Source organism: Ectothiorhodospira shaposhnikovii (assembly GCF_047222355.1).
Lineage (GTDB): Bacteria > Pseudomonadota > Gammaproteobacteria > Ectothiorhodospirales > Ectothiorhodospiraceae > Ectothiorhodospira.
On record NZ_CP178333.1, the window covers coordinates 1,609,484 to 1,667,154 of the forward strand.

50 protein-coding genes (2 of these 50 running past the window's edge) are annotated in these 57,671 nt (G+C 62.0%); 28 read left to right on the forward strand and 22 right to left on the reverse strand.

The window, feature by feature from the left end:
• A protein-coding gene (gene purB, locus ACLF6L_RS07380; RefSeq protein ID WP_412852695.1) for an adenylosuccinate lyase crosses the window boundary here: on the reverse strand, positions 1-267 show its 5' portion. 1,101 nt of this gene lie to the left of the window's left edge; only the first 267 of its 1,368 coding nucleotides appear in the window; it begins with the start codon at positions 265-267; its stop codon lies off the left edge, out of view.
• 106 nt (positions 268-373) lie between these two features.
• Between purB and ACLF6L_RS07385 the strand changes: the two genes are divergently transcribed.
• Entirely contained in the window at positions 374-1,783 is a 1,410-nt protein-coding gene (locus ACLF6L_RS07385; protein WP_412852696.1) for a class II fumarate hydratase, read from the forward strand.
• Between the two features lies 1 nt (position 1,784).
• Here the strand turns inward: ACLF6L_RS07385 and ACLF6L_RS07390 are convergent, their stop codons facing one another.
• The 4 genes from ACLF6L_RS07390 to acnA form a co-directional block, all read right to left on the reverse strand.
• Positions 1,785-3,737 (reverse strand): putative bifunctional diguanylate cyclase/phosphodiesterase, encoded by a 1,953-nt coding sequence (locus ACLF6L_RS07390; RefSeq protein ID WP_412852697.1) that lies wholly within the window; start codon positions 3,735-3,737, stop codon positions 1,785-1,787.
• A 2-nt stretch (positions 3,738-3,739) separates the two neighbouring features.
• A complete protein-coding gene (locus ACLF6L_RS07395; RefSeq protein WP_008931228.1) occupies positions 3,740-4,588 on the reverse strand; it encodes an HDOD domain-containing protein in 849 nt (282 codons plus the stop codon).
• Positions 4,585-4,971 (reverse strand): hypothetical protein, encoded by a 387-nt coding sequence (locus ACLF6L_RS07400; protein ID WP_238617013.1) that lies wholly within the window; start codon positions 4,969-4,971, stop codon positions 4,585-4,587. The genes ACLF6L_RS07395 and ACLF6L_RS07400 overlap by 4 nt, the downstream gene beginning before the upstream one ends.
• A 238-nt stretch (positions 4,972-5,209) precedes the next feature.
• Positions 5,210-7,948, reverse strand: a complete 2,739-nt coding sequence (gene acnA / locus ACLF6L_RS07405) for an aconitate hydratase AcnA (RefSeq protein ID WP_412852698.1) — start codon at positions 7,946-7,948, stop codon at positions 5,210-5,212.
• 364 nt (positions 7,949-8,312) lie between these two features.
• Between acnA and acnB the strand changes: the two genes are divergently transcribed.
• Positions 8,313-10,889: a bifunctional aconitate hydratase 2/2-methylisocitrate dehydratase gene (acnB, locus tag ACLF6L_RS07410; RefSeq protein WP_412852699.1), complete on the forward strand. Its 2,577-nt coding sequence runs from the start codon at positions 8,313-8,315 to the stop codon at positions 10,887-10,889.
• 65 nt (positions 10,890-10,954) lie between these two features.
• Here acnB and hflD read toward each other — a convergent pair whose 3' ends face one another.
• The 3 genes from hflD to ACLF6L_RS07425 are packed head-to-tail and all read right to left on the reverse strand — an operon-like array spanning position 10,955 to position 13,214.
• A complete protein-coding gene (hflD, locus tag ACLF6L_RS07415; protein ID WP_238617010.1) occupies positions 10,955-11,590 on the reverse strand; it encodes a high frequency lysogenization protein HflD in 636 nt (211 codons plus the stop codon).
• Between the two features lie 47 nt (positions 11,591-11,637).
• Complete coding sequence (gene mnmA, locus ACLF6L_RS07420) at positions 11,638-12,768, reverse strand: tRNA 2-thiouridine(34) synthase MnmA (RefSeq protein WP_238617009.1); 1,131 nt, start codon at positions 12,766-12,768, stop codon at positions 11,638-11,640.
• Positions 12,765-13,214 (reverse strand): NUDIX hydrolase, encoded by a 450-nt coding sequence (locus ACLF6L_RS07425; protein WP_008931234.1) that lies wholly within the window; start codon positions 13,212-13,214, stop codon positions 12,765-12,767. Before ACLF6L_RS07425 ends, mnmA begins: the two co-directional genes overlap by 4 nt.
• Before the next feature lie 220 nt (positions 13,215-13,434).
• Here ACLF6L_RS07425 and icd point away from each other — a divergent pair, with 220 nt between their 5' ends.
• Genes icd through clpA form a run of 3 tightly spaced genes read left to right on the forward strand, consistent with a single transcriptional unit; the run spans position 13,435 to position 17,330 of the window.
• Positions 13,435-14,691, forward strand: coding sequence for an NADP-dependent isocitrate dehydrogenase (gene icd, locus ACLF6L_RS07430; RefSeq protein ID WP_008931235.1), 1,257 nt, complete (start codon positions 13,435-13,437; stop codon positions 14,689-14,691).
• A gap of 40 nt (positions 14,692-14,731) precedes the next feature.
• Positions 14,732-15,052, forward strand: coding sequence for an ATP-dependent Clp protease adapter ClpS (clpS, locus tag ACLF6L_RS07435; RefSeq protein WP_008931236.1), 321 nt, complete (start codon positions 14,732-14,734; stop codon positions 15,050-15,052).
• A 13-nt stretch (positions 15,053-15,065) separates the two neighbouring features.
• Positions 15,066-17,330 carry an ATP-dependent Clp protease ATP-binding subunit ClpA gene (gene clpA / locus ACLF6L_RS07440; protein ID WP_238617008.1) on the forward strand — a complete coding sequence of 755 codons (2,265 nt, stop codon included), beginning with the start codon at positions 15,066-15,068 and terminating at the stop codon, positions 17,328-17,330.
• Positions 17,331-17,442: 112 nt separating this feature from the next.
• On the opposite strand, the gene infA is transcribed toward clpA, so the two are convergent.
• Positions 17,443-17,661: a translation initiation factor IF-1 gene (gene infA / locus ACLF6L_RS07445; protein WP_008931238.1), complete on the reverse strand. Its 219-nt coding sequence runs from the start codon at positions 17,659-17,661 to the stop codon at positions 17,443-17,445.
• Positions 17,662-17,831: 170 nt separating this feature from the next.
• Here infA and fabD point away from each other — a divergent pair, with 170 nt between their 5' ends.
• The 10 genes from fabD to ACLF6L_RS07495 all read left to right on the forward strand — a co-directional run bounded on the left by fabD (position 17,832) and on the right by ACLF6L_RS07495 (position 26,233).
• Positions 17,832-18,767: an ACP S-malonyltransferase gene (fabD, locus tag ACLF6L_RS07450; protein ID WP_238617007.1), complete on the forward strand. Its 936-nt coding sequence runs from the start codon at positions 17,832-17,834 to the stop codon at positions 18,765-18,767.
• A gap of 37 nt (positions 18,768-18,804) precedes the next feature.
• Entirely contained in the window at positions 18,805-19,548 is a 744-nt protein-coding gene (fabG, locus tag ACLF6L_RS07455; RefSeq protein ID WP_008931240.1) for a 3-oxoacyl-ACP reductase FabG, read from the forward strand.
• Between the two features lie 189 nt (positions 19,549-19,737).
• Positions 19,738-19,980, forward strand: coding sequence for an acyl carrier protein (gene acpP / locus ACLF6L_RS07460; RefSeq protein WP_008931241.1), 243 nt, complete (start codon positions 19,738-19,740; stop codon positions 19,978-19,980).
• Between the two features lie 133 nt (positions 19,981-20,113).
• On the forward strand, positions 20,114-21,352 hold the full coding sequence (gene fabF, locus ACLF6L_RS07465) for a beta-ketoacyl-ACP synthase II (protein WP_238617006.1): 1,239 nt from the start codon (positions 20,114-20,116) through the stop codon (positions 21,350-21,352).
• 103 nt (positions 21,353-21,455) lie between these two features.
• Positions 21,456-22,265 (forward strand): aminodeoxychorismate lyase, encoded by an 810-nt coding sequence (pabC, locus tag ACLF6L_RS07470; RefSeq protein WP_412852700.1) that lies wholly within the window; start codon positions 21,456-21,458, stop codon positions 22,263-22,265.
• A gap of 95 nt (positions 22,266-22,360) precedes the next feature.
• Positions 22,361-23,371, forward strand: coding sequence for an endolytic transglycosylase MltG (mltG, locus tag ACLF6L_RS07475; protein ID WP_412852701.1), 1,011 nt, complete (start codon positions 22,361-22,363; stop codon positions 23,369-23,371).
• A gap of 20 nt (positions 23,372-23,391) precedes the next feature.
• Positions 23,392-24,060 (forward strand): dTMP kinase, encoded by a 669-nt coding sequence (gene tmk, locus ACLF6L_RS07480; RefSeq protein WP_238617004.1) that lies wholly within the window; start codon positions 23,392-23,394, stop codon positions 24,058-24,060.
• Positions 24,057-25,052: a DNA polymerase III subunit delta' gene (gene holB, locus ACLF6L_RS07485; RefSeq protein ID WP_238617003.1), complete on the forward strand. Its 996-nt coding sequence runs from the start codon at positions 24,057-24,059 to the stop codon at positions 25,050-25,052. Before tmk ends, holB begins: the two co-directional genes overlap by 4 nt.
• Before the next feature lie 11 nt (positions 25,053-25,063).
• Positions 25,064-25,405, forward strand: a complete 342-nt coding sequence (locus ACLF6L_RS07490; RefSeq protein ID WP_008931247.1) for a PilZ domain-containing protein — start codon at positions 25,064-25,066, stop codon at positions 25,403-25,405.
• A 51-nt stretch (positions 25,406-25,456) separates the two neighbouring features.
• On the forward strand, positions 25,457-26,233 hold the full coding sequence (locus tag ACLF6L_RS07495) for a TatD family hydrolase (RefSeq protein WP_412852702.1): 777 nt from the start codon (positions 25,457-25,459) through the stop codon (positions 26,231-26,233).
• 16 nt (positions 26,234-26,249) lie between these two features.
• On the opposite strand, the gene ACLF6L_RS07500 is transcribed toward ACLF6L_RS07495, so the two are convergent.
• A complete protein-coding gene (locus tag ACLF6L_RS07500) occupies positions 26,250-27,377 on the reverse strand; it encodes an aminotransferase class V-fold PLP-dependent enzyme (RefSeq protein ID WP_238617001.1) in 1,128 nt (375 codons plus the stop codon).
• 227 nt (positions 27,378-27,604) lie between these two features.
• On the opposite strand from ACLF6L_RS07500, the gene ACLF6L_RS07505 reads away from it, so the two are divergent.
• The 3 genes from ACLF6L_RS07505 (at position 27,605) to ACLF6L_RS07515 (ending at position 32,973) form a co-directional block, all read left to right on the forward strand.
• Entirely contained in the window at positions 27,605-28,975 is a 1,371-nt protein-coding gene (locus tag ACLF6L_RS07505) for a KamA family radical SAM protein (protein WP_412852703.1), read from the forward strand.
• Positions 28,976-29,106: 131 nt separating this feature from the next.
• Positions 29,107-30,456, forward strand: coding sequence for an adenosylmethionine--8-amino-7-oxononanoate transaminase (locus ACLF6L_RS07510; protein WP_238617036.1), 1,350 nt, complete (start codon positions 29,107-29,109; stop codon positions 30,454-30,456).
• Positions 30,457-30,660: 204 nt separating this feature from the next.
• A complete protein-coding gene (locus ACLF6L_RS07515) occupies positions 30,661-32,973 on the forward strand; it encodes an NADP-dependent malic enzyme (RefSeq protein WP_238616999.1) in 2,313 nt (770 codons plus the stop codon).
• A gap of 80 nt (positions 32,974-33,053) precedes the next feature.
• Here the strand turns inward: ACLF6L_RS07515 and ACLF6L_RS07520 are convergent, their stop codons facing one another.
• Positions 33,054-33,749, reverse strand: a complete 696-nt coding sequence (locus ACLF6L_RS07520) for a DJ-1/PfpI family protein (protein ID WP_412852704.1) — start codon at positions 33,747-33,749, stop codon at positions 33,054-33,056.
• Positions 33,750-33,994: 245 nt separating this feature from the next.
• On the opposite strand from ACLF6L_RS07520, the gene ACLF6L_RS07525 reads away from it, so the two are divergent.
• Positions 33,995-34,369: a phasin family protein gene (locus tag ACLF6L_RS07525; protein ID WP_008931254.1), complete on the forward strand. Its 375-nt coding sequence runs from the start codon at positions 33,995-33,997 to the stop codon at positions 34,367-34,369.
• A gap of 130 nt (positions 34,370-34,499) precedes the next feature.
• On the opposite strand, the gene ACLF6L_RS07530 is transcribed toward ACLF6L_RS07525, so the two are convergent.
• Positions 34,500-34,991, reverse strand: coding sequence for a hypothetical protein (locus tag ACLF6L_RS07530; protein ID WP_141565249.1), 492 nt, complete (start codon positions 34,989-34,991; stop codon positions 34,500-34,502).
• A gap of 219 nt (positions 34,992-35,210) precedes the next feature.
• Positions 35,211-35,792 (reverse strand): YceI family protein, encoded by a 582-nt coding sequence (locus tag ACLF6L_RS07535; protein ID WP_412852705.1) that lies wholly within the window; start codon positions 35,790-35,792, stop codon positions 35,211-35,213.
• 182 nt (positions 35,793-35,974) lie between these two features.
• On the opposite strand from ACLF6L_RS07535, the gene ACLF6L_RS07540 reads away from it, so the two are divergent.
• A complete protein-coding gene (locus tag ACLF6L_RS07540; protein ID WP_412852706.1) occupies positions 35,975-37,135 on the forward strand; it encodes a transposase in 1,161 nt (386 codons plus the stop codon).
• 142 nt (positions 37,136-37,277) lie between these two features.
• On the opposite strand, the gene ACLF6L_RS07545 is transcribed toward ACLF6L_RS07540, so the two are convergent.
• The 4 genes from ACLF6L_RS07545 to fabI all read right to left on the reverse strand — a co-directional run bounded on the left by ACLF6L_RS07545 (position 37,278) and on the right by fabI (position 41,012).
• On the reverse strand, positions 37,278-37,484 hold the full coding sequence (locus tag ACLF6L_RS07545; RefSeq protein WP_008931258.1) for a dodecin family protein: 207 nt from the start codon (positions 37,482-37,484) through the stop codon (positions 37,278-37,280).
• Between the two features lie 141 nt (positions 37,485-37,625).
• Positions 37,626-38,819 (reverse strand): acetate/propionate family kinase, encoded by a 1,194-nt coding sequence (locus ACLF6L_RS07550; RefSeq protein WP_238616995.1) that lies wholly within the window; start codon positions 38,817-38,819, stop codon positions 37,626-37,628.
• 3 nt (positions 38,820-38,822) lie between these two features.
• Complete coding sequence (locus ACLF6L_RS07555; protein ID WP_238616994.1) at positions 38,823-40,232, reverse strand: bifunctional enoyl-CoA hydratase/phosphate acetyltransferase; 1,410 nt, start codon at positions 40,230-40,232, stop codon at positions 38,823-38,825.
• A gap of 3 nt (positions 40,233-40,235) precedes the next feature.
• Positions 40,236-41,012 (reverse strand): enoyl-ACP reductase FabI, encoded by a 777-nt coding sequence (fabI, locus tag ACLF6L_RS07560; RefSeq protein WP_412852707.1) that lies wholly within the window; start codon positions 41,010-41,012, stop codon positions 40,236-40,238.
• Between the two features lie 263 nt (positions 41,013-41,275).
• Here fabI and ACLF6L_RS07565 point away from each other — a divergent pair, with 263 nt between their 5' ends.
• Positions 41,276-42,019, forward strand: a complete 744-nt coding sequence (locus tag ACLF6L_RS07565; RefSeq protein WP_238616992.1) for a hypothetical protein — start codon at positions 41,276-41,278, stop codon at positions 42,017-42,019.
• 3 nt (positions 42,020-42,022) lie between these two features.
• Here ACLF6L_RS07565 and ACLF6L_RS07570 read toward each other — a convergent pair whose 3' ends face one another.
• Positions 42,023-43,000 carry a quinone oxidoreductase family protein gene (locus ACLF6L_RS07570; protein ID WP_412852708.1) on the reverse strand — a complete coding sequence of 326 codons (978 nt, stop codon included), beginning with the start codon at positions 42,998-43,000 and terminating at the stop codon, positions 42,023-42,025.
• A 126-nt stretch (positions 43,001-43,126) separates the two neighbouring features.
• Between ACLF6L_RS07570 and ACLF6L_RS07575 the strand changes: the two genes are divergently transcribed.
• The 5 genes from ACLF6L_RS07575 to ACLF6L_RS07595 all read left to right on the forward strand — a co-directional run bounded on the left by ACLF6L_RS07575 (position 43,127) and on the right by ACLF6L_RS07595 (position 49,918).
• Complete coding sequence (locus ACLF6L_RS07575) at positions 43,127-45,016, forward strand: putative bifunctional diguanylate cyclase/phosphodiesterase (RefSeq protein ID WP_412852710.1); 1,890 nt, start codon at positions 43,127-43,129, stop codon at positions 45,014-45,016.
• Positions 45,017-45,162: 146 nt separating this feature from the next.
• Positions 45,163-46,392 carry an IS4 family transposase gene (locus ACLF6L_RS07580; RefSeq protein ID WP_412852712.1) on the forward strand — a complete coding sequence of 410 codons (1,230 nt, stop codon included), beginning with the start codon at positions 45,163-45,165 and terminating at the stop codon, positions 46,390-46,392.
• Position 46,393: 1 nt separating this feature from the next.
• On the forward strand, positions 46,394-46,591 hold the full coding sequence (locus ACLF6L_RS07585) for an EAL domain-containing protein (RefSeq protein ID WP_412852713.1): 198 nt from the start codon (positions 46,394-46,396) through the stop codon (positions 46,589-46,591).
• 25 nt (positions 46,592-46,616) lie between these two features.
• On the forward strand, positions 46,617-47,774 hold the full coding sequence (locus ACLF6L_RS07590; RefSeq protein WP_238629771.1) for an FIST signal transduction protein: 1,158 nt from the start codon (positions 46,617-46,619) through the stop codon (positions 47,772-47,774).
• A gap of 278 nt (positions 47,775-48,052) precedes the next feature.
• A complete protein-coding gene (locus ACLF6L_RS07595) occupies positions 48,053-49,918 on the forward strand; it encodes an ATP-binding protein (RefSeq protein ID WP_238629770.1) in 1,866 nt (621 codons plus the stop codon).
• Here the strand turns inward: ACLF6L_RS07595 and ACLF6L_RS07600 are convergent.
• From ACLF6L_RS07600 to ACLF6L_RS07615, 4 genes are all read right to left on the reverse strand, one after another.
• Positions 49,902-52,961 (reverse strand): efflux RND transporter permease subunit, encoded by a 3,060-nt coding sequence (locus ACLF6L_RS07600; RefSeq protein ID WP_412852714.1) that lies wholly within the window; start codon positions 52,959-52,961, stop codon positions 49,902-49,904. The two genes, ACLF6L_RS07595 and ACLF6L_RS07600, sit on opposite strands and share 17 nt — an antisense overlap.
• An 18-nt stretch (positions 52,962-52,979) precedes the next feature.
• Entirely contained in the window at positions 52,980-54,116 is a 1,137-nt protein-coding gene (locus tag ACLF6L_RS07605) for an efflux RND transporter periplasmic adaptor subunit (protein WP_412852715.1), read from the reverse strand.
• A 127-nt stretch (positions 54,117-54,243) separates the two neighbouring features.
• Complete coding sequence (locus ACLF6L_RS07610; RefSeq protein WP_238616985.1) at positions 54,244-54,588, reverse strand: DMT family transporter; 345 nt, start codon at positions 54,586-54,588, stop codon at positions 54,244-54,246.
• Between the two features lie 3 nt (positions 54,589-54,591).
• On the reverse strand, positions 54,592-55,161 hold the full coding sequence (locus tag ACLF6L_RS07615) for a TetR/AcrR family transcriptional regulator (RefSeq protein ID WP_238616984.1): 570 nt from the start codon (positions 55,159-55,161) through the stop codon (positions 54,592-54,594).
• A 147-nt stretch (positions 55,162-55,308) separates the two neighbouring features.
• Here ACLF6L_RS07615 and ACLF6L_RS07620 point away from each other — a divergent pair, with 147 nt between their 5' ends.
• The gene (locus tag ACLF6L_RS07620; protein ID WP_238617035.1) at positions 55,309-56,697 is read left to right on the forward strand and encodes a cytochrome ubiquinol oxidase subunit I; all 1,389 of its coding nucleotides are present in this window, start codon (positions 55,309-55,311) and stop codon (positions 56,695-56,697) included.
• 19 nt (positions 56,698-56,716) lie between these two features.
• A protein-coding gene (cydB, locus tag ACLF6L_RS07625) for a cytochrome d ubiquinol oxidase subunit II (RefSeq protein WP_238616983.1) crosses the window boundary here: on the forward strand, positions 56,717-57,671 show its 5' portion. Its footprint extends 50 nt past the window's final position; only the first 955 of its 1,005 coding nucleotides appear in the window; it begins with the start codon at positions 56,717-56,719; the stop codon falls past the right edge of the window.

Here is a 57,671-nt window from a genome sequence, read left to right on the forward strand (position 1 = left end):
GGTGGTCCGTTCGATGTTCTTGACCCGGCGGGCGTCTTCCTCGGAGAAGTTTTCCACGATGCCGTCCAGGATGTGACGGGCGTGCTCACCCAGGGGCGGCACTTCCGGGATGCCCGGATGGGCGGCCAGCGCCTTGAGCCATTCCACTTCGACCTGTACCCGGTGACGAATCAGGCCGAATTCGCTGAAGATCGGGCGCAGCATCTCGGTCTTGCTGCCGTAGCGGCCGTCCACGGGGGAGATGGCGGTGAGGGAGGATAGCTCCATGGGGCGGGGTCTCCGGGCTGACTGAAAAAAGCGGGATTATACTACAGGATAGAGGATTCGCCCCGTTGGGGCGCCGTCGCGCCGCTCACGCAGAGGAGACAGAGACATGGACCCTGCCAGGACACGCATCGAGCATGACAGCATGGGCCCGGTGGAGGTCCCTGACACCGCTTTGTACGGTGCCCAGACCCAGCGTGCCGTGAATCATTTCCGGATCAGCGGCAAGCCCATGCCGGTGGCCTTCATCCGCGCCCTGGGCCATGTGAAGGCGGCCTGTGCCCAGGCCAACCGGGATCTGGGCCTGCTGCCCGAAAAAATGGCCGAGGCCATCATCGCGGCGGCGGATGCCGTCTCACGGGGAGAGCACGTGGAGCACTTTCCGGTGGATGTGTTCCAGACCGGCAGCGGCACCAGCTCGAACATGAATGCCAACGAGGTGATCGCCACGCTGGCATCTCGGCACCTGGGGGCGCCGGTGCATCCCAATGATCACGTCAATCTCGGGCAGAGTTCCAACGATGTGATTCCGACCACGTTGCATGTGGCTGCCGCCGTGGCGTTGCGCCGGCAGCTGATCCCGGCGGTGCTGGAGCTGGCGGACTGCATCGACGAGCGCGCCCTGTCCCTTGCCGGTCTGGTGAAGACCGGGCGTACCCATCTGATGGACGCCATGCCCGTGCGGCTGGACCAGGAACTGGGGGCCTGGGCCCAGCAGCTGCGTTACGGGGCGGAGCGCCTGGAAGACGGATTTCCCCGTCTGGTGGAGCTGGCCGTCGGCGGAACCGCCGTGGGGACGGGGGTGAACGCCCATCCCGAGCTGGGAGATCGCGTCGCCCGGATACTCTCCCGTCGCACCGGGGTGATGTTCGTCATCAAGCCGAGTCGGTTCGAAGGGATGGCGGCTCAGGATGCGGCGGTGGAGATGAGCGGGCAGCTCAAGACCCTGGCCGTGAGCCTGATGAAGATCTGCAACGATCTGCGCTGGATGAACTCGGGTCCGCTGGCCGGGCTGGGCGAGATCCGGCTGCCGGCCCTGCAGCCCGGAAGCAGCATCATGCCCGGCAAGGTGAATCCGGTGGTTCCGGAGGCGGTGGCGATGATCTGTGCCCGGGTGATGGGAAACGATGTCACGATCGGCATCGCCGGTCAGTCCGGAAACTTTCAGCTTAACGTAATGTTACCGCTGATGGCTCATGATCTGCTTGAAAGTATCGAACTGTTGGCCCGAGGTATTGTGCTGCTGCGGGAAAAGGCCGTGGCAGGCCTGACGGTGGATGAGTCACGGCTCAAGGCCACGCTGGAACGCAATCCCATCCTGGTGACGGCGCTCAATCCGGTAATCGGGTATGAGCAAGGGGCGGCAATTGCCAAGCGGGCCTATGCGGAGGGCAGGCCCGTGCTGGAGGTGGCGCTGGAGATGACGGACCTGGATGAGGCCGAGCTGCGTCGCTTGCTGGATCCGATGGCACTGACCGGGCCTTCAGCCGGCAGTGGGGGGCGCGAGGGTGAGGCATGAATCAGGAATAGGAAAAAGCTTTAAGATATTCGCATAACTCACTGAATGGAAGCGGTTTGCTGAAGTAATAACCCTGAATGAACTCACAATCGAGCTGTTTGAGGAAGGCCAGTTGTTCCTCGTTTTCCACGCCTTCCGCCACCACTTCCAGGCCCAGCCCCTTGGCCATGGCGACGATGGCCGTGACGATGGCCGTATCGTCGCGGTCATGGGGGGTGTCACTCACAAAGGAGCGATCGATCTTGAGAGTATGGATGGGAAAATGCTTCAAGTTGTTGAGGGACGAGTAACCGGTGCCGAAATCATCCACTGCCAGCCGGAAACCCAGCTGATGCAATTGCCGGAACATGTCCACGGCCACGTGGATGTCCTGCATGATGGTGCTTTCCGTCAGCTCCAGTTCGATACGGTGGGGCGAGATATCGTGCTCCTTGAGGATGGCGGCATATCTTTCCACCAGCTTGGCCTGCCGGAACTGGCGTGCCGACAGGTTGATGGCCATGCGGGGAGGCTCGATGTCCGCTTCCCGCAGCCGGTGCATGTCCTCGCATACCCGCTTGAGCACCCATAGCCCCAGGCCTTCGATGATGCCGGTGTCTTCGGCAATGGGAATGAAATGGGCCGGGCTCAGTAGCCCCTTCTCCGGGTGATGCCAGCGCACCAGCGCCTCCAGGGCTTCCACCTTGCCGGTTCGCAGGGAGACCTGGGGCTGGTAGTGGATGTCGAACTCGTCCCGGGCCAGGGCCTTGACCAGCTGGTTTTCCAGCACCAGGTGGCGGTAGGTCTGGGAATTGAGGTCTTTGGTATAGAACTGGTAGAGGTTGCGGCCGCGCTGCTTGGCTTCGTACATGGCCGCGTCGGCGTTCTTGATCAGGGTGTCCGCGTCATTGCCGTCGAAGGGGTGGATGCTGATGCCGGCACTGCAGGTGATGAACACCTGATGATCCATGACCTCATGTTCACGGCTGATGCTTTCGATCAGTTGCTGGACGAAACGAGCCACCAGATCCAGCGAGGCCACGTTGTCCAGGATGATGCCGAATTCATCGCCGCCCAGTCGGGAGAGGGTCACGTTGGCGACGTCCAGATGGTAGCGTCGGGTCACCTCGGCCGAGAGAAAGGTGTTGCGCATTTCGCCGGCGAGACGGCGGATCAGGATATCTCCCGCGCGATGCCCCAGGGAATCATTCACTCGCTTGAAGTGGTCCAGATCCATCAGGATCACGGCGATATGCCCGTCGGGTACGCCCCGGCGCTGCATCAGCTGGCTGAGGCGATCACTGAACAGAACCCGGTTGGGCAGGCCGGTGAGGGTGTCGTGACTGTGCTGGTGAAGCAGCTCCTTCGACTGGCGCTGGGTGATCTTGCGCAGGGTCTGATGCTGTTGCTCCCTGAGGGCGTAGAGGGCGGCACTCTCGAGTGCATAGGCCGTATTGAAAAGGATGATGGACAGCACCTTGAGGCCTGACTCGGCGGCGCGCAGGGCGGTGCCGCGGATACGGCCGACGAACATACCGCGGATGCGTGTACGGGTGGAGACGACGTGCATCACCAGATGGGTGTCGGCCGGATACCGGCCTCCCGCGTGGATGCATACCGGGTGATTCTGGTTGATGGCCCAGGCGAACTTGCCTTCGTCGATCAGGCATTCGACGGCGGCCTCCAGCTCCTCATCCGTGCAGCCGGGCTGACGGTATGCGAGATTGAAGTTGGAGTCGTCATCAACAATGTAATAACCCGCATCCTCAAGGGTCAGAACGCGGATCACGCAGTCGTGCGCGCATTTGAGGATGGTTTGGGTATCTCGGTTGTGACGGTGGTCACCGAAGATCGAGGTCATGGAAGCCAGTACATCCATGGCATAGTGATGCCAGTGATTGGCTGCCTCGAGATAAGCCACACGCTCACGCAGATAGTCGATTTCTGCCCGGTGAGGTGAGTCTTTTTTAGTCATTTTCATGCCGTGAATACATCGACGACCTGCTGGTAGTGCATGTCGGTATGGGTGATCACCTGTTCCAGCATGGTTTCGGACAGGGCAATGCGAATCCAGGCCTCATCATCAATCGGGGGGACATAGCGCTCTCCGCTGGTACCCAGTCTCAGGGCATTGGCAATGCTGTCCGCCACATGGACGACGGCCGTTTCGATGGGGTACTGGGCGGCCAGGCCCGGCGTGTGATGATAACGGACCGGCTCCTCGAAGGCTTGTGGCAGGTTCCAGGCCTGCAGCAGATCCCCGCCCAACTCGGCATGGTCCATTCCCAGAATCGCCTGTTCCGCCTGGAACAACAGGCATTGGTGTGCATCCCGGTGCGCCAGGACCCGGGCCGATGTCTCGGTCATGTGCATGAACATGAGCAGGCGGCCGATATCGTGAAGCAGGCCGGCCACATAGAAGCGTTCCACGTTGGCTTCGCGCCGGGCACCGGCCAGACTGCGGGCCAGGAGCGCGGTGACGATGCTGTGTCGCCAGAAGCTTTCCATGTCGACCCCCGCCACGGGAAGCCGGTTGAAATAGCGGATGATGGTGGCGGCAAGAACCAGGTCGCGCAGTTGCTGGGTGCCGATGATGCTGATGGCGCGGTCGATACTGCTGATCTGGCCGGGAAAGTTGTAGAGGCTGCTGTTGGCGATGCGGAGCAATTTGGCTGTCAGGGCGCTGTCGGTCTCGATGGCCCGGCTCATGGCCTCGAAGGAGCTGGTGGGGTCGTTGACCGCGGCCTCGACGCGATGAAAGACGCTCGGCAGGGTGCCCAGTTCCGGGTTGTCGGCGAGGATGTCCTGAATGATCGATGTCGTCATGGATTGCCTTTGGCGTCAAGTTTCCTTGCAAGGCGCGCCGTCGATACCTTGAACAAGACATCCATGACGGGATTGGCAAGATCCACGTGCATGAAGGCTGTGGCCATGATGCTTCTGGCCTGGGTCAGTGATGCTTCGCTGACTTCGCGGGGGGCTCCCTGGGCGTCGCCGTTGGCCGATGAATCCGGGTGCATGACCGGAACCTCCTTGTCTGTCCAGACGGTAATCTCATTGACACCCCAGGTCTTGAGGACGCGAATATGCTTGTCTCTCAGGGGCAGACCGGCGGACAGCAGGAGCCTACCGCTGCGATCCCGCACATCTTCCGCCAGTACCGCGCCTGGCGTGGCCCTGTCCGCCGGGATGTTGATCTTGCCGTCCATCCGTCAGCCCCCTGGTTTTTCCAGCGTCTTGCCGTCACTCCCGCACAGGCGGGAGTCCGTTATTGTCAGCATGCTACTGGATTCCCGCGTTCGCGGGAATGACGGAATGGCGAGCTCATCAACGCATGTGATATAGCCGATTGGATTCCCGCTTGCGCGGGAATGGCATTGATGGATGATCGGCGGATCACTTGCCGCAACGGGATTTCCGCTTTGGAATCTTCGTCGGACGTTTCCCTCAGGATGCCAGTTGCCGGATGACGTAATGCAGGATCCCACCATGTCGATAGTACTCCCATTCCTTCGGGGTATCGATGCGTACCCGAGCCTTGAACTCTCTCCGGACACCGTCATCCGCCTCTACGGTCACGGTGACCTCGTTCGGGTCGTCGTCCAGCGAGCCGATGCTGTAGCGCTCATGCCCCGACAGCGACAGGGTCTCGGCGTTCTCGCTGGGCAGGAACTGCAGGGGCAGCACCCCGAATCCGACCAGGTTGGAACGGTGGATGCGCTCGAAACTTTCGGCGATCACCGCGCGAATGCCCAGTAGCCGTGTCCCCTTGGCCGCCCAGTCCCGGGAGGAGCCGGTACCATATTCCTTGCCGGCCAGGACCACCAGCGGTGTGCCTTTCTCACGGTAGGCCATGGCGGCGTCGTAGATGCTGATTGACTCGCCATCGGGCAGGTGACGGGTCCAGCCCCCCTCGGTGCCCGGGGCCAGACGGTTGCGCAGGCGCACGTTGGCGAAGGTGCCTCGCATCATCACTTCATGATTGCCGCGCCGGGAGCCATAGGAGTTGAATTCCCTGGGTTCGATACCCAGGGCCTGCAGGTATTGCCCAGCCGGGCTCTCCGGGTGAATGCCGCCGGCGGGAGAGATGTGATCGGTGGTGATGGAATCGCCCACCATGACCAGGCAGCGGGCATCCCGGATGGCTTCGGGCGGCTCGGGGTCCAGTGTCATGCCCTCGAAGTAGGGCGGGTTCTTTACGTAGGTGGACTCGGCCCAGTCGTAGCGTTCCGACTCGGTGACAAGGATCTGCCGCCAGTTGGCATCGCCTTCGAAGACGTCGGCGTACTTCTCCCGGAACATGGTCGAGTGGATGCTGGTCCCCATGAGTCGGTGGATCTCGGCCTGACTGGGCCAGATGTCCTTGAGATGGATCGGTCGGCCCTGGTTGTCCGTCCCCAGCGGGTCCTGGTACAGATCCACGGCCATGGTCCCCGCCAGGGCGTAGGCCACCACCAGGGGCGGAGAGGCCAGGTAGTTGGTGCGCACATCGGCATGGATGCGGCCTTCAAAGTTGCGGTTGCCTGAGAGCACCGCCGCCACCATCAGGTCACCCTCGCGGATGGCATTGCCGATGGGTTCGGGCAGCGGGCCGGCGTTGCCGATACAGGTGGTGCAGCCAAAGCCCACCACCGAGAAGCCCAGGGCTTCCAGAGGTTGCAGGAGTCCGGCCTGTTGCAGATAGGCCGGAACCACCTGGGAACCGGGTGCCAGGGAGGTCTTGACCCAGGGTTTGGGCTTGAGGCCCTTTTCCAGGGCCTTCTTCGCCAGCAGGCCGGCGGCCAGCAGCACTGCCGGGTTGGAGGTGTTGGTACAGGAGGTGATGGCGGCGATCACCACGGCGCCGTGCTTGAGCAGGTGTCGCTCGCCGTCCATCTCGTATTCCACCGCGCCCTTTTCATGGCTGTCGTCCACCCCGGGGGCGGCATGGCCGCCTTCATCGGCAAAGCGGGCCTCTTCCCGGTCCGTCGGGGTGGCGTGATGTTCCTTGAGGAATCGGTCGAGGGTGTCGCTGAAGTTGCGGCGGGCCTGATCCAGGGGAATCCGGTCCTGGGGCCGACGCGGTCCCGCCAGGCTGGGCACCACACCGGCCAGATCCAGTGTCAGGATGTCGGAATAGTCGGCCTGCCGGGCGCCGGTGTCGCGCCACAGACCCTGATGACGGGCATAGGCCTCCACCAGGGCGATGCGGGATTCATCCCGGCCCGAGAGGCGCAGGTATTCCAGGGTTTCCCGGTCGATGGGGAAGATGCCGCAGGTGGCGCCGTATTCCGGGGCCATGTTGGCGATGGTGGCCCGATCCGCCAGGGGCAGGTGGTCCAGGCCGTCGCCGAAAAATTCCACGAACTTGCCCACCACGCCGTGCTGTCTGAGCATCTGGGTGACGGTGAGTACCAGGTCGGTGGCGGTAGCGCCTTCCGGTAGCCGGCCGCTGAGTCTGAAGCCGACCACCTGGGGAATGAGCATGGAGATGGGTTGGCCGAGCATGGCGGCCTCGGCCTCGATGCCGCCCACGCCCCAGCCCAGCACGCCCAGGCCATTGACCATGGTGGTGTGGGAGTCAGTGCCCACCAGGGTATCGGGATAGGCGTGGAGGCTGCCGTTGTCGTCACGCACGAAGACGGTCTGGGCCAGATATTCCAGGTTCACCTGATGGACGATGCCGGTACCCGGGGGCACCACGCGGAAGTTTTCAAAGGCCTGCTGGCCCCAGCGCAGGAACTGGTAGCGTTCCTTGTTGCGGTGGTATTCCAGCTTGATGTTCAGGTCCAGGGCGTTTTTTTGGCCGAAGTGATCCACCATCACCGAGTGGTCGATCACCAGGTCCACCGGGGCCAGGGGATTGATCCGTTTCGGATCCTTGCCCAGGGCGTGCATGGCATCGCGCATGGCGGCCAGGTCGACCACGGCGGGGACGCCGGTGAAGTCCTGCAGTACCACCCGGGCCGGGGTGAAACCGATTTCCGCGCTGGGTTCGGCCTTGGGGTCCCAGTCCAGCAGGGCCTGGATGTGTGCCCGGGTGATGTTGTGCCCGTCCTCGCAGCGCAGGAGGTTTTCCAGCAGGATCTTGAGGGAGAAGGGCAGGCGGTCCAGATCGTGGGTTTTCCGGAGCGGGGCGAGGCTGTGGATGTGATAGGTCCGGCCCTGAACGTCCAGGGTGTCCTCGGTGTTGAAACTGTTGCTCATCAGTGTCTCCGCGAAAGACCCCGGATTCAGCACCGGGGAAAGATGGCGGTAAAGCCGTCACTCCCGAAAAATCGGGAGTCCAGGGTTTCCGAGTTCTCCCGAATGGATTCCCGCTTGCGCGGGAATGACGGAGTTTGGCATGTCTGCGGGAATGACGGGGCTTGGCATTGTTGAGAGTCGTCAGTTCTGCGAAAGTCATCAGGTGAGTATGGCACACCCTCGCATCAGGCATTTCTGGTCTGTCACCCTTCAGGTGGTTTAGAATGCTGCCGCGCAATAACCCTGTCTGTCAAAATAACAGATTGATCATAAGGGATATTTCATCCCTCCCCGGGCAACCGGGGCGTTAAAGAGGATCACACACGTGCTTGAAGCCTATCGCCAACATGTCCAGGAACGTGCCGCAGAAGGGGTGGTGCCCAAACCCCTGGATGCGGAGATGACCGCCCAGCTGGTGGAACTGCTGAAGAACCCGCCCGCCGGCGAGGAAGCCTTCCTGCTGGACCTCATCACCCATCGCGTGCCTCCGGGCGTGGACGAGGCCGCCTATGTGAAGGCCGGCTTCCTGTCCGCCGTGGCCAAGGGCGAGGCCAGCTCCCCCCTGATCGATCGCACCCGCGCCGTGGAACTGCTGGGCACCATGCAGGGCGGCTACAACATCTCCACCCTGGTGGAACTGCTGGATGACGCCGAACTGGCTCCGGTCGCCGCCAAGGAACTCAAGCACACCCTGCTCATGTTCGATGCCTTCCACGACGTGGAAGAGCGTGCCAAGGCCGGTAACGGCCACGCTCAGGCCGTGATGCAGTCCTGGGCCGATGCCGAGTGGTTCCTGAGCCGCCCCGCCGTGCCCCAGAAGATGACCGTGACCCTCTTTAAGGTCCCGGGCGAGACCAACACCGACGACCTGTCCCCGGCCCCGGATGCCTGGAGCCGTCCGGACATCCCCCTTCACGCCAAGGCCATGTACAAGATGCCCCGTGAAGGCATCACCAACGCCCAGGCCCAGATCGAGGCACTCAAGCAGAAGGGTCACCCGGTCGCCCTGGTGGGTGACGTGATGGGCACCGGCTCTTCTCGCAAGTCCGCCACCAATTCGGTGCTGTGGTACATCGGCGATGACATCCCCTACGTACCCAACAAGCGCTTCGGTGGCGTCTGTCTGGGCGGCAAGATCGCCCCCATCTTCTTCAACACCATGGAAGATGCCGGCGCCCTGCCTATCGAACTGGATGTGACCCATCTGAACATGGGGGACGTGGTGGACATCTATCCCCACGACGGCAAGGTCTGCCGCCACGACAGCGACGAGGTGATCACCACCTTCGAACTGCGCTCCCCGGTGATGCTGGACGAGGTCCGCGCCGGTGGCCGCATCCCCCTGATCATCGGTCGCGGCCTGACCGACCGTGCTCGCCAGGCCTTGAACCTGCCGGCCTCCGATGTGTTCAAGCGGCCCCAAGCCCCGGTGGACAGCGGCAAGGGGTTCACCCTGGCCCAGAAGATGGTGGGCAAGGCCTGCGGCGTGGCCGGCATTCGCCCCGGCACCTACTGCGAGCCCCGCATGACCACCGTGGGTTCCCAGGACACCACCGGCCCCATGACCCGGGACGAGCTCAAGGATTTGGCCTGCCTGGGCTTCCAGGCCGATCTGGTGATGCAGTCCTTCTGCCACACCGCCGCCTATCCCAAGCCGGTGGACGTGCAGACCCATCACACCCTGCCGGACTTCATCATGAACCGGGGCGGTGTCTCCCTGCGTCCGGGCGACGGCATCATCCACTCCTGGCTGAACCGCATGCTGCTGCCCGATACCGTGGGTACCGGCGGTGACTCCCACACCCGTTTCCCCATCGGCATCTCCTTCCCGGCCGGCTCCGGTCTGGTGGCCTTTGCCGCCGCCACCGGCGTGATGCCCCTGGATATGCCCGAGTCGGTCCTGGTGCGTTTCAAGGGTGAGCGTCAGCCCGGTATCACCCTGCGCGACCTGGTCCACGCCATTCCCCATGCGGCCATCCAGCAGGGTCTGCTGACGGTGGAGAAGAAGGGCAAGAAGAACATCTTCTCCGGCCGCATCCTGGAGATCGAGGGGCTGGACGACCTGACGGTGGAGCAGGCGTTCGAACTGTCCGACGCCTCCGCCGAGCGTTCCGCCGGCGGCTGCACCATCGCCCTGTCCGAAGCGCGGGTGGCCGAATACCTGCGCTCCAACATCACCATGCTGCGCTGGATGATCGCCAACGGTTACGGCGATGCCCGGACCCTGGAGCGTCGCGCCAAGGCCATGGAAGAGTGGCTGGCCAACCCCAGCCTGATGCGGGCCGACGCGGACGCCGAGTATGCGGCGGTGATCGAGATCGATCTGAACCAGATCAAGGAGCCCATCCTCTGTGCCCCGAATGATCCTGACGACGCCCGTCTGCTGTCGGAAGTGGCCGGTGGCAAGATCGACGAGGTGTTCATCGGTTCCTGCATGACCAACATCGGTCACTTCCGCGCCGCCGGCAAGCTGCTGGAGAAATTCCAGGGCCAGATGCCCACCCGTCTGTGGCTGTCTCCGCCCACCCGCATGGATCAGCGTCAGCTGACGGAAGAGGGCTACTACGGCATCTATGGTCGGGCCGGCGCCCGTACCGAGATGCCCGGTTGCTCCCTGTGCATGGGCAATCAAGCCCGGGTGGCCCCCGGTGCCAAGGTGGTGTCCACCTCCACCCGCAACTTCCCCAACCGTCTGGGGGATGGGGCCGATGTCTACCTGGCCTCCGCGGAGCTGGCGGCGGTGGCCGCCGTGCTGGGACGCCTGCCCACGGTGGAGGAGTACATGGAGCAGGCCGCCGGCCTGAACACCATGGCCGCCGAGGTCTACCGTTACCTCAACTTCGATCAGTTGCCGGAGTATGAGGAAGCGGCCCGGAAAGTGATTCCGGTGGTGGCGGCGTAGGGGGTACACCCCTGACCCCAACCCCTCTCCCGCAAGGGGAGAGGGGCTTTTTAGGAACGATCAGATCAGGAGGCCTCCGCGGTCTCCTCAAGCATGAAACGCGCTTCCGCCAGCATGGCGTTGCGCCCGAAAATCAACTTCCATCTCGATCCCCCCGCCTGACGCCACAGGACCGCCCCGCGGATGCCCGCCAGGAGCAGGGCGCGGATGCGCGCCGCATTGTGCGGATTGCCCAGGTGGTTCTGTTCTCCCTGCACGATGATGCGTGGGCCCAGTTCGCTGATGGTGTTCTGATAGGTCTGGCCCAGACGGGACATGATGTTCTCGTGCAGGATGCCGAAGGACTCGCTCTGGTGAGCCGCCACCTCGATCCCGTCCCGCAGGGTCCGGATCATGTCCGGCTGCTTCATCAGCTTGCGCTCCAGATAGAGCATGTTGATCACATAGCGGGAGATCTCGCCGTCCACCTGGGGGGAATTGGCCTGAACCTGTTCCACCAACGTGCGCAGCCCCCGGCGCAGATTGACCGCGCCACCGTAGACCTCATCAAGGGTCCCTGCCTCGAAGGCAAACAGGCTGCGGATCATGGTTTCCAGTTGCGCGGCATCGCACTGGCCACGCCAGGCCACGTCCTTGACCAGTCCGGCGGATTGGAACATGGCGGCCAGGGCCAGGGCTCGGTTGCGGTGTGAAGCTTCCACGGGTCGTTTTCCGTCTATAGGGCTTGGGTGGTGGAGTCGGGGGCTAACTATAACCCGATTGGCGGTATCCGGGCGTCCGTGTCCTTGCGGGCGATGATGCCGCCTCCCAGGCACTCCGCCCCGTGGTAGAACACCACCGACTGCCCCGGTGCCACCGCCCGCTGCCGGTGTTGGAAGCGCACGTGAAGGGCGCCGGGTTCATCCGGCATCGGTTCCACCCGGCAATCCTGATGGGCCTGCCGGTAGCGGATCTTGGCCTGGCAGTGCAGGGGCATTTCCGGGGCCTTGCCCGCGATCCAGTTCACCTCGGTGGCCACCAGGCCGCCGGCATGCAGGGCAGGGTGGTCATGGCCCTGGGCCACGATCAGGCGGTTGCGGGCCATGTCCTTGTCCACCACATACCAGGGGTTTTCCGCCGCGCCATGGACTCCGCCGATGCCCAGGCCCTGGCGTTGGCCGGGGGTGTAGTACATCAGTCCCTGATGTTCGCCCAGTGCCTGTCCGTCGGTGCTGACGATGGGGCCGGGTTGGGCCGGGAGGTAGCGCATGAGAAAGTCCCGGAAACGCCGTTCTCCGATGAAACAGATGCCGGTGCTGTCCTTCTTGGCGTGGTTCTCGAATCCTGCCCGGGCGGCAATCTCCCGGACCCGGGTCTTTTCCAGTTCGCCCAGGGGGAAGAGGGTGCGGGACAGGGCCGGCTGACCCAGGGCATGGAGGAAGTAGGACTGGTCCTTGCCGGCATCCAGCCCCTGAAGCAGTCGGAAGCGCCCGTCCAGTGCATCCACCCGGGCGTAATGACCCGTGGCGATGAGGTCGGCTCCCTTGTCCATGGCATAGTCCAGGAAGGCGCGGAACTTGATTTCCCGATTGCACAGGATGTCCGGGTTGGGGGTGCGGCCCAGGCGGTATTCCTGCAGGAAGTGGGCGAACACCCGGTCCCAGTATTCCTTGGCGAAGTTGACCTTATGCAGGGGGATTTCCAGTTCGGCGCACACGGATTTGGCATCCGCCAGGTCGGTGGCGGCGGAACAGTAGCCGGGTTCGTCGTCGTCTTCCCAGTTCTTCATGAACAGGCCTTCCACCCGGTAGCCCTGTTCCATCAGCAGGAGGGCGGAAACGGAGGAGTCCACACCGCCGGACATGCCGACGATGACGCGTTTGGCACGGGGGAGATTCATGACGGCATGTCCACCAGCAGGTCGAGGGGATAACGTCGACCGGCCAGATAATCATCGATGCAGCGCAGCACCAGCGGGGTGCGCAGGCTGTCTGGATGGGCCGCCAGGTGTTCGCGGTCGATCCAGTGGGTGTCCAGGATGTCCGGATCCCGAACCTGGCCGGGCACCGGTTCCGAGACGTCACCGGTGACGGCCACGCGGATGAACGTCAGCCCCGTGGGTGCATGTTTCCAGCGGTAGACGCCCACCAAGGCCTGGGGGGTAAGGCGGCAGCCGGTTTCCTCCAGGGTCTCCCGGACAGCGGCGGCGATCAGGTCCTCGTCTTCCTCCAGGTGTCCGGCGGGCTGGTTGTAGACGCTGCGGCCCTGTTCCCGTTCTTCCACCAGCAGGAATCGGCCGTCCCGTTCGACGACGGCGGCGACGGTGACGCGTGGGGTCCATACCATGTTCAAAGGGTTCCTCGGTGATGATAATGCCAAACTCCGTCATTCCCGCGAATGCGGGAATCCAGGCAGGGGGACTCTGACCGCAACAGTGTACATGATGGAGCAGGGTGGACGGGGCAGCCATCCGCCGGTCCGACTCCCGCTCTGTGGCACATCCCGAGGCCGTGTATAATCCCACCAAAATCCTTTACAACAACTTCAATACCACAAGGGAGTGCCCATGGCATACCAACATATCAAAGTCCCCGCAGAAGGCGTCAAGATCACCGCCAATGAAGACTTCTCCCTGAATGTCCCCAACCATCCGATCATCCCCTTCATCGAGGGTGACGGCATCGGCGTGGACATCACCCCGGTCATGCAACGGGTGGTGGACGCGGCGGTGGAAAAGGCCTACGGCGGTGAACGCAAGATTGCCTGGATGGAGGTCTTTGCGGGCGAGAAGGCCACCCGGGTCTACGGCGGCGACAACTGGCTGCCCCGGGAGACCATGGAGGCCGTGCGCGACTTCGTGGTGTCCATCAAGGGTCCCCTCACCACTCCCGTCGGCGGTGGCATCCGTTCCCTGAACGTGGCCCTGCGTCAGGAGATGGACCTGTACGTCTGTCAGCGTCCGGTACGCTACTACAACGGCACCCCCAGCCCCCTGAAGAACCCGGAGAAGACCGACATGGTGATCTTCCGGGAAAACTCCGAAGACATCTATGCCGGTATCGAATGGGCCGCGGGCAGCCCCGAGGCGAAAAAGATGGTGGATTTTCTGGTCAACACCATGGGTGTCACCAAGATCCGCTTCCCGGAAACCAGCGGTATCGGCGTCAAGCCCGTGTCCGAGGACGGCACCAAGCGTCTGGTCCGCAAGGCCATCCAGTATGCCATCGAGAACGACCGTAGCTCCGTGACCCTGGTGCACAAGGGCAACATCATGAAGTTCACCGAAGGGGCCTTCAAGAACTGGGGCTATGAGCTGGCGATGCAGGAATTCGGTGCCACCGAGATCGACGGCGGCCCCTGGTGCCGTCTGACCAATCCCAGGAACGGCAAGGAAATCATCATCAAGGACGTCATCGCCGACAACTTCCTGCAGCAGATCCTGCTGCGACCGGAAGACTACAGCGTGATCGCCACCATGAACCTCAACGGCGACTACATCTCCGACGCCCTGGCGGCCCAGGTGGGCGGCATCGGCATTGCCCCGGGGGCCAATCTGTCCGACACCGTGGCCATGTTCGAGGCCACCCACGGAACCGCGCCCAAGTATGCGGGTCTGGATAAGGTGAACCCCGGCTCCCTGGTCCTGTCCGCCGAGATGATGCTGCGTCATCTGGGCTGGGTGGAAGCCGCGGACCTCATCGTCAAGGGCCTCTCCGGCGCCATCAGCTCCGGCCGTGTGACCTACGACTTCGCCCGTGCCATCGACAGCGCCACCGAGCTTTCCTGCTCGGAGTTTGGCGAGAACATCGTGGCGCACATGTAATTCGCCGGGAACTGAATCGACCATTGATTGATCCGACATTATGGGAGACGAACACAAGCATCAATCCGACCACGGGCTGGTCGTCGAGCCGGCGAAACCCCGGCTCAAGCAGCCGCCTCAGTACAAGGTGGTACTGCTCAACGACGACTACACTCCAATGGAGTTCGTGGTGCAGGTCCTGGAGGTCTTCTTCGCGATGGATCGCGAGAAGGCCACCCGGGTCATGCTCCACGTGCACACTCGCGGCAAAGGGGTGTGCGGCATCTATACTCGGGATATCGCCGAAACCAAGGTGGCTCAGGTCAACGACTATTCACGGGAACACCAGCATCCATTGCTCTGCGCGATGGAAGAGGCCTAGCGGGTACGCGACCATGCTGAACAAAGAACTCGAGTTTTCACTGAACATGGCCTTCAAGGCCGCGCGCGAGAAACGTCACGAGTTCATGACGGTGGAGCATCTGTTGCTCGCCCTCACGGACAACCCGACGGCCGCCACGGTGCTGAGGGCCTGTGGGGTCAACATCGAATCCCTGCGCAAGGAGCTCGAGGAATTCGTGGATGCCAATACCCCCAGGCTGCCCATGAAGGATCCGCGGGATACCCAGCCCACATTGGGCTTTCAGCGGGTGCTGCAGCGGGCGGTGTTCCATGTGCAATCATCCGGCCGCAAGGAGGTCACCGGCGCCAATGTGCTGGTGGCCATTTTCGGCGAGCAGGAGTCCCACGCGGTCTACCTGCTCGGCCAGCATGATCTGGCCCGGCTGGACGTGGTGAACTATATCTCCCACGGGATTTCCAAGGTCTCGGACGAGCAGCAGGAGGACGAAAGTGCCTCCGGTGTCGCCGGCGAGGCCCAGGACGCGGACGAGGCCGCCCGCAAGAATCCCCTGGAGAGTTTCGCCACCAATCTCAACGAACAGGCGCGCAAGGGCAAGATCGATCCCTTGATCGGGCGCGCCCATGAACTGGAGCGCACGGTGCAGATCCTGTGCCGTCGCCGCAAGAACAATCCCCTGTACGTGGGGGAGGCGGGGGTGGGCAAGACCGCCATCGCCGAGGGCCTGGCCAAGAAGATCGTGGATGGCGAGGTCCCCGAGGTGCTGCAGGATGCGGTGATCTATTCCCTGGATCTTGGGGCCCTGGTGGCCGGCACCAAGTATCGGGGGGACTTCGAAAAGCGTCTCAAGGGGGTGTTGTCCCAGTTGCGACGGCAGAAGGGGGCGGTGCTCTTCATCGACGAGATCCATACCATCATCGGCGCCGGGGCCGCTTCCGGCGGGGTCATGGATGCTTCCAACCTGATCAAGCCCATGCTGGCCTCCGGGGAGCTCAAGTGCATCGGCTCCACCACCTATCAGGAATACCGGGGCATTTTCGAGAAGGACCGGGCCCTGGCCCGTCGATTCCAGAAGATCGACGTCAACGAACCCACGGTGGACGAGACCTACGAAATTCTCAAGGGGCTCAAGTCCCGCTTCGAGTCTCACCACGACGTGCGCTATACCACCAAGGCCCTGCGGGCGGCGGCGGAACTCTCCAGCCGCTACATCACCGACCGTCATCTGCCGGACAAGGCCATCGACGTGATTGACGAGGCGGGCGCCAACCGGCGCCTGCTGCCGGCCAGTCAGCGCAAGAAGACCATCTCGGTGCAGGATGTGGAGAACATCGTCGCCAAGATCGCCCGCATCCCGCCCAAGAGCGTGTCCGCTTCCGACATGGAGACCCTCAAGAACCTGGAACGTAACCTCAAGATGGTGGTGTTCGGCCAGGACGAGCCCATCGAGACCCTGGCGGCCGCCATCAAGATGGCCCGCTCGGGCCTGGGGGATCGGGACAAGCCCATCGGTTCCTTCCTGTTCGCCGGCCCCACCGGGGTGGGCAAGACGGAAGTCACCCGCCAGTTGTCCCAGATCCTGGGGATCGAGCTGGTCCGCTTTGACATGTCCGAGTATATGGAGCGGCATACGGTGTCCCGTCTGATCGGAGCGCCGCCCGGCTATGTGGGCTACGACGAAGGCGGCCTACTGACCGGGGCTATCCTCAAGCAACCCCATGCGGTGCTGCTGCTGGATGAGGTGGAGAAGGCCCATCCGGACGTGTTCAACCTGCTGCTGCAGGTGATGGACCATGGCACCCTGACGGATACCAACGGCCGCAAGGTGGATTTCCGCAACGTGATCCTGGTGATGACCAGCAACGTGGGTGCCGAGGTGTCCAGTCGGCCGTCCATGGGCTTCACCCAGCAGGACCATTCCAGCGATGCCATGGAGGTGCTCAAGCGTACCTTCACGCCGGAGTTCCGCAACCGTCTGGATGCCATCATCCAGTTCAAGCCGCTTGACCCGGTGACCATTGCCAGCGTGGTGGACAAGTTCCTGACCCAGCTTCAGGCCCAGCTGGACGAGAAGAAGGTGGCCCTGGCGGTGGACGACGAGGCCCGTGCCTGGCTGGCCGAACACGGTTACGATCCGAAGATGGGTGCCCGGCCCATGGGTCGGGTGATCCAGGACCGGATCAAGAAACCCCTGGCGGAGGAGATCCTGTTCGGCCGTCTGGCCGGTGGCGGCGAGGTCCATGTGTGCGTCAGGGACGCAGAACTGCACCTGGATTTTGTCGAGGAAGCCGTGCACTGACGCGCACCGATGATCCCGTTGTGTCCCGCGCGAGGGCGGCAACGGGAAAAAGGCCGCATTCCCCAAGGGAGTGCGGCCTTTCCTGCTTTTGAGGTCGGGAACCGGTCCGGTCTTACTTGTTGCGGTAGACGATCCGGCCCTTGGTCAGATCGTAGGGGGTCATCTGTACCGTGACCCGGTCGCCGCGCAGGATGCGGATGTAGTGCTTGCGCATCCGACCGGATATGTGAGCGGTGACCACGTGGCCATTGTCCAGTTCGACGCGAAACATGGTGTTGGGCAGGTTGTCCAGCACCGTGCCTTCCATCTCAATGTGATCTTCTTTCGGCATACGCCTGTATCGGGGTTTGAGCAGCGAAGGCGTAATTATCAACAACCGGGCGCATAAAACAAGCACCGGAAGGGGGATTCTTTGCCGAAATTTGCAGATGATTGCCCCAAGGTATCGGCTTTGCCTAAACTAGCCGCCCTAACCCTGACGCTTTCAAGGAATTTGCGCCAATGAAACTCGCATGTGTGTTTCCAGGCCAAGGCTCCCAGTCGCTGGGCATGCTCGCCGCCCTGGCGGAGGCCTTCCCCCAGGTCCGCGAGACCTTTCAGGAGGCTTCGGACGTCCTCGGACTGGACCTGTGGGCCCTGACCCAGGAAGGCCCGGCCGACGATCTGAACCGGACCGAGAATACCCAGCCGGCCATGCTGGCGGCCGGTGTGGCCGTGTGGCGGGCATGGACGGCCCAGGGCGGCAGCGAGCCGGTGGTCATGGCGGGGCACAGTCTGGGTGAATACACCGCCCTGGTCTGTGCCGATGCCCTGGACTTCGACGCCGCCGTGCGTCTGGTGGCCGAGCGCGGGCGTCTGATGCAAAACGCGGTACCGGCGGGCGAGGGCGCCATGGCGGCGATCCTCGGGCTGGACGACGAACAGGTCAGGACCGTCTGTCGCGAGGCGGCCGCCGCCGGGGTGGTGGAGGCCGTCAACTACAACGCCCCGGGGCAGGTGGTCATCGCCGGTGAGACGGCGGCCGTGGAGCGGGCCATCGCCCTGGCCGGAGAAGCCGGCGCCAAGCGCAGCGTGAAACTGCCGGTGAGCGTGCCTTCCCACTGCTCCCTGCTCAAGAGCGCGGCCAGCAACATGCATGTGCGTCTGGAATCCGTGCGCGTGGGCACCCCCGCCATCCGTGTGATCCATAATGTGGATGTGACCTCCCATGCCGAGCCGGACGTGATCCGGGCGGCCCTGGCGGCCCAGATCCATCGACCGGTGCGCTGGGTGGAGACCGTGCAGGCCATGGCCGCGGACGGTGTCACCACCGTGCTGGAGTTGGGCCCCGGCAAGGTGCTCACCGGCCTGAACAAGCGTATTGACAAGTCACTGACCGTGGCCTGCGTGCAGGACCCGGACAGCCTGGCTCAGGCACTGGCCCTGGGTACATCCTGATCCGCCGCCAGTCCCCCCATCATAACGAGGACCCCGCATGACTCTTGAAGGTGAAATCGCGCTCGTCACCGGTGCCAGCCGCGGCATCGGCAAGGCCATCGCCCTGACCCTGGCCCGCCAGGGCGCCACCGTGGTGGGTACCGCCACCAGCGAGGGCGGTGCCCAGGCCATCTCCACCTACCTGGCCGAGGCCGGCGCCCGGGGACGGGGCATGATGCTGGACGTGACCCGGCCCGACGACGTGGATGCGGTGATCAAGGCCGTCGGTGACGAGTTCGGCGGGGTCACCATTCTGGTGAACAATGCCGGCATTACCCGTGACAATCTCCTCATGCGCATGAAGGACGAGGAGTGGGATGCCATCATCCAGACCAATCTCACGGCGGTGTACCGGGTGAGCAAGGCCGTGCTGCGCGGCATGATGAAGGCCCGCAAGGGGCGCATCATCAACGTCGGCTCGGTGGTGGGTTCTTCCGGTAACGCCGGCCAGACCAATTACGCCGCGGCCAAGGCCGGGCTGCTGGGTTTCACCCGCTCCCTGGCCCGCGAGGTCGGTTCCCGCGGCATCACGGTCAATACCGTGGCTCCGGGGTTCATCGACACCGACATGACCAAGGACCTGCCCGAGGCCCAGCGCGAGGCCCTGTTGACCCAGATCCCGCTGGGTCGCCTGGGGGCGCCGGAAGAAATCGCCCAGGCGGTTGCCTTCCTGGCCTCTCCTGGTGCAGCCTACGTCACCGGGGAGACGTTGCACGTGAACGGCGGGATGTTCATGGGCTGAAGACACGGCTTCCTTCTCCCGAATGGCGGGGAGGGGAGCCTTGTTCTGTAAGGTGGATGGAAGAGAAGGGTCGATGCCGGGCGGGTTTTTCCGTCCCGTGTGCATCAGCACAGTGGATCGACCGAAGGGATTTCACTACAATAGCGGCCCAGCTTCGGCTGCTTTTCAAATCAAGGGGATAGGCTAACCATGAGCAACATTGAAGAACGCGTCAAGAAAATCGTCGTCGAACAACTCGGAGTGAAGGAAGAAGAGGTGACCAATGCCGCTTCCTTCGTCGACGACCTCGGCGCGGATTCTCTGGACACCGTCGAGCTGGTGATGGCCCTCGAAGAGGAATTCGAAACCGAAATTCCCGACGAGGAAGCCGAGAAGATCACCACCGTTCAGCAGGCCATCGACTACATCAACGAGCACCTGCCGAACGCCTGATCCCTCGTTCAAGAGGATCATGCTCAACACCCGCGACCGCGACCAGTCCCCTGATCACGGTCGCGGGTGCCTCACACAGGTTAGAGTCGAACTTTAAGGTTTCACGCCCGAGCGTGGAAAAGGGGCAGTAGCATTGTCTAAACGGCGCGTAGTCATCACCGGTCTTGGCATCGTCTCGCCGGTCGGGTCCACCATCAAAACCGCATGGGACAATGTCACTGCGGGTCGTAGCGGCATCACTCCCATTGATGTCTTTGACGCTTCCCAGATGCCCGTGCGCATCTCCGGTGCCGTCCGGGACTTCAACGCGGACGATTACATCTCGCCCAAGGAACAGCGCAAGATGGACACCTTCGTCCACTACGGCATGGCCGCCGGCATTCAGGCCATCCGTGACGCCGGCCTGGAAGTCACCGAGGACAATGCCGAGCGCATCGGCGTGGCCATCGGTTCCGGCATCGGCGGTCTGCCCTACATCGAGAAGAGCTACGATGCCTTCCTCAAGGGCGGTGCCCGCAAGATCTCTCCCTTTTTCGTGCCCAGCGCCATCATCAACATGGTGGCCGGCAATCTCTCCATCATGTACGGCCTCAAGGGCCCCAACATCTCCATCGTGTCCGCCTGTGCCACCGGCACCCACAACATCGGTGACGCGGCACGCATGATCAAGTACGGCGAAGTGGACGTCATGGTCGCCGGTGGCGCCGAAATGGCCACCACCCCCTTGGGCATCGGCGGCTTTGCGGCAGCCCGCGCCCTGTCCACCCGCAATGATGATCCGGAACGGGCCAGCCGCCCCTGGGACAAGGATCGCGACGGCTTCGTCCTGGGCGACGGTGCCGGCGTCCTGGTACTGGAAGAGTACGAGCACGCCAAGGCGCGCGGCGCCCGTATCTATTGCGAGCTGTCCGGCTTCGGCTGGAACTCCGATGCCTTCCACATGACACAGCCTTCCACCGGCGGTGAAGGTGCGGCCGCCTGCATGCTGCAGGCGCTCAAGGACGCGGGCCTCAATCCGGATCAGGTGGACTATATCAATGCCCACGGCACCTCCACTCCGGCCGGCGACAAGGCCGAGACCATGGCCGTCAAGCGCGCCCTGGGGGATCATGCCTACAAGGTGGCGGTGAGTTCCACCAAGTCCATGACCGGTCATCTGCTGGGTGCCGCCGGTGGCATTGAAGCGGTGTTTTCCGCCCTGGCCCTGGCCGAAGGGGTGCTGCCGCCCACCATCAACCTGGACAACCCGGAACCCGAGTGCGACCTGGACTACGTGCCGAATACGGCCCGCGAGTTCAAGGGCAGCGTGGCCCTCTCCAACTCCTTCGGGTTTGGTGGGACCAACGGGACCCTGGTGTTCAGCAAGATCTGAGCCCTTCAGTCCCAGGACTGCCGGAAGGCCGCCGGGTGCGTGATTGCCCGGCGGCCTTCTGCGTTTCCGGCGCCAGTGGCGCCGTCGGAATCGGGGATCCGAGATGATGCTTGTCAATGGCCGACCGGCCTCCGTGTTGCCGCTCAATGACCGGGGCCTGCAGTACGGTGACGGTCTGTTCGAGACCCTGCGCATCCGGCAGGGCCATCCGTCCCACTGGCAGCGCCATCTTGAGCGCCTGCGGGAGGGGTGCCGTCGGCTGGGGTTTGCCGCTCCGGATGCCGCCGTGCTGGAAACGGAGGCGGGGCGTATCGCGGCCGCCCACCCCGATGGGGTGCTCAAGCTGATGGTCACCCGCGGTCCCGGTCCTCGGGGATACCGTCCCCCCGCGTCTCCTTCCCCGACCCGCATCCTGGTGGGAAGTCCGCTCCCGGACAGCCTTTCCGTCTGGCGGCGGGACGGCGTGCGGGCCAGGATCTGCCGGATGCGCCTGTCCTCCAATCCTGCCCTGGCCGGGATCAAGCATCTCAATCGTCTGGAACAGGTGCTGGCCCGCTCGGAATGGGAAGATGAGTATCAGGAAGGCCTGATGCTGGACGGGGAAGGGCGGGTGGTCGAGGGCACCATGAGCAATCTGTTCCTGGTCCGCGACGGCATGTTGCTGACGCCGTCGCTGGATCAGTGCGGTGTGGCCGGCATCACCCGGGCACGGATCATGGACATCGCCGCCGGGATGGGCATTGTCTGCGGCCAGACCGGGCTCCGCCTGGATGACCTGTTCCGGGCGGAGGGCCTCTTCCTCTGCAACACCCTGATCGGAATCTGGCCGGTGCGCTGCCTGGAAGGGCAAACGCTGCCGGTGCCGGATCTGGTGAGACGACTCCAGCAGCAGTTGGATACACAGGATCCATGACGCGGGCAGACAATCAGGGCTTGCCCATGCGATGCCGGGGAACGACAATCCTGTTCTGACCCTGGAACACACATGAGCCACTGCCGATTCCCGTGATGCGACGTCTTTTGCTTGTTGTCCTTCTGCTCCCGCTGATCATCGCCGGCTGGCTGGCATGGGACTATCATCGTTTCCTGCACACGCCGGTCAATCTTGCCGAGGCCACCGAGTTTCAGGTGCCCGCCGGGGCATCCCTGCGCCGGGTGGGGCAGGAACTGGCGGCGGCCGGGATCATCAGCAAGCCCCATTACTGGGAGATCCATGGGCGATTGTCGGAACAGGATCAGGGCATCCGGGCCGGGGAATACCTGATTCACCCCGGACTGACACCGGAGGACCTGCTGGCCCTGTTTATCCGTGGCCGCACCATCCAGTACAGCCTCACCATCCCGGAAGGCTGGACCTTCCTGCAGATGATGCGGGCCATCTCCGCCCACGAGAAAATCAGGAACACCCTGGCAGAGGATGAGTACATGAATGTGATGGCTCATCTGGGCCGTCCGGGTGAGCATCCGGAGGGCTGGTTCTTTCCGGATACCTATCTCTTTCCTCGGTACACCACGGACATGGACATCCTGCGCATTGCCCATCAGCGCATGCGCCAGGAACTGGCCCGGGCCTGGGAAAACCGCGCCGAAGATCTGCCCCTGAAGGACGAGTACGAGGCACTGATCATGGCCTCGATCGTGGAGAAGGAGACCGGGCGGGCCGATGAGCGTACCCTGGTCTCCGCCGTGTTCAACGAGCGCCTGCGCCGCGGCATGCGTCTGCAGACCGACCCCACCGTGATCTACGGCATCGAAAACTTCGATGGCCGCATCCGGCGACGGGATCTGCGGGCCGACAACCCTTACAATACGTACACCCGCGACGGCCTGCCACCCACGCCCATCGCACTGCCTGGCGCTGCCGCCCTGCATGCGGCGGTGAATCCGGCGGAATCCCGGGCCCTGTTCTTCGTGTCCCGGGGGGATGGCAGTCATCATTTCTCCACGACCTACCAGGAGCACCGGCGGGCCGTGATCCAGTACCAGCTCGGCGGCGATGCCAGCCGTTACGGGCGCTGACGAACAGGAATACCCACGTTTTGACCAGTCCATCTGCCGCTGCCGAAAGGCGAGGGCGCTTCATCTGCCTTGAAGGGATCGAGGGGGTGGGCAAATCCACCCACCTGAGTGCCGTGGTGGCCCATCTGCAGGCGCGGGGGATTACCGCCGTGAGCACTCGAGAACCCGGCGGCACCCCACTGGGAGAGGCCATCCGCGGCCTGCTGCTTTCCCGCGACTTTCCGCCCATGCACGGGGATACGGAACTGCTGCTCATGTTTGCCGCCCGAGCCGAGCATCTGCGTCACTTTATTCTGCCGGCGCTGGATGCGGGCACCTGGGTGGTCAGTGACCGTTTCACCGACGCCACCTATGCTTATCAGGGTGGTGGGCGGGGGATCCCGGTGGAGCGCATTGCCGCCCTGGAGGATTGGGTACAGGGGGCCGTCCGGCCGGATCTGACCATCCTGCTGGATGCGGATGTCGCCACCGGCCTGGCGCGGGCCGGCAAGCGGGGGGAAGCGGACCGGTTCGAACAGGAAGCCGTCGATTTTTTCGAGCGGGTGAGAGCGGTCTATCACGAGCGCGTCAATCGGTCACCGACGCGCTATGCCGTGGTGGATGCCGGGGGAGATCTGGACCGGGTACGGGCCGATCTGCTGGCCCGGATCGATGACCTGCTGGCCCACCCGGTATCCGGGACCCCATGAGCGGCGCCCCGTTTCCCTGGTTGGAGGAGGCGTGGTGTGCGCTGCTGGAACGGCGGCGTTCGGGACGCCTGCCCCACGGTTGGCTGTTCACGGGGCCCGCGGGGACCGGCAAGCTGGCCCTGGCCCGGGCCTTCTGCCAGGCCATCCAGTGTGAGTCGCCCCTGGCCCGTGGGGCGGCCTGCGGCCATTGTCATGGCTGCCGCATGTGGCAGGCCGGTGCGCATCCCGATCTGACGGAAGTGACCATCCCGGAGGACAAGACCCGCATCCTGGTGGACCAGATCCGGGCACTGGGAGATTTCATGTCCCTGAGCCGCAGTCATGGCCCCTGTCGCATGGCCATCCTGTGGCCCGCCGACGCCATGACCGAGAACGCCGCCAACAGCCTGCTCAAGACCCTGGAAGAGCCGCCGGGTGACGCCATCCTGATCCTGGTCAGTGCCCATCCGTTCCATCTTCCGGCCACGGTGCGCAGCCGCTGTCAGCAGATCAAGCTGGCCCTGCCTTCACGCCCCGAGGCCCGACGCTGGCTGGCCGGGGCCGTGCCCGACATACCCGAGGGGGATCTGGATGCCCTGCTGGCACTGGGGCACGGATCGCCGCTGCGCGCCCGAGCATTGGCGGAGCAGGAGGCACTGCCCCAGTGGCGTGCCCAGCTGGATGCCCTGCTGGGCCTGCTGCAGGGGCGCAAGGGGGTCGTGGAGCTGTCCGAGCAATGGCACAAGGCGCCCCTGGACGTGCTGGTGGATCGATTGCAGATCCTCATGGCCGACGGGATTTGTCGGCACATGACCGGCGCTGACGGTGGCCGTTCATCCGGCGTGGCGACCCCGAAAGCCCTGGAGATCCTGACGGAACGACTGGATCCGGCGGCCTGTTTCCATTTCCAGGGGCGATTGTGCGAATGGCGCCGTCTCGCCGACACCCCCATCAACCCGCAGGTGTTGCTGGAGGATATACTGGTGACCCTGCGTGATCTGGCACAGACCTGAAGGAGGGGACCATGGCACCGGGACAGGGCATACTTTCCCTGGCGATCAAGGACAAGCATTCCCTTTACGCCGCCTATATGCCGTATGTGAAGAATGGCGGCCTGTTCATTCCCACCCAGAAACTCTACAAGCTGGGCGACGAAGTCTTCATGCTCCTGACCCTGATGGAAGAGCGGGAGCGTATTCCGGTGGCGGGGCGGGTCATCTGGGTGACTCCCCCCAGGGCCCAGGGCAACCGCACACCGGGAATCGGCGTGCAGTTCAACGCCCAGGACAAGGGCGCCGCCCGCAACAAGATCGAAGGTCTGCTGGGTGGGGCGCTGCAGTCCGACCGACTGACCAACACCATGTAAGCCTTTTTAGGCAAGTCCTTTTTCTTTCCGATTTGCAACCATCGACTCTTTATGCTGATTGACTCCCATTGCCACCTGGATCGCATCGACCTGAGCCGGTTCGACGGCGACATGGACCGACTCATGGCCGCGGCCACGGAAGCCGGTGTCGAACACATGCTGTGCGTGTGCATCGACATGAACAATTTTCAGGCCGTCAGGGATCTGGCCGGACGCTATGCCCAGGTCTCCTGTTCCGTGGGGGTGCATCCCAGTGCACGGGAAGGCCTCGAACCCGACGAGGAGGCACTGGCGGCCATGGCCGCCGATCCGGAGGTGGTGGCCATCGGTGAAACCGGGCTGGATTACCACTACAACGAAGGCGACCTGACCTGGCAGCGGGAGCGGTTCCGGGTCCATGTGCGGGCCGCCAGGGCGGTGGGCAAGCCGCTGATCATTCATACCCGGGACGCCCGTGCGGATACCCTGGCAATCCTGAGAGAGGAGGGCGCCCGGGATGTGGGCGGGGTCCTACACTGTTTCACCGAGGACTGGGACACGGCCAGAGCCGGTCTGGATCTGGGGTTTCACGTCTCCTTTTCCGGGATCGTCACCTTCCGCAATGCGGATGCCCTCAGAGATGTGGCACGGCGGGTGCCGGCGGACCGGCTGTTGATAGAGACGGATGCCCCCTATCTGGCTCCGGCCCCGTTCCGGGGCAAGATGAACCATCCGGCACTGGTTCGGCATGTGGCCGAATGCGTGGCCGGGGTCCGGGGCGAGAGTCTGGAAACCCTGGCCGCCGTGACCGCGCAGAACTATCGGCGCCTGTTCAATCCCTGCACGTAGCCGTCACCGCGGGCCGTCATCCCGCCTCGGCGAAGGCCGCGGCCATCTCCACCGCCCGTTCCAGGTCACCGGTCCGGGTATGGAAATGGGGCGAGAACCGGATACCGCCGCCCCGCGGGGCACACAGAACCCCGGCATCCATCAACCGACGATGACTGAGCGCCACGTCCATGTCCCGGCGCCCGAAGGTGACGATGCCCGAACGCCGCTCCGGCGCCTGGGGTGAATGGATTTCGAACTTGGCGGATCTGAGCAGATCCACCAGGTATTCGACGTTTCTGGACAAGGCATCGGCAATGAAGGCCATGCCCAGTTCCTCGAACAGGGAGAGACTGGCGTCCAGGGCATGGATCCCCAGCATGTTGGGGCTGCCGCATTCGAAACGGCGGGCCGAATCGGCGGGATGCCAGTCCATCCGGTCATAATCACCGCAGTGCTCCACCATGTGCCAGCCGTACTGGTTCAGGCTCAAGGCATCGCGGGCCTCGGGGCCGGCGTAGAACACTGCAATCCCCTCGGGTCCGAGCAGCCATTTGTGGGCATCGGCGGCAAGAAAGTCCACCTGGGCGGCCTGCACGTCCAGGGGCAGGGCGCCCAGTTGCTGGATGGCGTCCACGCAGAACCAGATCCCCCGATGCCGACAGGCCGCGCCCAGGCGCTCCAGATCCAGTCTCAGGCCCCGGGCATATTGCACGGCGCTCACGCTCAGCAGACGGGTGCGCCGGTTCGTGGCGCCCAGCAGCGCCGCCTCCGGATCCGCCACCGACACATCCACCAGACGAACCTCCACGCCGAAGCGGGACTCCAAAGCCTGCCAGACGATCCGGTTGGACGGAAACTCCTGCAAGGGACAGACCACGTTATCCCCGCGACGCCAGGGCAGCCCGAAAGCCACCACGGAGAGCCCTTCCGAGGTGTTCTTGAGCAGGGCGATGTCTTCTGTCTCCGAGGCGTTGATCAGCCGCTGTAGCCGTTCGCGCAGCCGTTTTTCCACCGCCAGCCAGCGCGGGTAGTGCAGGGACCCATGCAGGGTGTTTTCCTGGGCGAAGGCGGCCACCGCCTGGGCCGTGCGGACCGGCCACGGGCCGACGGCGGCGTGATTGAGGTGAATCAGGTCGGGAGAGAGGGGGAATTCAGGATGCATGATTCTCCTTGCCGGGTCAGGGATGGGTTTGCAATGAGCGTGCCTGATTTGTTAGGGTTGTTCTTCTTTGTCCCTTGGCCATCTTGGCCACAACCATCTTGTGACCGCCGAATAATAGTGCGCGGTCGTTTTCGGAGATCAGGGCTGGCACGCCTGCGGCGCCCGTTCTTCCCACTGGATCCAGATTAATTTTCCGTCTGATCTGATCACAGAGTATCGGAGGCGTCATGAGTTCTGTCCTTAATTTTTACCGACACGAAGCACTGCAAGAGATCAAGGCCCGTCCGTTCAAGGTCTATACCGAGCGGACCCTGGAGCAGATCCCCGCAGTAGCCCGGCTATCCGAAGCCCAGCGTTTCGAGATGAAGGTGGTGGCCAGCGTGCTGCCGTTCCGGGTCAATGAATACATCATAGATGAATTGATCGACTGGGATCAGGTCCCCGATGACCCGATCTATCAGCTGACCTTCCCTCAGCGCGAGATGTTGGAGCCGGCGGCCTATGAACGCATGGCCGAATTGCACCGTCGCGGCGCAGAGCGGGCGGAGATTGCTGCCTTGGCGCAGACGCTGCGTCAGGACCTCAATCCCCACCCGGCAGGGCAGATGGAGATGAACCGCCCCATGCTGGATGGCCGTCCCCTGGAAGGGTTGCAGCACAAGTACAAGGAAACGGTGCTGTTCTTCCCCACCCAGGGTCAGACCTGCCATGCGTACTGTACCTTCTGCTTCCGCTGGGCGCAGTTCGTGGGTGATAAGGAACTGCGTATCGCCTCCAGTCAGAGTGATGACCTGCTGGGCTACCTGCGTGCCCATCCGGAAGTGACGGACCTGCTGGTCACCGGCGGTGATCCCATGGTCATGAAGACCAAGTATCTGGCCCAGTATCTTGAGCCCCTGATGGCGCCGGAATTCGATCATGTCCAGACCATCCGCATCGGTACCAAGGCACTGACCTTCTGGCCCCATCGTTTCGTGAGCGATGCCGATGCCGATGAATTGCTGATGTTGCTGGAACGATTGGTGAAGTCGGGCAAGCACGTGGCCCTGATGGCCCATTACAACCACTGGCGGGAGATGGAAACCCCCGTGGCCCGGGAGGCCATCCGCCGACTGCGTGCCACCGGTGCCGAGATCCGCAGTCAAGGGCCGCTGCTGGCCCATATCAATGATGATGCCGAAGTCTGGGCTCGCATGTGGCGCAACCAGGTACGCCTGGGAATCGTGCCTTACTACATGTTCGGTGAACGGGATACCGGCGCCCGCTGTTATTTCGAGGTCCCGCTGGCCCGGGCCTGGGAGATCTACCGCGATGCCATGTCCCAGGTATCCGGCCTGGCCCGCACCGCCCGCGGTCCTTCCATGAGTGCCGGTCCCGGCAAGGTGGAGATCCAGGGCGTGACCGAGATCCAGGGGAAGAAGGTGTTCGTGCTGCGCTTCATCCAGGGTCGTAATCCGGACTGGGTGCAGCGTCCGTTCTTTGCCCGGTATGATGAAAAGGCCACCTGGCTGAACCACCTGAAGCCGGCCTTCGGGGAGGAGAAGTTCTTCTTCGAGGATGAGTACAATGCCATGAAGGCGAGGGCGGTGACCCGGTAGTTCGGAATTTCAGGTTGTCGAGTCACGAGAATCGGCGGGCCGGTTCCCATGTCTTTCAGGCTGGTTCGGGTATTTCCCGGATCAGCCTTTTTTTTGCAAGGTTCCTTGTATCTTGAAGGGAGAGCAAAATGATGAACAATCACGACCTGACCCGCAGGGACCTGGCCGTTGTCTGGCATCCCTGTACCCAGATGAAGGATCACGAACATCTGCCCATGACGCCAATCCGGCGAGGGGAGGGGGTGTGGCTGGAGGATTTCGACGGCAACCGCTATCTGGATGCCATCAGCTCCTGGTGGGTGAACCTGTTCGGTCACGCCAACCCCTATATTAATGCCGCCATCCGCCGGCAGCTGGATGACCTGGAACACGTGATCCTGGCCGGTTTCACCCATGAACCGGTGGTCCGCTTGTCCGAGCGTCTGGTGGCGATCACGCCGCCGGGCCTGAGCCGGTGCTTCTACGCCGACAACGGGTCCGCCGCCGTCGAAGTCGCCCTGAAGATGAGCTTTCATTACTGGCTCAACCGGGGCCAAAAGGACAAGACCCGGTTCATCTGTCTTTCCAACAGCTATCACGGAGAAACCCTGGGGGCGCTGGCGGTGGGTGACGTGCCTCTGTACAAGTCCACCTATGGGCCGTTGCTGATGGAGGTCATGACCGTGCCCGGTCCGGACTGTTTCGAGCGTGAACCGGGCGAAGATTGTGAACAGGTGGCCGAGCGCATGTTCGAGGCCATGGAGGCGACGCTGGCAAGGCACGCCCACGAAACCTGCGCGGTGATCGTCGAGCCCCTGGTGCAATGCGCCGGCGGCATGCGCATGTATCACCCCCGGTATCTGCAATGGTTGCGCGAGGCCTGTGACCGTTACGGTGTGCATCTCATCGCCGACGAGATCGCGGTGGGGTTCGGCCGGACCGGGACCCTGTTTGCCTGTGAACAGGCGGGTATCTCGCCGGATTTCATGTGTCTGTCCAAGGGGCTGACCGGGGGCTATCTGCCGCTGTCCGTGGTGCTGACCCATGATCAGGTCTATGACGCCTTTTATGATGAGTACACGCGCCTGACCGCATTTCTGCATTCCCATTCCTATACCGCCAATCCGCTGGCCTGCACGGCGGCTTTGGCCACCCTGGACCTGTTCGAACGGGATGACGTCATCGGGCGAAATCGACGGCTGGCCGCGGTGATGGCCGAATCCCTGGCGCCGTTGAAGGATCATCCCCACGTGGCGGATGTGCGTCAGCACGGGATGATCGCGGCGGTGGAGATGGTGAGAAACAAGACCACCCGCGAACCGTATCCCTGGCAGGAGCGCCGTGGTCTGGCGATCTACCGGCACGGCCTCAAGCGCGGCGCGCTGCTCAGACCGCTGGGCAACGTGAGTTACCTGATGCCGCCGTACGTGATCACCGAGGAGCAGATCCGGTTCCTGGCGCAGGTGATGATGGAAGGCATCGACCTGGCGTGCCGGGATTGATTCGCATAATGTATATTATGTTAAATAATGTTCTCAACCAAGGAGTACATCGGCTCCCAAACAAGAACGGGTTCTAGCCTGGATGGCTGGCTGACCACATCGATCAGTTGCAAAGCTGCTGTATCGGCTCCCACAGACACTTTAAAAGTCGGATAATAGTCCGCTTCCCGATTTCAAGACCCGTACCGGAGATCCATCGCCCCCATGGATAAAAGCTCGCTGGACCAGGCCGCACTGGACTACCACTATTTCCCCACCCCCGGAAAGATCTCGGTCGTGCCCACCAAGGGTCTGACCAACCAGCGCGATCTCGCTCTGGCCTATTCTCCCGGTGTGGCGGCCGCCTCACGGCTGATCGCCAAAGATCCGGGTCAGGTGGGACGCCTGACCGCACGGGCCAATCTGGTGGGCGTGGTGACCAACGGCACGGCCGTGCTGGGGCTGGGCGCCGTCGGTCCCCTGGCAGCCAAGCCGGTAATGGAAGGTAAAGGTGTGTTGTTCAAAAAGTTCGCCAATATCGACGTCTTCGACATCGAATTGGACGAACTTGACCCGGACAAGCTGGTGGACATCATCGCCGCCATGGAGCCCACCTTCGGCGGCATCAATCTGGAAGACATCAAGGCTCCGGAATGCTTCTACATCGAGCGCAAACTACGGGAGCGGATGAAGATCCCCGTCTTTCACGATGACCAGCATGGTACTGCCATCGTGGTGGCTGCCACTGTGCTTAATGCCATGCAGCTCACCCGCAAGGAACTGAGCAGCATCAAGCTGGTCACCTCTGGTGCAGGTGCCGCCGCCCTCGCCTGCCTGGATCTGCTGGTCACTATGGGTATGCCGGAGGACAACATCTGGGTGACGGACATTCACGGCGTCGTCTACAAGGGACGCCCCGAAGAGATGGACAGTTTCAAGGAACGCTATGCCAAGGACACCGAGGCCAGGACTCTGGGCGAGATCATCGACGGTGCCGACGTCTTTCTGGGGCTTTCCGCCGGTGGCGTGCTCAAACAGGACATGGTGGCCCGCATGGCCCCCAATCCGCTGATCCTGGCGCTGGCGAATCCGGACCCGGAGATCCTGCCCGAGGAAGTCATGGAGGTACGGGATGACGCCATGATGGCCACCGGACGATCCGACTATCCGAACCAGGTCAATAACGTCTTGTGCTTCCCCTTCATCTTCCGGGGTGCCCTGGATGTGGGCGCGACCACCATCACCAAGGAAATGCAGATTGCCGCGGTCAGGGCCCTGGCGGAACTGGCCCGGGCGGAGCCTTCCGACGTGGTGGCCAAGGCCTATGGGGATGAAGGGCTGCGGTTTGGGCCTTCCTATCTGATCCCCAAACCCTTTGATCCACGACTGATCGTCAAGATCGCCCCCATGGTGGCCAAGGCCGCGATGGATTCCGGGGTGGCCACCGCCCCCATCGAGGAGCTGTGGACCTATCGGGATCATCTGAACAACTTCGTCTACCAGTCCGGGTTTGTGATGAAACCGGTATTTGCCGCCGCCAAGGCGGCCCCACGGCGGGTCATCTATGCCGAAGGCGAAGACGAACGGGTGCTGCGTGCCGTGCAGACGGTGCTGGAAGAAGGCCTGGCCCAGCCCATCGTGGTGGGTCGGCCCGAAGTGATAGAGTCCCGCATCGAGCGCATCGGCCTGAACCTGCGCCCAGGCGAGGATTTCGAGCTAGTGAATCCGGCTTCCGACGCCCGCTTCCGTACCCTGTGGAGTGAATATCACCAGATCATGGGCCGCAAGGGCATCACGCCGGACATCGCCAAGTACCGCATCCGCAGCAACAACACCCTGATCAGCGCCATGCTGCTGCGCACGGGAGATGCGGATGCCATGGTCTGCGGCATGGTGGGCCAGCACGCCTATCACCTGAAATTCATCGAAGACGTGATCGGCCTGGCCCCCGGGGTGCGGACCTTCGCCACCATGAACCTGCTGATGCTGCCCCATCGCACCCTCTTCCTGTGCGACACCTATGTCAATGAAAATCCGGACGCGGAAACCATTGCCGAGATCACTTTGATGGCGGCGGAGGAAGTGCGCAACTTCGGTCTGGCTCCCAAGGTAGCCCTGGTTTCCCATTCCAATTTCGGCAGTGTGCCCTCCGAAGGGGCGCGCAAGATGAGTCGCGCCCGGGCCCTGCTGGAACAAATGGACCCGAATCTGGAAGTGGACGGGGAAATGCACGCCGATGCCGCCCTCAAGGAAGAGATCCGTGATCAGCTCATCCAGGGGTGCCGCCTCAAGGGCGAGGCCAATCTGCTGGTGATGCCCAACATCGATGCCGCCAACATCTCGTTCAACCTGCTCAAGGCGGCCAGCGGTGAAGGCATCAGCGTGGGGCCGATCCTGCTGGGCTCCGCCAGGCCCGTGCACATCCTCAATGAAACCGCGTCCGTGCGGCGCCTGGTCAACATGACGGCGCTGGCGGTGGTGGATGCCAATCAGGCGGATAGCCGCCAGGCACAGCAGCGGGATCCCATGCAGCGCTGACCCCGCCCTACCCTGCTCTTTCCGTTCCAGCACCCTGATTTTACGGGCGCTGGAACGGGAAATGCCGCCGTTACCGGAATCTAGTTGACGCGTCGTTCGTCGTTGGAAGCGTGCTGGGTGGGCGGTTTCAGGCCTTCGAGCACTCTCCTACGGCTGTTTTCCGGAAATGGATACTCCATGTAGCGGGCGGCGGCGCGAGCCACGTCCTGGCCGTGATAACGCAGGACCAGTTGCAGGGCCATGTCGATGCCGGCGGAAATCCCTGCCGAGGTAATGACGGAGCCGGCATCCACAACAAATTCGTCTTCCACCACCATCACCTCCGGAAATGAATCCCGCATCCAGTCGAGGGAGCGCCAGTGGGTGGTGGCCCGCAGACCGTCCAGCAGGCCGGCCTTGCCCAGCAGCATGGCACCGGTACAGACACCCGCCAGCAGGGATAAGCCATCAGAGCGCTCCCTGATCCAGCTCATCAGGACGGGATTGTTGATCTCGCGACGGGCCCCCTTCCCTCCCGGTACCACCAGAATGTCCAGTTCCGGGCAATCGGTGAAGTCATGGTGCGGCAGTACCATCATGCCGCCCGTGGTGGTGATGGGACGCTTGTGTTCGGCAATCAGCCGTATGTCGAAGGGGGATTCCGTTTCGGCGCGTCTGGACTCATCCAGCCGGGTGGTGGCAAACACCTCGAACGGACCTGCAAAGTCGAGGACTTCCACCTGATCGAAGATCAGAATACCCACCAGGGTGCGTCGGACTGTGATGCTGTTATTCATCATCGGTTTTCCTGATAACCGGTCGGCCGCCGGTTTGCGGGTGGCCGATCCGCCGGACATTGACTGATCACAAAAATACTTCGACTCTGCCTATTATGCATCCAATTCTTACGGTATTTATGTTTCCGCGTGGCGCTGGTGTTTGATTGGAAATGTTGCACCGCACAAAAAAGTGCGCTATGCTGCAACGCAACAAGGGTGGGAATCCGCCCATCCTTGGCAAACCCATCTCAAGGAGATTTGCCATGTACAACGAATTCTTCAATATGAATCAGGAACAGTTCGAAAAGATGGCCGGTCCTGTGCGCAAGTTCAACAATGCGACCCTGGATCACGTGGCCAAGCTGGTTGAATACCAGATCAGCATGTTCCGCAGCTATTCCGAGATCACCATCGAGCAGATGCGTGCCCTGCAGACCGTGACCGACCCCAAGAGCCTGCAGGCCTACGTGAGTGCCCAGGCCGAAGCCACCAAGTCTCTGAGCGAGAAGGTGGCCAAGGACACCAATGAACTGGTGGAACTGCAGCGCGGTTATGCCGAAGAAGTGCAGAAGCTCAGCGAAGAAGGTCTGGCCACCGTCACCAGCATCGAGCCCGCCAAGGCCCGCAAGAGCGCCTGATTCGCTTCAGACCAGGATTGTGTCATGGGCAGGGCCGCCCGTTGAAGTTGTCTTCTCCTATCCGCTTGATCCCTGCGCCCATCCGATTTTCATCGGATGGGCGTTTTTTTATCCTGCACCCCAGCCCGCATCAGCGGGCCGACAGGGGGGCTCCTGTCTTGCGGTGAGTCTCGAAGAAGACACCGTTCCATGCGATGACCAGCGCCTCCTCGCTTCTGGGCAGGAGGCTCAGGGGCTCTTCCAGCGGCGTATCAAAACAGGTGATTTCCACCGTGGTCACGTCCCCATCGGGAAAGTCCAACGCCTCCGGCGTGATGCCGAAGCGTTCGATAAAGGCGTCCGGACCCAGGGCGTGAACCACATACCCGGGCTTGAGACACTGACTCTCCTCGAAGTGGGCAATGTGCTTCGAGTAGACGCCCTTGCGACCTACCAGAGCCTGTGCCTGCTCGTCGGTCAGCGTGGCCTCATCCGTGGCGGTGAATCCGGTCACTGTCCAGACCCCGAAAAACCCTTCCTCCGAGACCTTCTGGCCGCAACCGGCCATGAGCAATGCCGCCATCACCATGGCAGCCCCGCCCCCTGCTCGGACGATGATGTCACTGCGTTCATTCTGCTGCACGCCCTGCGCCTCCACGTTGTCTTGTCAAGCCTGAAATGAGGTTAAAAACCTGAGCCTGCAAAGGGTATCAGATTGTGGCCTTCAGGTTATTGATGACAGTCGGCACCCTGGCACATCAGGTACTTTGCCATTGTGCATGCATGTCGGGGGGCATCCCATGTGAAAACGGCCAGGCAAAGCCCGGCCGTGGAAAGATTTGATACATCCCACCTGCCCTGCTTATTCGGGCACCACAGCCTCCATGGAGATGCTGATGGTGATTTCATCTCCCACATAGGGCACGAACTTGTCTGCATTGAAATCGCTGCGTTTTACCACGGTATGGGCATGGGCACCGATGGCCGGTCTTTCCAGCATGGGATGGACCATGGCGGCGAAATGACTCACCTCCAGGGTCACCGGCTGTGTGATCCCCTTCATGGTCAGATGACCGTCTATGGATACCGGGCGACCGTCCTGGAAATTGATTTGGCTGGACTGAAATCTGGCTTCGGGATGGCTGGCGGTATCGAAGAAATCTTCTCCCTGGATATGCTCGTTGAAAGTGGCGTACCCGGTTTCCACCGAGGTCATGTCGATCACGATATCCACCTGCCCTGTACCGCCCTCCTTATCCAGGGTCACCGTGCCATGAGTCTGATTGAACTGACTGGTTTGGGTGGACAGCCCGAAATGGCTGTAGGAGAAACGAGGGAAGGTATGGGTGGGGTCGATTTCGTAGGTCACCGGCTCAGCCAGGGCAGATGTCGCCATGCCTGACATCAATACCACGGTAGCCGAAAGGGCGAACAAAGGTTTCATGCGGCGATCCTCCTGTTGTTTAAGAAACTGACCAATCATGTCTGGTTTAAAAAACTTACCCTTATTTTCCTGCTGAAGAAACGCATTTTTTACGGATAGTTTGATGTGTAGATGTCATTAGTCTTTTTAAAAGGACACCCACTTTATTTGCATGTTACTAAAAAAGGGTCTATTCTTAAGTCATGACTCAACCTCGCGCATCCCTCATCAGCCTCGACGAGACCCCTTGGTACCACTTGGTCAGTCGCTGCGTACGCCGTGCGTTCCTGTGCGGCAAGGATCCGCTGACCGGCACCAGCTACGAGCATCGCAGAGCCTGGATTGAAGGCCGAATTCTTGCCTTATCTTCGGTCTTCGCCATCGATATTGCTGCTTATGCCGTAATGTCCAACCACTATCACGTGGTTCTGAGAGTCGATGCCTCCCGTACCCATGGATGGACCATGGAGCAGATTCTGACCCGCTGGACGCAGCTATTTACCGGCCCTGCCCCGGTCCAGCGCTATCTGTCCGATGACAGAGTTCGGATGAGTGCCGCTGAAATGGCCCAGGTGGAGGAACTTGCCGAAATTTATCGGGCACGTCTCCATGACATTTCCTGGTTCATGCGGGTACTGAACGAGTCCATTGCCCGACAGGCCAATCAGGAGGACGGTGTCAAAGGGCGATTCTGGGAAGGACGTTTCAAGAGCCAGGCATTGCTGGATGAACAAGCCTTGCTGGCAGCCATGGCCTATGTGGATCTCAACCCGATCCGGGCGGGGATTGCGGACACTCTGGAGCGTAGTGAATACACATCCATTGCCAGAAGAATCAGAAATGCCACCATCACCCCGGATAAGGACCGCAATGTCGGCACCGGAGGCGCTGACAACACCTCCAAGCTTGGTCCAGCCTCATCAAAGCCTGAGATGCCCCCCTCCCCTACCCCATTCAGGATCGGTTCACGCCGGGACCACGCGAGTGAAAGCGGTCCCTTACAGCCAGAAAAATCATTGCAGAACATCACCCAGGCATCACTGATGCCCTTTGAGGCATCGGAGGCTGGATTGCAACACGGCATTCCTTTTTCACTGGAGGATTATTTCGAGCTGACTGAAACTCTGGGACGATGCGTACATCCGATGAAACGGGGCTTCATCGCGGACAAGACGCCCGGATTGCTGGTCAAACTCGGCATGGAACCACAGCAGTTCCTCCGCCATGCCGACCATCTGTTGAAAACCTTCGGCCCTGTCATCGGTACCGCGGATACCTTGTCGGCACTGGCTCAGCGCCGGAGACGGCGGCGGATGCGGGGAATTGCCATGGCAAGGCAGGTGTTTCAGGCAAAGGCAGCCTGAACAGAAGTCTGATTTCTGTCAGGTGACCGGATGAGAGGATAATACCCGGCAAGCGGTGCTCGCCGGGTCCGAGGCGCAGACGGACCAAGAGCGGTCCGCGCTGCCATGTGATGGGAAAAACAGGCAATCCGCGGGGCGGTACTTATTCTTCGTACTTGAAGGAGACGTTCAAGCGGGCTCGATAGCACACGATATTGCCGGCTTCATCCAGTCTCATGTCCAGTTTGTTGACTTCCACGATGCGCAGTTCACGCAAGCTGGATCGGGCCTTGGCCACGGCCTGGGCGGCGGCATCTTCCCAGGACTTTTCACTGGTTCCAATCAGTTCAATGACCTTGTAAACGCTCATGACTAGACTCCTCGCCCCCCGACCACGAGGTCGGCGGCTGATTTATTGGTTCTGATATCCAATGTGACCGGCCGCCACGGTCCACACCGTTCAAGCCGGTCACCCAAGTCTAGTCAAGACTGCGCTGTTTTTCCTTGAACATCAGAGACAACAGCGGGCGGCATGCCAGGCAATCATGCGCTCCTCATCGGTGGGAATGACCCATACCCCGACAGGGCTGTCATCCATGCTGATGCGTATCTCGCCACACTCGTTGCGTGCCTCATCAATGCGAACCCCCAGCCACTCACATCCCTGACACACCATAGCCCGAACCGGCGCGGCATGTTCACCGATACCCGCCGTGAAGACCAGATGGTCCAGCCCCTCCAACGCGGCCGCGAGACTGCCGATTTCCCGGATGATGCGATAGGAGAACAGTTCCACCGCTTCCCTGGCCGCGGGTACCGGACTTTGAATCAGGTCACGCATGTCGGCACTGACACCCGATACCCCCAGCAATCCTGATTGTCTGTACAACAGATCACTCACTTGCGCGGGTGACATGTTCTCGTGGGTCAGCAGATGGAGTACCACACCGGGATCGATGGTTCCGCAGCGGGTTCCCATCGGCAGCCCGTCCAGCGCGGTAAATCCCATGGTGGAAGCCACGCTGGCACCGTCCCGGATGGCACACAGGCTCGCGCCATTGCCCAGATGAGCGGCTACGACCCGGCCCGTCTCCAACGTGCCCAGATGATCGGGCAGACGCCGGCTGATGTAATCATAGGAAAGACCGTGAAAACCATACCGGATCAATCCCGCTTCGGTCAGATGCCGGGGCAAGGCAAAAGCCTGGGCAACCGGTGCCTGAGTGGTGTGAAAACTGGTGTCGAAGCAGGCTACCTGGGGCACGTCCGGTCGTAGCGTGAACAGGCTACGCACCGGTGCCAGACCATGAGGCTGATGCAATGGCGCCAGCGGAATCAACGTTTCCAGATCCTTCAGCACCCCTTCGTCCAGGCGGACCGGCTCGCGATAATGCCGTCCTCCATGGACGATGCGGTGGCCAATGGCACTGATCCGGCCGGCATCGGGCAACGCATCCATCCAGTTCAGCAGTTCTGAAAGCGCAGCGGCATGGTCATACTGATCGACATCCGCGATCAGGTGATCATCACGGATGACCGCTCCCTGGCCATCCCGAATCGACAGCCGTGCCTGCCGCCCGCCCAATCCGGAGAAGTGCCCCTGGTAATGGACGGAAAAACCGTCCAGTGACAGATCCCCTCCCCACCCCAGCAGCGCAAACTTGAGACTGGAAGAGCCGCTGTTGATGACCAGGATATCTCGCATGCCTTACCGAACCTTTTTCTTCAGATAATCCGCCAGCAGCAGCGCCAGGGCACAGGAGGCCATACGGGTGATGGCATCATCGGCCCGGCTGGTGAGCACGATGGGCACACGGGCACCCACCACCAGACCGGCTCCGGTTGCATCCGCCAGGTAGGTCAACTGCTTCATGAGCATGTTGGCCGCTTCCAGATCCGGAGCCACCAGGATATCCGCCCGACCCGCCACGGGTGACGTGATGTTCTTGGTCGCTGCCGCGGCCTCGGACACGGCGTTGTCGAAGGCCAGGGGACCGTCGATCAGGGCGCCGGTGATCTGCCCCCGGTCAGCCATCTTGCACAGGGCTGCCGCCTCCAGGGTGGACTGGATCTTGGGATTCACCGTCTCCACCGCCGACAGAATGGCCACCTTGGGCATCTCATTACCTACCGCGTGTGCCAGATCAATGGCGTTCTGGACGATATCCACCTTATCGGCCAGGGAGGGGTAGATGTTGATGGCCGCATCGGTGATGAACAGCGGACGAGGATAGGTCGGGACATCGAAGGCCATCACATGACTGATACGCCGCTCGGTGCGCAGGCCTGCATCCTTACGCACCACTTCCCGCAGCAACTCATCGGTATGCAGCGATCCCTTCATGATCGCTCCCACACTGCCCGCACGGGTCATGGCCACCGCCTGCTCAGCCGCGGCATGGCTGTGGGGGACATGGACAATGCGAAAATCGCTGATGTCGATCTCCGCCTCATCCGCTGCCGCGCGGATGCGATCCTCGGGACCGATGAGGATGGGATGGATCAGGCCCGCCCTGGCAGACTCATAGGCTCCCAGGATGGAAGGTGCATCCACTGGATGCACGATGGCCATGTCCACCGCCTCCGGATGGGTGGCGGCATGCAGAAGTTCATGCAGACGGGCCCGCTCGGACATGCGCACCCGAGGCATCACGGTACGGGGGCGACGGATCTTTTCCGTGGGTGCCAGCACGTCGGCCACCCCTTCGATGACATCCCGACCTTCCTGGTTGGTACACCGGCAATCGAACTTGATGCGGTTCTTGTCCGGATCCTTTTCCAGGACCTTGACCTTCACCTGCAGGATGTCTCCCAGGCCCACCGGAGCCCGGAACCGCAGGGTCTGTCCCAGATAGATGGTCCCGGGTCCGGGCAGTTCGGTGCCCAGCACGGTGGAAATGAGCGCCCCGCCCCACATGCCGTGGGCGATGATCTCCTGAAAACGGGAACTCTTGGCAAAATCCTCGTCCACATGCGCCGGATTCACGTCCCCGGACATGATGGCGAAGAGCTTGATGTCATCCATGGTGAGCCGGCGCTCGATGGCAGCCTCGTCGCCCACCCGAATCTCATCGAAGGTACGGTTCTCGATGTAACCCAGATCGGTTTTCTTGTCCATGACTCAGGCCCTTATGTTGTGGCCGGCATCCACGTAAAGGGTGCTGCCGGTCAGTGACTGTCCAGCCCCGGAGGCCAGGAAAACGGCGCACTGTCCTACGTCATCGACGGTAGTCAGACGACGCAAAGGAGATCGGGTTTCGGCATCCCGGGCCAGGGTTTCGAAATCCTGGATACCCGAGGCCGCCCGGGTACGGATGGGGCCCGGCGAGATGGCATGCACCCGGATGCCCCGCGGACCCAATTCCGCCGCCATGTAGCGCACGCTGGATTCCAGCGCGGCCTTGACCGGCCCCATGAGGTTGTAGTTGTCCACCACCTTTTCGGCCCCGTAATAGGACAGGGTGATCAAGGTGCCCCCCTCCTTCATCAGCGGCTCGGCCTGACGGGCCAGACGAATGAAGGAGTGGCAGGATATGTTCATGGCCTGGGCAAAGCCGTCCCAGGAGCAGTCCACCACCCGACCATGGAGATCATCCCGGGGGGCAAAGGCCATGGAATGGATCAGAAAATCCAGCTTTCCCCAACGTTCGTCGGCGCGCTGGAACAGGGCGTCCACCTGGGACTGATCAAGCACATCGCACAGCATCAGTTCCGGATCTCCCATTTCACCGACCAGAGGGCGGACGTGGGATTCGGCCTTGGGATGGCCATAAGTCACGATCATTTCGGCACCAGCCTGGTGCAGTGCACGGGCACAGCCGTAGGCAATGCTGTCGGCATTGGCGAGACCGGTGACGATGCCGGTTTTCCCTTGCATGGAGAAGGGTTGAGTCGTCATGGGCAACCTCCAATCGTCGCTGGGTTCACTGGTTCAGACAGATGAACCTGATTTATGTTGCATTGCAGCGAAGATTAGCAGAAGCGCATGATGCCTGCATGTCAATTTGCGATTTTTGCAAGGTTCTTCGGTCTTTTTTACTTATTTTCAAGATGCCTTTCCCGACCTAAATCCACGCCGCACTCATGGTTGACATATGGATAGTTCGCCGGCTCATATAAAACCCTTCACCATTGCCCCGGATTCAATCAGGAGCCGATCCCATGCCGTTGCCGACGAAGATGCTGATTGCCTGTCTGTTGATGGCGACGGGCCTACCGGCCTTCGCCGCAGAGCGATTCCAGGACTGGTGGATCAGTTACAGCCAGCCGTCCGGAGAACAGGCGCTGACCCTGCTGGCCTATACACGCACTGACGAGGGCCACGCACTTGCGGTGGGCCAGACGCAGAATGGGCCGGTCAAGATTGCCCTGCTGGTCAATGGCGGGCCTCCCATTCACATCAGGGATGGCTTGCTGGAAGCGGAAATCGATGTGGACACGACCTGTCGGAAGCATGCCCTCCAGCAGGATCCCGATGCCCCCATCGATCCCGATCCATCCTCGGGGTCATGGACTCAAAGCCTGGAATGGCCGGTCTGGGAACCTTCCCGCGGACACTCGCTGCCACCCCTTCTGGAATCCTTGATGGAGGGACGTGAAATCCGCCTCAAGGTGGAAGATGATCAGGGAGATGTCCGCACCCTGAAGTTTTCCCTGGACGGAGCCCGCCAAGCCATGCAGTGGATACTGGCCCAGGGACCGCTGACCGTGACCCACCATACCGTGGATACTCTCTCCGACAGGGCGGCCTTCGAATGCCATCAGCGGGCCCGGGGAGAAAGAAGCCGGCTGGAAACCTGCTTTGACGCCATCGTATCCTGCTGGGATCACCATGCCGGCGGCTCGGTGCTGGCCTTTCAGGGCTGTCTTCGCAACAGTCGGATGGGGCTGGGCGGCAACTGGTAACCCTCAGGGCAGCAGGATGCTGCTGCCGGTGGTGCGCCTGGCCTCCATGTCCTCATGAGCCCGGGCAGTTTCTCGCAAAGGGTATCGTTGATGAATGGGCACTGCCACCACACCGGTCCTGACCATCTCGAACAGTTCCGAGGCGGCCCATTCCAGGTCTTCCCGGGCGGCAATGTAATGAAACAGGCTGGGTCGAGTGAAAAAGAGCGAACCTTTCCCTGCCAGCACGGCCGGATCCACAGGGGGCACGGGGCCGGAGGCATTGCCGAAGCTGACCATCATGCCCAACGGTCGCAGGCAATCCAGCGAACCCATGAACGTATCCCGCCCGACCGAATCGTAGACCACGTCCACGCCGCGCCCGTCGGTGATTTCCCTCACCCTGTCGGCAAATCCCTCCCCGGCGCCCACTATGACGTGATTCGCGCCATGTTCCATAGCAAGATTGGCCTTTTCGGGACTGCCCACGATGCCGATCACCTCGGCCCCCAGATGCCTTGCCCATTGACAGAGCATGATACCGACACCGCCGGCGGCGGCATGGACCAGGACATGCTGACCCGCCGCCACCGGCCAGGTGCGCCGCAACAGATAATGGACAGTCATGCCCCTGAGCATCATGGCGGCGGCGGTGTCGTCCGGGATATCCTCGGGCAGACGCACCAGCCTGTCGGCAGGCATGACCCGCCTCTGAGCGTAGGCACCCGGAGGAGGCGCGGCATAGGCCACGCGATCGCCGACCTGCAACCCGGTCACGTTCTCACCCAGGGCTTCCACCACGCCGGCCGCCTCCATGCCAAGACCGCACGGCAGCTTCGGCAACGGATACAGCCCACGACGAAAATAGATGTCAATGAAATTGAGACCAATCGCCGTCTGACGCAGACGAACCTCCCCCGGCCCCGGCTCCCCCGGGGGTGACCTGACCCATTCCAGCACCTCGGGACCACCGGTTTTCTGAATCTGCATGACAAAGGACATGGGTCTGTCTCCGGATCATCATGTGAATCGTCGCAGGAACAACCTGAGCGAAGCATATTCGGTCAATCTTTGCCACCACCGCACCCACTCGCCACGGGCATGCCTGATACCAGAATCGAGTCATCAATGACCGCTGCCATCTCTAACATCCTCATCGTCGATGATGACCCCACCATTCGGCTCGTAATCCGGGTCGGTCTCTCTCGTCAGGGTTATGGGGTCATTGAGGCAGACAACGGCAAGCGCGGTGTCGAGGCCTTTGTACGGCACCGCCCAGATCTGATCCTGCTGGACGTGACCATGCCGGAGATGAACGGCTTCGACGTGGTGCGTGCCATCCGCGCCCATAATGAAGGGACTTGGGTTCCCATCCTCATGTTGACCAGCGCCGAGGATGTCCAGTCGATCGATGAGGCCTTCGATGCCGGGGCCACGGACTTCATGACCAAACCCATCAACCCGACCCTGCTATCCCGACGTGTCCGCTATGTACTCGGCGGTGCGGAGCGGGAAGCGGTGCTAAGGCAGGCCCGAGCCGAACAGGAAAGTGCCTGCCGATTGGCCAGGCTTGGATTCTGGCAACTGCATCGGCAATCCGGGGCAATGCGCTGGTCGGAAGACGCTCCTGCCGTGCTGGGGTGGCGCGAGCCACTCCCTGACCGTGTCGATCACTTCATCGCACTGGTGGATGCCGGGCAGCAGACCGAGGTGAAAAATCAGCTTGAACTGAGCATGAATCATCACGAAGGGCTTGACCTGGAAGTCCGGCTGGTAGATGGGGCCAGACATCGCATCCTGCGGATGCAGGGCAAGCCATCCGCGGACCAGGACACCATGGTCGGCGCGTTTCAGGATGTGACCGGGCTGCGTGCACTGGAAAATCAGGTGCTCTATCTGGTGGAGCATGATGAGCTGACGAACCTACCCAAGGAACGGCTGTTCCTGCGCCTGTTGCAGGAACAGCTGGACATGGGGTCGGGAGAAGATCCATGGATGGTCATGGTTCTGGACATCGATCGGCTGCACCGCATCAACGATGCCTTCGGCCATGCCGCCGGCGACAATGTCCTGCGGGTGTTCGCCCAGCGTCTGCGGCAACATGCCGCCCCAGGCACCCTGCTCTGCCGACTGGAAGCCGACACCTTCGGCGTGGCCATGGCCATGGAGGATTCCCACGAGGCTTACCTCTCCCACCTGGATAAGGCGCATTTCATCAATGGCAAGGCCGTCTTCGTGGAGTTCTCCGCCGGTGCCGGCATCTACCCACGGGATGGATCCAATGCCGAGGACCTGCTGCTCCTGGCCCGGCAAGCCCAGCGCAAGGCCCGTCTGGGAAGCGGCACCAAGCTGGTGTTTCATCAGCAAGGCCAGGTGGAAAACAAGGCCATGGGCATCCTGTTGGAAACCGACCTGCGCCTTGCCCAGGACAAGGACGAGTTCTTCATGGTCTTCCAGCCCCAACAGGAATTGTCCAGCGGCAGGATCGTCGGCGTCGAGGCTCTCATCCGCTGGCAGCACAGCCAGAGAGGCGTCATCTCCCCCGTCGAGTTCATCCCCCTGCTGGAAGAGACCGGCAGAATACGGCATGTGGGGGACTGGATCATTGAGCAGGCCTGCCGTCAGGCGGCTGCCTGGCGACGCCAGGGCGTCAATCTGCGCATGGGGATCAACCTGTCCGCCCGCCAGTTCGAACAGGAGGATCTGGCCGACCGAATCCTGGCCTGCACGGAGCGGCACGGCATCCCGGCCCGTTGCCTGGAACTGGAAATCACCGAAAACATCGCCATGCACAGCCCTGAAGACACCATCGTAACCCTCAAGCGTCTCAGGGAAATGGGATTCAATATTGCCATCGACGACTTCGGTACCGGTTACTCATCATTCGGATACCTGCTGAAATTCCCGCTTAACACCCTCAAGATCGACAAGAGCTTCATCGAGAACATCACCGAATACAGAAACAGCCGGGCCATCATCCGTTCCCTGACGGCCCTGAGCCCAATACCGTCAACTTAACCAACAACAATAACCGTATGATTTTGTTAAAATAAAAGCAATTCACGGCAAAGCTTGAGACATTCAAATCATGAAAAACTTGTTGACGGCACTTCAGAAACCCGCTTGCCTTTATGAGAATAATTCTTAACCGTATCGACTCATCGGTGAGTGATCCCACGTTCATCCGGGAGCACTGCTACCACCCCCGGGATTTCTCCCGGCAACGCTCGCTGACCTTCAAGCGCATGGCGCTGTTCTTCCTCTCCGGCGCGGTCCCTTCTCTCCAGTTCGGCATTGACAAGCTGTTTCGCGGCTTGGGAGAGGAGACCCGTGTCACCAAGCAAGCGGTGTCCAAAGCCTGCCAAAAGTTTCCCTATGAAGCCCTGGTCAGCCTGCAGCAGCAGGCCGTGAACACCTTCCATGCAGTGCAGGCACCCCGCCGCTGGATGGGCTACCGGCTCGTCGCCGTGGATGGCACCAAGATACGACTGCCACTCAACGACGACCTGGCCGATGAGTTTGGCACCCAGGGCAACCAGACCAAAACCCGGCGACCGATGGCCCTGTTGGTCAGCCACCAGGATGTCCTGACCCGCGTGCCGCTGAGTTGTGAGCTTTCACCGGTGTACATGGGAGAACGTTTCCTGGCCGAACGCCTGCTCAGTGGTTTGCGAACTGACGATCTGGCCATCTATGACCGTGGTTTCCCCTCATTTGCCCTGTTCGCTGCCCATCGCCATGCCCAAGTGGCTTTTTGTGCCCGACTGACCCTGAATTTCACTACCCAGGTCACGCAATTCGTTGCCTCCGGCGACACCGAGACCGTGATTCAGTGGACACCCAGCGCCGCGATGCGCAGTGACTGCGCCGCCCTGGAGGTCTGTGACCAACCCCTGACGCTGCGCCTGATCCGCATCGACCTGGGCAAGGGACACATCGAGATCCTGGCGACCAGCCTGCTTGACACAAAGACCTATCCAGCCCATCTGTTCAAATCCCTCTACGCCGAGCGCTGGGGCGTTGAGGAATCCTACAAAGCCTTCAAAACCTGGCTTCAGGTCGAGCGCTTCCGCACCCATAGCCGGTTAGGCGTGTACCAGGAAATCTACGCCCGCTTCCTGACTCTCACGCTGGCAGCCATCAGCGCCGCCCTGTCTCAGCCGGTGGCAACATTGCGTACGACCGGACGCTCCAGGGAATACCGCATCAACTTCCGGGCCACTCTGCTCAAGTTCCGTGACCGGTTCTTCTCGCTGTGGTCAGCAGACAATTCAGAAAAATCCATCCTGGATCTGTTCCAATGGATCATCCAGGACCAAGAGATGATCCGGCCAGGGCGGTCCAACCCTAGAAAATCAAGATATATCAATCCATTGCCGGGGGTGATGGCCTAAATTGACGACATTGGCCCTGAGCCAGGGCCTTGGCCTCAGGACCATTGCCGAAGGCGTGGAAAACCAGCGTCAGCGGGACTATCTGGATGCACTGGGTATCAATGAGATACAGGGTTACCTGATTTCCAAGCCCGTCAGGGCCGATGAACTGCAGCACTGTCTGACCATGAAAAGCGTCGCCGACGCCGACATTCCGTGAATACCACCCCATGAAAACCAATCCCATGATCACGAACACCATCCACTTTCACATGGAACCGACCGGGCATCTCGATGCGCTTGTCCCTTGCCTGCAACGCATGGCGCGGGAACCCGGGGTCGAGAGCATCATGGTACTGGGCTGCGATCAGGACAACTGGCCGCATGAGGGGGCCACCCGGTTGTTCCGGGAGTGTCCGTTACCGGTATTCGGTGGCGTTTTCCCGCAGATCATCCATGAGCGCAAACCCTACTCCAACGGCACCCTGCTGGTCGGGCTGCCCGTCACGGCACAAATCGCCGTGGTGCATGGACTCAGCGATGCCCATGCCGATCTTGACCGGGACCTTGCACAGGCCCACGCCGCATGGCCAGAAGCACTGGAGAACAATACCGTCATCGTGTTTTTGGATGGTTTCTCCAGCCGCATCAGCGCCCTCATCGAGTCGCTGTTCCTGCATTTCGGACTGGATGTCAATTTCGTCGGCGGCGGTGCCGGGTCACTGAGCTTTGAAAAGAAACCCTGCATCATCACACCGAACGGGATTTGCCGGGATACCGCAGTCCTGGCCCGCATCCCTCTGGTCAGCCGCATCGGCGTCACCCATGGCTGGGAGCCCATCAGCGACACCCTCAAAGTCACCTCGTCGGAAAGGAACATCATCCATACCCTTGACTGGCAGCCGGCCTTCGAGGTGTATCGCCGGATGATCCGGGAGCATGGCGGCCAGGACATCACCAGAGAGAATTTTTTCGACATCGCCAAGGCCTATCCCTTCGGCATCTCCAAACTGGACAGCGAAATGGTGGTACGCGACCCGCTGATGGTAGTGGGCGATCAATCCCTGATGTGTGTGGGAGAAGTCCGGGAAGGTTGTTTCGTCAGACTGCTCAACGGCACCCCGGACTCCCTGATCCAGGCCGCCACCCAGGCCCGGGCCATCGCCGAATCACAGTGCACCGACGGCACCGCCGCCCCGGCCCTGTTCATCGACTGTATTTCACGGGTGTTGTTTCTCGGTGAAGGGATCCACCGGGAACTGGAGGGCGCCGGCGCCGGCATGCCCTTGTTCGGTGCCTTCACACTGGGCGAAATCGCCAATACCGGAAACGATTACATGGAGTTCATGAACAAGTCTTCCGTGCTTTGCCTGCTTGACATGGCACAGGGAGGGGTCCCTTGAGACGACTTGAAGCGACACAGATCCTCTACGAAATCGCATTCTCGGTCGGCCAGAGCCTGGATCTGAATCCAATGCTCAGGCACAGCCTGGGGACAATGATGCGACTGTGCAATTTCAACCTTGCCGTCGTCATACGTCTCATTGACGAAGCCTCGCCGGAGGTTTCAAGAACAGTCGTGGCGGCCATCCCCCGGAATGTGGTCCAAAGACCTTATTATCAGGCATTCATGGAACGGTCCGGGATACCGGACCATCCGGACACACTCCGCGCTTGGCTGATGCGTCTCCCCTTGCACCGGGAAGACGGCGACGCGCATCACTGGTACGTGTTCCATCTGACCGGTTTCGGCATCCTGGTCATGCGTAAGACCGGCACACCGATCAGTGAGGATCTCTTCAACTCCCTGCCCAAACTGATGGAAAAACTGGCACAGGCCATTCGCGCCTGCATCTACGAGCAGGAGCTCAAGCAACAGATGGAAGCCGCCCGCAGCGCCGAGCGGGCCAAGAGTCTGTTCATGGCCAACATCAGCCATGAAATCAGAACACCGATGAATGGTGTGCTCGGATTGCTGGACGTGGTACTGGATACCCCGTTGCCGGAGGAAGTGAGGGAACAGTTGAATCTGGCCAGACTGTCGGCGGAACACCTGCTGAGCATCATCAATATCGTCCTGGACCTGTCCAGGATCGATGCCGGCAAGATGATCCTGGAAACCCGGGATCTGGACCTGAAGGAACTGCTGTTGCAAACCCTGGGAAGCCAAATGCCCACGGCGGCGGCGAAGCAACTCAGGGTCACCCATCACCTGGACCCGGATCTGCCCGACTACGTCCGCGTGGATGCCACCCGCCTGCGCCAGATCCTGATCAACCTGCTCGGCAACGCCATCAAGTTCACCGAACAGGGAGAGGTCACTCTCCAGGGGCGGCTGCTTGCCCGGGACGAGGCGGCTTCCGAGGTGCAACTGTCGGTCAGGGACACCGGCATCGGCATTCCCACCCATGTGATCAGCAGGATCTTCGAAGCCTTCGAGCAGGGAGACAACACCTACAGCAGGCGCTACGAAGGCACGGGCCTGGGCCTGACCATCACCCGCAAACTGGTGGAATTGCTGGGCGGCGAGATCACCGTCATCAGCGAGGTAGGCAAGGGTTCTGAATTCACGGTCAGGCTTCGATTGCCCCACGGCACGCGACCAGAGCCCAGCGATACCCGGACGCCTCATGTCCTGCTTGCCGATCAGCTCAAGCAAATGCGTCTGAAAGTATTGATTGCCGAGGACAACTCCATCAATCAACTGGTGATCAGAAAGCTGCTCGGGCGCATTGATGCAGTCTGTACCGTGGCGGAAAACGGCATCGAAACGGTGGAGCTGGCTGCCCATCGACGCTTTGACCTCATCCTTATGGACATGATGATGCCGCTCATGGACGGCATGGAGGCCACCCAACACATTCGCCAGCAGGAGGCCGAAAATCACTGGTCACCCTGCCCCATCATTGCCCTGACGGCCCATGCCATGGCCGGTGATCGTGAACGCTTTCTCGCCGGCGGGATTCAGGGGTATGTGGCAAAACCCATCCAGTACGCCCTGCTGATTCAAGAGGTCCTTAATGTCATCGGCCATGATCATCATCCCGACACCGATTCAGTGTCGCCGAGCACCCTGGAAATCAGCAATATCCATGCTGAAAACGAACCGACCTGGTTCATGGAGGCCATGACCCTCGGCGCCCCCATCCCCGACCCGGCGCCCACCGATCAATCTCCCATTTTCAACTGGCAGAACGCACTCAGGCAGATCGGTGATGACGAACCTCTGCTGCTGCAAGTGCTGGCGCTTTTCCTGGAAAGCATCGATAACCAACTTCATGACATGCGGCACAATCTGGCGTCGTCCCATCTCGGCGATCTGGGCATCCAGGCGCATACCCTGAAGGGACAATGCGGAACCCTGTGCGCCCTGCCCGCCAGGGATGCCGCCCAACAATTGGAGGATCTCTGCCGCCAACAGGCCGAATTCCCGCGGATCCGGCAGGCGCTTCATAGCCTGCTGGAGCAGATGGACAGGTTGCTGCCGGCATTGCGGCAAAGACTGGATGCCGGCCCTGGGAACGATCCGGTCACGCCGCCCCGGTGACCCCGACACGATCCCGTGCCAGATAGGTATACACCGCCGGCACCACGAACAGGGTGAACAGGGTGCCGATGGTCATGCCGGCGGCGATCACCAAGCCCATGGCAAACCGGGAACCGGCGCCCGGGCCGCTGGCAATCAGGAGCGGGATCATGGCCAGCACCGTGGCCGCCGTGGTCATGAGGATGGGCCTGAGCCGGATTCCGGCCGCCTTTTCCACTGCCTCCCAGCGGGACAGCCCCTGTTCCTGCAGCTTGTTGGCGAACTCCACGATCAGGATACCGTGCTTGGCGATCAGTCCGATCAGGGTCAGCAGCCCCACCTGGGTATAGATATTCAGGGTGGTCAGGCCCAGGCTGACGAACAGCAGCGCGCCGGCAATGGACATGGGCACGGTCACCAGCATGATCAGCGAATCCCTGAATGACTCGAACTGGGCCGCCAGCACCAGATAGATCACTAGCAGGGCAAAGAAGAAGGTCACCACCAGCTGGCGGCCCTCGGTCATGAACTGACGTGACTGCCCCGCATAATCCACGCTGTAACCCGGCGGCAGGACATCGGCGGCGATTTCCTGCAGCACCTCCAGGGCCTCGCCCAGGGTCACGCCCGGCCGGGGAACCCCGGACAGGGTGACCGCGTTGAGCTGCTGGAAGCGCTTGAGCTGCTGGGGATGCACCGAGTCCTTCAGGGTGATCAAGGTATCCAGGGGCACCAGCTCGCCGTCCCGGTTGCGGGTATAGAGATCCTCGATCTGATCCGGCGTCAGCCGATCCACCCGCTGCAGCTGGGGAATGACCCGGTAAGACCGGTCATCCAGGGCAAAGCGTCCCACGAACGCGCCGGAGAACAGGGAGGAAAGATCCGCCGACAGGGTCTGCATATCCACCCCCATCAGGGCGGCCTTTTCCCGGTCGATATGGATCTCGGTTCGGGGACGGTCGATCCTGAGATCACCGTCGATGTAGATGAAGCGGCCACTGGCCATGGCCCGGCCGATCACTTCCCGGGAAACTTCCAGCAGGTTCTCCGAAGGATCGGTGGAGCGGATGACGAACTCCACCGGAGCCCCGCCTCCGGCACTGGGCAGGGATGGCGGCGCCAACGCGAAGATGCTCAGACCCGGGATCTCTTCCAGCCGGGGTTGCAGGTCGTTATCCAGTACCGCCTGGGTGCTGCGGTCACGCTCGTCCCAGGGCGCCAGCACGAACCCCGCCACCGCGGAATGGGTACCGCCGCCGAAACCGTTGATGATGAAGATGTTGGAGAGTTCCGGAATCTCGTCCAGATACCGGTTCATCACCGCCGTGTTGCGCTCCAGCTGATCCAGGGTCATGGGGGCATCCCCCTGGGCAATGGAGAAGACGAAGCCCTGGTCCTCCGGGGGCTCAAGCTCGCTGCTGCTGGTGATGAACAGGAAATAGCAGGACACCAGCACGATGAAGCCGAACACCAGCACCACATGGCGATCTTCCAGGGCACCATGGAGACGACGTTCGTAACGCCGATGAAGCCCCTCGAAGCGGGCATCGAGCCAGGCCTCGAAACGCCCCTTGCCGCCCTCGCCATGGGGCTTGAGCAGGCGGGAGCAGAGCATGGGAGAGAGGGTCAGGGCGATCACGCCGGAGAGGATCACCGAGGCCGCCAGGGTGAAGGCGAATTCCACGAACAGGGTGCCGGTGATGCCGCCGACGAAGCCGATGGGAATGAAGACCGCCACCAGACTGGTGGACATGGCAACGATGGGCCAGGCCAGTTCCCTGGCACCCTGCAAGGCCGCCTCCACCGGCTTCATGCCCTCCTCGATATGACGATGGACGTTCTCCACCATGATGATGGCGTCATCCACCACAATGCCGATGGCCAGCACCATGGCCAGCAGGGTGAGCAAGTTGATGGAAAACCCCATCAGCAACATCAGGAACAGGGTGCCGATCAAGGACAGGGGCACCGCCAGGGCCGGGATGATCACGCTGCGCATGGAACCGAGGAAGGCATAGATCACCCCCACCACGATTACCAGCGCCAGCACGATGGTGATCAGCACCTCCTGGATGGCGCTCTCGATATAGAGGGTGGAGTCATAGACGATATCCCCCTTGAGGCCTTCGGGGAACTGGGGCTCGATCTCCCGCTCCCAGACCCGTCGAACATCGGCGATCACATCCAGAGCATTGGCATCCGGGGAGATCTCGATGCCGATGAAAGTGGCGGACTGGCCATTGAAGCTCACGGAACTGTCATAGCTCTCGGAACCCAACTCCACCTCGGCAATGTCCTGCAACCGGACGATGGCGCCCTGCTCCGATCGAACCACCAGTTGCTCGAAACCCTCGGCGCTGGACAGGTCAGTTTCCGCCGTCAGCTCCACCGAGATGAGGCGGCCCTTGGTGCTCCCCACCGCCGAGAGCACGTTATTGGCCTGCAGGGCACGGCGCACATCGGCACCGGTCACGTCAAGGGCCGCCATCCGCTCCGGATCGAGCCAGATGCGCATGGCGAAGGTCCGTGCCCCCAGGATCTCGGCCCGCTGCACCCCCGGCAGGGTGGCCAGTTGAGGTTCCACCACCCGGACCAGATAGTCGGTGATCTGGTTGTCGCTGAGCACCTCGGAATAGAAGCTCATGTACATGGCGGCGATGGTCTCGCCCACCGACAATTGGATCACCGGCTCTTCCGCCTCCTGGGGCAGATCCGAACGGACCTTGTTGACCTGGGCGGCGATCTGGGTCAGGGCCTCGTTGGGATCATAGTCCATGCGCAGATAGGCCTGCACCGTGCTGACGCCGGAGAGACTGGTGGAGACCAGGTAATCGATCCCCTCGGCGGCGGCAATCTCCCGTTCCAGGGGGGTGGTGATGAAGCCCTGGATCAGGTTGGCATCGGCACCGATGTAAGTCGTGGTGACGGTAACCACCGCATTCTGGATCTCCGGAAACTGGCGCACGTTCAGGTCGAAACCGGCCCGGATACCCAGCAGCAGGATGAACAGGCTGACCACCGTGGCCAGCACCGGCTTGCGGATGAAGACATCAGTGAATCGCATCGAGGCTCTCCGGCCGCATCAGGCGTTGGGCGGTGTGGGTGCCGACTCTTCGCCGGGTTGCAGATCGGGATCATCATTGATCTTCACCACGGCGTTGTTGCGCAGCTTGAGCAGACCACTGGTGGCCACCTGCTCACCTGGCGCCAGCCCTTCCAGAATCACCACCAGATCCCCACGCCGGGTGCCGGTACGCACGAAACGCTGGCGCACCCGCAACTCATCCTCGTCGCCCGACTGGATCACATAGACCGAGTCGCCGTAGGGATTGAAACTCACCGCCGACTGGGGCACCACCACCACCACCGTCGCCTCCTCCCCCACATCCAGGGTCACGCGACCGAACATGCCGGGGCGCAACCGCTGTTCCGGATTGGGGATGATGGCCTGTACCTCGAAGGTACGGGTGGAGGCCCGCACGGCCGGCTCGATGGCGCGGACGCGACCTTCGAAGGTATCCTCAAAGGCATCCACCCTCACCCGCAACGGCTGTCCCGGCGTCACCTCGCCCAGGCGTCGCTCCGCCAGGGAGAAATTGAGATAAATCGGATTCAGGGCCTGCAGGGACACCACGGGATCGCCGGCGGAGAGAAACTGGCCCACATTCACCCGGCGGATGCCAAGCTGCCCGGAAAAGGGTGCCGTCAGGGTCTTCTGCTGGATGCGGGCCGCCTGTTCCTGCACCGCCGCCGCGGCCTGTTCGGCCTCGCTCTCCCGGCGCTGCAACTCCGCTTCAGAGATATTGTTCTGACGCACCAACCGACGGGCCCGCTCCAGTTCCAGATCCGCCAGCCGGGCCGCCGCCTCCAGGCGGCGGAGCTGAGCCACATCGGTGCGGCTGTCAAGGCGCAGCAGCACATCCCCCGCCCGGACCCGGGCGCCGTTATCGAACAGGATCTCCTGCACGATGCCGCTCACCTCGGTGGTCAGGTCGGCCCCCTGCACGGCGGCAAAGCTGCCCACCGCCTCCAGTTGCGGTCGCCAGATCTGTTCCCTGGCCTCGGTGGCGGTGATGGTGGCCACCGGTTCGGGCATGTTGTCGAAGATGTCGGTGATCAGGGCATTGATGAAGGCCTTGTAACCGAATACACCGCCCAGCAGCAGGGATACGACCAGCAGCATGAGGATCATGCGCCGATTGATGAGTCTTCTGTTCATGTCCGGGACACAGCCTTTGGCAGACCAGCAGAAAAGTTGATGGGAACGACCGTCGCCCAAGCCACGGCGCGGGAACTGAAAAAAGGCAGATTACACTCTCCCACCACGGAATCGGATACCCCGCGCGTCAATGGGGCACTGAACTGGAAAAAACATTCAGGATAATGACCCCCAGAATGATGAAGCTGATACCGATCCAGGCCGCCAGATCCAGAGACTGCCGAAAGACCAGATAACCCACCAGAGAAATGAGCAGGATACCCAGGCCACTCCAGAGGGCGTACGCCACGCCCACCGGGATGCTCTTCAGGACATGGGAGAGAAAATAAAACGCCCCAAGATAGCAAAGCCCCATGACCAGGGTTGGCACGGGGCGTGTGAACTGATCCGATTTTTGCAGGAACAGGGTGCCGATCACTTCCAGCAGGATAGCCATTCCCAGCACGCCATAAACGGCCAGAGATGGATTCATGGATTAAGGGGTCCTCGTCATGTCGATCAAGTGTGCCAGCAACTCACCTCTTTGCCTGTCTGACTCCAGATTGGAATGCCCCTGCACCGCGGCCAGCCAGATTCCATCGGCGGCATACCGGGCCAGCACCAGCCGGCCATCCTCATCGGTTTCCCTGTATCGTGCCTGCTGCGCTTCCATCCAGCACTTCCAGCCCTGCCTGATGCCCGGATCGGTCAGCATGGTCATCATGAGGCTCTGCCACTTGATGAACTCGTCCATGCCGATCAGTTCCATCGTCGCAGTCACATAGGCCCGGGTGAAACGCCCGTGGGGCTCGACATCCCGGGCCATCAGACGATCGATACTGTGTTCGAAACGCTGCAACAGGTCGTCGAAGATGGCCTCCACCAGCGCCTGCTTCGAGGGGAAATGGTGCAACAGCCCCCCCTTGGTCACGCCGGCGGCATCCGCGACCGCCTGCAGGGTCAGTCCAGGCACACCCTGCTCGGAGCACAGGCGCGCCCCCTGATCCAGCAGTGCCCGCCGAACCCGGGCCGGTTGTTTCTTGCGCAAGCCGTCTTGGGGATTCATGGCAGGAACATACCATCCGGTCGGTATCCTTTCAATACCCGGCACACCGGGTATCGAGCCGACAAAGATTGACCAAAATCATGGGAAATAGCGAACACACTGGACAGAATGCAAACCTTCGAACCCGGGCCCGAGGACCGACCCATGATGGAGCTTGACCCCCTACTTCTATCCCGAATCCAGTTTGCCTTCGTGGTCTCGTTCCACGCCATCTTTCCTGTCTTCACCATCGGCCTGGCCTCCTACATCGCCCTGCTGGAGGGCCTGCTCTACCGGACCGGCAACCCCGCCTACGAGCAACTGTCCCGATTCTGGACCAAGGTCTTTGCCGTGGTGTTCGGCATGGGGGTGGTGTCAGGGATCGTCATGTCGTTCCAGTTCGGCACCAACTGGAGCGTATTCTCCTATGCCAGCGCCAACTTCCTCGGCCCGATCCTGGCCTATGAAGTGGTCACCGCCTTCTTCCTGGAGGCGGTGTTCCTGGGGGTGCTGCTGTTCGGTCGTGACAAGGTCCCCAGGGGTACCCACCTGTTCGCCGCCTGCATGGTGGCCCTGGGCACCTTCATATCCTCGTTCTGGATCCTCTCCGCCAACAGCTGGATGCAGACCCCCGCGGGCGCCGAACTGCGGGACGGCATCGTCCACCTGACTTCCTGGAGCGAGGCCATCTTCAATCCTTCCTTCGTCCCCCGTTTCTTCCATGTGGCTCTGGCCTCATTTCTCACCGGCGGCTTCGTGGTTGCCGGCGTGTCGGCCTGGTATCTGCTCAAGGGCAAGGCACCGGAGGCGTCCAAGAAGGCCCTGCAGATGTGCCTGATCATGCTCGCCTTCGCTGCCCCGGCCCAGCTGCTGGTGGGGGACGTGCACGGTCTCAACACGTTCAAACACCAGCCCGCCAAGGTGGCGGCCATGGAAGGGGTCTGGGAGACCACCGACGGCGCCCCCCTGCTCCTGTTCGCCATTCCCAGTCAATCCCAGGAACGCAATTTCCTGGAGATCGGCATCCCCAACATGGCCAGCCTGATCCTGACCCATGAGTGGAACGGCACGGTCCCCGGCCTGAAGGAATGGGCGCCCGAAGACCGCCCCCACATGCCCATCGTGTTCTGGTCCTTCCGGGTCATGGTGGGCATCGGCCTGCTCATGATCATCATCGCCCTGTGGGGCGCCTGGCTCACCTGGCGGGATCGTCTGGTGGAATCAAAACGCTTCCTGAGGTTGACCAGCCTGATGATTCCGCTACCCTTTGTGGCCGTTCTGGCCGGATGGTTCGTCACTGAGGTGGGGCGTCAGCCCTGGCTGGCCTACGGCTTGATCCGTACCGCGGAAGGGCTCACCCCCTCCCTGACCGGCGCCATGGCCCTGTTCACCCTGGTGGGCTACGTCACCGTCTACGCGGTGGTATTCATCGCCGGCATCCGTTTCCTGGTCCGCATCATCCGCCAGGGACCGGATCAGACGGACCTGTCGGAAGACCATCCGGGTGCCCACGCCAAGCGGCCGTTTTCCGCCGCCGACGACAAGACCATGGCCTGACGGCCGGGAGCGCGCAGACATGGAACTGATCGACCTGACCCTGATCTGGATCGTCATCATCGGCTTTGGTGTGTTCATGTACGTGTTCATGGACGGTTTCGACCTGGGAGTGGGTATACTCTTCCCCTTTGCCGGCAGTGACGAACACCGCGATGTCATGATGAACTCCGTAGCCCCGGTATGGGATGGCAACGAAACCTGGCTGATCCTGGGCGGCGCCGGCCTGCTGGCGGCGTTTCCGCTCATCTATGCCGTGTTCCTGCCCGCCCTTTACATCGGTGTGTTCCTGATGCTGGCGGGACTCATCTTTCGCGGCGTGGCCTTCGAGTTCCGCTTCAAGGCCGAACCCCACAAGCGACGGCGCTGGGACATTGCCTTCTTCGGCGGGTCCCTGGTGGCCGCGTTTGCCCAGGGGGCCGTGGTGGGCGCCTACATCCAGGGCTTCGAGGTGGAGGGCTTCTCCTATGTGGGCGGCGCCTTCGACTGGCTCACCCCGTTCACGGTCATGACCGGGCTGGGCCTGGTGGCCGGCTACACCCTGCTGGGTGCCACCTGGCTGATCATGAAGACAGAAGGCGACCTGCAGACCCTGGCCTACCGCATCGCCGGGCGCATGGTGGTGGCGGTGCTGTTCGTCTTCCTGCTGGTCAGCCTGTGGACCGCCGTGGCCCACCCGCATATCCTCGAACGCTGGCTGGAGCACGCCGCCGTGCTGTGGATCTTCCCCACCCTGTCCCTGCTGGCCGGTGTGTGGCTCTGGCGCGGCCTGGGTCGGCGAGCCGAGGGCACGCCCTTCATCGCCACCCTGGCCCTGTTCCTGCTGGCCTACCTGGGCCTTCTGATCAGCATGTGGCCCTATGCGGTCCCGCCCCACCACACCTTCTGGGATGCGGCCTCATCGCCCGACTCGCAGCTGTTCACCCTGATCGGGCTTCTGTTCGTCATCCCCATCATCCTTGCCTACACCGCCTGGA

What these genes read in the sequence shown, in the direction of transcription:
- clpS (WP_008931236.1), top strand. Translation starts at nt 14,732, where the DNA reads ATGGGAGACGAACACAAGCATCAATCCGACCACGGGCTGGTCGTCGAG.
- fabD (WP_238617007.1), top strand. Translation starts at nt 17,832, where the DNA reads ATGAAACTCGCATGTGTGTTTCCAGGCCAAGGCTCCCAGTCGCTGGGC.
- acnA (WP_412852698.1), bottom strand. Translation starts at nt 7,948, where the DNA reads ATGAGCAACAGTTTCAACACCGAGGACACCCTGGACGTTCAGGGCCGG.
- clpA (WP_238617008.1), top strand. Translation starts at nt 15,066, where the DNA reads ATGCTGAACAAAGAACTCGAGTTTTCACTGAACATGGCCTTCAAGGCC.
- ACLF6L_RS07520 (WP_412852704.1), bottom strand. Translation starts at nt 33,749, where the DNA reads ATGAATAACAGCATCACAGTCCGACGCACCCTGGTGGGTATTCTGATC.
- ACLF6L_RS07595 (WP_238629770.1), top strand. Translation starts at nt 48,053, where the DNA reads ATGCGTCTCCCCTTGCACCGGGAAGACGGCGACGCGCATCACTGGTAC.
- ACLF6L_RS07600 (WP_412852714.1), bottom strand. Translation starts at nt 52,961, where the DNA reads ATGCGATTCACTGATGTCTTCATCCGCAAGCCGGTGCTGGCCACGGTG.
- ACLF6L_RS07610 (WP_238616985.1), bottom strand. Translation starts at nt 54,588, where the DNA reads ATGAATCCATCTCTGGCCGTTTATGGCGTGCTGGGAATGGCTATCCTG.
- ACLF6L_RS07500 (WP_238617001.1), bottom strand. Translation starts at nt 27,377, where the DNA reads ATGCATCCTGAATTCCCCCTCTCTCCCGACCTGATTCACCTCAATCAC.
- ACLF6L_RS07605 (WP_412852715.1), bottom strand. Translation starts at nt 54,116, where the DNA reads ATGAACAGAAGACTCATCAATCGGCGCATGATCCTCATGCTGCTGGTC.
- ACLF6L_RS07570 (WP_412852708.1), bottom strand. Translation starts at nt 43,000, where the DNA reads ATGTCCTTTGTCATGCAGATTCAGAAAACCGGTGGTCCCGAGGTGCTG.
- ACLF6L_RS07525 (WP_008931254.1), top strand. Translation starts at nt 33,995, where the DNA reads ATGTACAACGAATTCTTCAATATGAATCAGGAACAGTTCGAAAAGATG.
- ACLF6L_RS07505 (WP_412852703.1), top strand. Translation starts at nt 27,605, where the DNA reads ATGAGTTCTGTCCTTAATTTTTACCGACACGAAGCACTGCAAGAGATC.
- ACLF6L_RS07425 (WP_008931234.1), bottom strand. Translation starts at nt 13,214, where the DNA reads ATGGTATGGACCCCACGCGTCACCGTCGCCGCCGTCGTCGAACGGGAC.
- ACLF6L_RS07550 (WP_238616995.1), bottom strand. Translation starts at nt 38,819, where the DNA reads ATGCGAGATATCCTGGTCATCAACAGCGGCTCTTCCAGTCTCAAGTTT.
- ACLF6L_RS07400 (WP_238617013.1), bottom strand. Translation starts at nt 4,971, where the DNA reads ATGGACGGCAAGATCAACATCCCGGCGGACAGGGCCACGCCAGGCGCG.
- ACLF6L_RS07510 (WP_238617036.1), top strand. Translation starts at nt 29,107, where the DNA reads ATGAACAATCACGACCTGACCCGCAGGGACCTGGCCGTTGTCTGGCAT.
- ACLF6L_RS07620 (WP_238617035.1), top strand. Translation starts at nt 55,309, where the DNA reads ATGGAGCTTGACCCCCTACTTCTATCCCGAATCCAGTTTGCCTTCGTG.
- ACLF6L_RS07565 (WP_238616992.1), top strand. Translation starts at nt 41,276, where the DNA reads ATGCCGTTGCCGACGAAGATGCTGATTGCCTGTCTGTTGATGGCGACG.
- ACLF6L_RS07495 (WP_412852702.1), top strand. Translation starts at nt 25,457, where the DNA reads ATGCTGATTGACTCCCATTGCCACCTGGATCGCATCGACCTGAGCCGG.
- ACLF6L_RS07555 (WP_238616994.1), bottom strand. Translation starts at nt 40,232, where the DNA reads ATGGACAAGAAAACCGATCTGGGTTACATCGAGAACCGTACCTTCGAT.
- fabG (WP_008931240.1), top strand. Translation starts at nt 18,805, where the DNA reads ATGACTCTTGAAGGTGAAATCGCGCTCGTCACCGGTGCCAGCCGCGGC.
- ACLF6L_RS07615 (WP_238616984.1), bottom strand. Translation starts at nt 55,161, where the DNA reads ATGAATCCCCAAGACGGCTTGCGCAAGAAACAACCGGCCCGGGTTCGG.
- fabI (WP_412852707.1), bottom strand. Translation starts at nt 41,012, where the DNA reads ATGACGACTCAACCCTTCTCCATGCAAGGGAAAACCGGCATCGTCACC.
- ACLF6L_RS07490 (WP_008931247.1), top strand. Translation starts at nt 25,064, where the DNA reads ATGGCACCGGGACAGGGCATACTTTCCCTGGCGATCAAGGACAAGCAT.
- ACLF6L_RS07540 (WP_412852706.1), top strand. Translation starts at nt 35,975, where the DNA reads ATGACTCAACCTCGCGCATCCCTCATCAGCCTCGACGAGACCCCTTGG.
- pabC (WP_412852700.1), top strand. Translation starts at nt 21,456, where the DNA reads ATGATGCTTGTCAATGGCCGACCGGCCTCCGTGTTGCCGCTCAATGAC.
- infA (WP_008931238.1), bottom strand. Translation starts at nt 17,661, where the DNA reads ATGCCGAAAGAAGATCACATTGAGATGGAAGGCACGGTGCTGGACAAC.
- mnmA (WP_238617009.1), bottom strand. Translation starts at nt 12,768, where the DNA reads ATGAATCTCCCCCGTGCCAAACGCGTCATCGTCGGCATGTCCGGCGGT.
- ACLF6L_RS07385 (WP_412852696.1), top strand. Translation starts at nt 374, where the DNA reads ATGGACCCTGCCAGGACACGCATCGAGCATGACAGCATGGGCCCGGTG.
- ACLF6L_RS07545 (WP_008931258.1), bottom strand. Translation starts at nt 37,484, where the DNA reads ATGAGCGTTTACAAGGTCATTGAACTGATTGGAACCAGTGAAAAGTCC.
- acpP (WP_008931241.1), top strand. Translation starts at nt 19,738, where the DNA reads ATGAGCAACATTGAAGAACGCGTCAAGAAAATCGTCGTCGAACAACTC.
- mltG (WP_412852701.1), top strand. Translation starts at nt 22,361, where the DNA reads ATGCGACGTCTTTTGCTTGTTGTCCTTCTGCTCCCGCTGATCATCGCC.
- holB (WP_238617003.1), top strand. Translation starts at nt 24,057, where the DNA reads ATGAGCGGCGCCCCGTTTCCCTGGTTGGAGGAGGCGTGGTGTGCGCTG.
- ACLF6L_RS07535 (WP_412852705.1), bottom strand. Translation starts at nt 35,792, where the DNA reads ATGAAACCTTTGTTCGCCCTTTCGGCTACCGTGGTATTGATGTCAGGC.
- ACLF6L_RS07575 (WP_412852710.1), top strand. Translation starts at nt 43,127, where the DNA reads ATGACCGCTGCCATCTCTAACATCCTCATCGTCGATGATGACCCCACC.
- ACLF6L_RS07390 (WP_412852697.1), bottom strand. Translation starts at nt 3,737, where the DNA reads ATGACTAAAAAAGACTCACCTCACCGGGCAGAAATCGACTATCTGCGT.
- ACLF6L_RS07395 (WP_008931228.1), bottom strand. Translation starts at nt 4,588, where the DNA reads ATGACGACATCGATCATTCAGGACATCCTCGCCGACAACCCGGAACTG.
- icd (WP_008931235.1), top strand. Translation starts at nt 13,435, where the DNA reads ATGGCATACCAACATATCAAAGTCCCCGCAGAAGGCGTCAAGATCACC.
- ACLF6L_RS07590 (WP_238629771.1), top strand. Translation starts at nt 46,617, where the DNA reads ATGATCACGAACACCATCCACTTTCACATGGAACCGACCGGGCATCTC.
- ACLF6L_RS07515 (WP_238616999.1), top strand. Translation starts at nt 30,661, where the DNA reads ATGGATAAAAGCTCGCTGGACCAGGCCGCACTGGACTACCACTATTTC.